The organism is Bradyrhizobium sp. MI1.11, assembly GCF_055811255.1.
Genome location: NZ_JBVVPM010000017.1, coordinates 1 through 42628, shown reverse-complemented (window position 1 = coordinate 42628; position 42628 = coordinate 1). Strand labels below are relative to the sequence as shown.

The 42628-nt window shown below is 59.3% G+C and carries 34 protein-coding genes and 1 pseudogene; 25 read left to right on the top strand and 10 right to left on the bottom strand.

Going from position 1 to position 42628, the window contains the following annotated elements:
- Nucleotides 1-127: 127 nt before the first annotated feature.
- Nucleotides 128-361 (bottom strand): DUF3551 domain-containing protein, encoded by a 234-nt coding sequence (locus AC0L30_RS18415; protein ID WP_007596464.1) that lies wholly within the window; start codon nucleotides 359-361, stop codon nucleotides 128-130.
- Between the two features lie 254 nt (nucleotides 362-615).
- Between AC0L30_RS18415 and AC0L30_RS18410 the strand changes: the two genes are divergently transcribed.
- The 21 genes from AC0L30_RS18410 to AC0L30_RS18310 all read left to right on the top strand — a co-directional run bounded on the left by AC0L30_RS18410 (nucleotide 616) and on the right by AC0L30_RS18310 (nucleotide 21382).
- On the top strand, nucleotides 616-954 hold the full coding sequence (locus AC0L30_RS18410) for a hypothetical protein (RefSeq protein WP_007596462.1): 339 nt from the start codon (nucleotides 616-618) through the stop codon (nucleotides 952-954).
- A gap of 150 nt (nucleotides 955-1104) precedes the next feature.
- On the top strand, nucleotides 1105-1620 hold the full coding sequence (locus AC0L30_RS18405) for a hypothetical protein (RefSeq protein WP_473404915.1): 516 nt from the start codon (nucleotides 1105-1107) through the stop codon (nucleotides 1618-1620).
- A 40-nt stretch (nucleotides 1621-1660) separates the two neighbouring features.
- Complete coding sequence (gene greA / locus AC0L30_RS18400; protein WP_473404914.1) at nucleotides 1661-2143, top strand: transcription elongation factor GreA; 483 nt, start codon at nucleotides 1661-1663, stop codon at nucleotides 2141-2143.
- Nucleotides 2144-2197: 54 nt separating this feature from the next.
- On the top strand, nucleotides 2198-2875 hold the full coding sequence (locus AC0L30_RS18395) for a hypothetical protein (protein WP_473404913.1): 678 nt from the start codon (nucleotides 2198-2200) through the stop codon (nucleotides 2873-2875).
- Nucleotides 2876-3575: 700 nt separating this feature from the next.
- Nucleotides 3576-4907: a tyrosine-type recombinase/integrase gene (locus AC0L30_RS18390; RefSeq protein WP_473404959.1), complete on the top strand. Its 1332-nt coding sequence runs from the start codon at nucleotides 3576-3578 to the stop codon at nucleotides 4905-4907.
- Nucleotides 4908-5764: 857 nt separating this feature from the next.
- Nucleotides 5765-6715: a CBASS oligonucleotide cyclase gene (locus tag AC0L30_RS18385; RefSeq protein WP_473404912.1), complete on the top strand. Its 951-nt coding sequence runs from the start codon at nucleotides 5765-5767 to the stop codon at nucleotides 6713-6715.
- On the top strand, nucleotides 6712-7215 hold the full coding sequence (locus AC0L30_RS18380; protein WP_473404911.1) for an HORMA-1 domain-containing protein: 504 nt from the start codon (nucleotides 6712-6714) through the stop codon (nucleotides 7213-7215). The genes AC0L30_RS18385 and AC0L30_RS18380 overlap by 4 nt, the downstream gene beginning before the upstream one ends.
- The gene (locus AC0L30_RS18375) at nucleotides 7212-8114 is read left to right on the top strand and encodes an AAA family ATPase (protein WP_473404910.1); all 903 of its coding nucleotides are present in this window, start codon (nucleotides 7212-7214) and stop codon (nucleotides 8112-8114) included. Before AC0L30_RS18380 ends, AC0L30_RS18375 begins: the two co-directional genes overlap by 4 nt.
- A complete protein-coding gene (locus AC0L30_RS18370; protein WP_473404909.1) occupies nucleotides 8114-9277 on the top strand; it encodes a hypothetical protein in 1164 nt (387 codons plus the stop codon). Before AC0L30_RS18375 ends, AC0L30_RS18370 begins: the two co-directional genes overlap by 1 nt.
- Nucleotides 9274-9834 carry a 3'-5' exonuclease gene (locus AC0L30_RS18365; protein ID WP_473404907.1) on the top strand — a complete coding sequence of 187 codons (561 nt, stop codon included), beginning with the start codon at nucleotides 9274-9276 and terminating at the stop codon, nucleotides 9832-9834. The genes AC0L30_RS18370 and AC0L30_RS18365 overlap by 4 nt, the downstream gene beginning before the upstream one ends.
- Nucleotides 9835-9872: 38 nt before the next feature.
- Nucleotides 9873-10196, top strand: a complete 324-nt coding sequence (locus AC0L30_RS18360; RefSeq protein WP_247396089.1) for a helix-turn-helix domain-containing protein — start codon at nucleotides 9873-9875, stop codon at nucleotides 10194-10196.
- Nucleotides 10193-11089: an ImmA/IrrE family metallo-endopeptidase gene (locus tag AC0L30_RS18355; RefSeq protein ID WP_473404906.1), complete on the top strand. Its 897-nt coding sequence runs from the start codon at nucleotides 10193-10195 to the stop codon at nucleotides 11087-11089. Before AC0L30_RS18360 ends, AC0L30_RS18355 begins: the two co-directional genes overlap by 4 nt.
- A 34-nt stretch (nucleotides 11090-11123) precedes the next feature.
- Nucleotides 11124-12131 carry an HNH endonuclease gene (locus AC0L30_RS18350; protein ID WP_473404905.1) on the top strand — a complete coding sequence of 336 codons (1008 nt, stop codon included), beginning with the start codon at nucleotides 11124-11126 and terminating at the stop codon, nucleotides 12129-12131.
- 248 nt (nucleotides 12132-12379) lie between these two features.
- Nucleotides 12380-12865 carry a hypothetical protein gene (locus AC0L30_RS18345; protein WP_473404904.1) on the top strand — a complete coding sequence of 162 codons (486 nt, stop codon included), beginning with the start codon at nucleotides 12380-12382 and terminating at the stop codon, nucleotides 12863-12865.
- A gap of 8 nt (nucleotides 12866-12873) precedes the next feature.
- Nucleotides 12874-13698, top strand: coding sequence for a hypothetical protein (locus AC0L30_RS18340; protein WP_473404903.1), 825 nt, complete (start codon nucleotides 12874-12876; stop codon nucleotides 13696-13698).
- Between the two features lie 10 nt (nucleotides 13699-13708).
- Nucleotides 13709-14578, top strand: a complete 870-nt coding sequence (locus tag AC0L30_RS18335; protein WP_473404902.1) for a pPIWI-associating nuclease domain-containing protein — start codon at nucleotides 13709-13711, stop codon at nucleotides 14576-14578.
- Between the two features lie 587 nt (nucleotides 14579-15165).
- Entirely contained in the window at nucleotides 15166-16080 is a 915-nt protein-coding gene (locus tag AC0L30_RS18330; RefSeq protein ID WP_473404901.1) for a DUF3800 domain-containing protein, read from the top strand.
- Between the two features lie 233 nt (nucleotides 16081-16313).
- Complete coding sequence (locus AC0L30_RS18325; protein ID WP_473404900.1) at nucleotides 16314-16958, top strand: type IV toxin-antitoxin system AbiEi family antitoxin domain-containing protein; 645 nt, start codon at nucleotides 16314-16316, stop codon at nucleotides 16956-16958.
- Complete coding sequence (locus tag AC0L30_RS18320; protein ID WP_473404899.1) at nucleotides 16951-17835, top strand: nucleotidyl transferase AbiEii/AbiGii toxin family protein; 885 nt, start codon at nucleotides 16951-16953, stop codon at nucleotides 17833-17835. Before AC0L30_RS18325 ends, AC0L30_RS18320 begins: the two co-directional genes overlap by 8 nt.
- Nucleotides 17836-18094: 259 nt before the next feature.
- Nucleotides 18095-19609, top strand: coding sequence for a 5'-methylthioadenosine/S-adenosylhomocysteine nucleosidase family protein (locus AC0L30_RS18315; protein ID WP_473404898.1), 1515 nt, complete (start codon nucleotides 18095-18097; stop codon nucleotides 19607-19609).
- Between the two features lie 21 nt (nucleotides 19610-19630).
- Complete coding sequence (locus AC0L30_RS18310) at nucleotides 19631-21382, top strand: hypothetical protein (RefSeq protein WP_473404897.1); 1752 nt, start codon at nucleotides 19631-19633, stop codon at nucleotides 21380-21382.
- Nucleotides 21383-21567: 185 nt separating this feature from the next.
- Here AC0L30_RS18310 and AC0L30_RS18305 read toward each other — a convergent pair whose 3' ends face one another.
- The 4 genes from AC0L30_RS18305 to AC0L30_RS18290 all read right to left on the bottom strand — a co-directional run bounded on the left by AC0L30_RS18305 (nucleotide 21568) and on the right by AC0L30_RS18290 (nucleotide 31695).
- Nucleotides 21568-22932, bottom strand: coding sequence for a hypothetical protein (locus AC0L30_RS18305; protein ID WP_473404896.1), 1365 nt, complete (start codon nucleotides 22930-22932; stop codon nucleotides 21568-21570).
- Nucleotides 22929-28859, bottom strand: a complete 5931-nt coding sequence (locus tag AC0L30_RS18300) for an AAA domain-containing protein (protein ID WP_473404895.1) — start codon at nucleotides 28857-28859, stop codon at nucleotides 22929-22931. The genes AC0L30_RS18305 and AC0L30_RS18300 overlap by 4 nt, the downstream gene beginning before the upstream one ends.
- Nucleotides 28860-29200: 341 nt before the next feature.
- Nucleotides 29201-29869: a 4Fe-4S single cluster domain-containing protein gene (locus tag AC0L30_RS18295; RefSeq protein ID WP_473404894.1), complete on the bottom strand. Its 669-nt coding sequence runs from the start codon at nucleotides 29867-29869 to the stop codon at nucleotides 29201-29203.
- The gene (locus AC0L30_RS18290) at nucleotides 29866-31695 is read right to left on the bottom strand and encodes an AAA family ATPase (RefSeq protein WP_473404893.1); all 1830 of its coding nucleotides are present in this window, start codon (nucleotides 31693-31695) and stop codon (nucleotides 29866-29868) included. The genes AC0L30_RS18295 and AC0L30_RS18290 overlap by 4 nt, the downstream gene beginning before the upstream one ends.
- 153 nt (nucleotides 31696-31848) lie before the next feature.
- Here AC0L30_RS18290 and AC0L30_RS18285 point away from each other — a divergent pair, with 153 nt between their 5' ends.
- Together AC0L30_RS18285 and AC0L30_RS18280 are read left to right on the top strand one after the other, a co-directional pair.
- Nucleotides 31849-35244 carry a TM0106 family RecB-like putative nuclease gene (locus tag AC0L30_RS18285; protein ID WP_473404892.1) on the top strand — a complete coding sequence of 1132 codons (3396 nt, stop codon included), beginning with the start codon at nucleotides 31849-31851 and terminating at the stop codon, nucleotides 35242-35244.
- A 141-nt stretch (nucleotides 35245-35385) separates the two neighbouring features.
- Nucleotides 35386-36174 (top strand): S1/P1 nuclease, encoded by a 789-nt coding sequence (locus tag AC0L30_RS18280; RefSeq protein WP_473404891.1) that lies wholly within the window; start codon nucleotides 35386-35388, stop codon nucleotides 36172-36174.
- Between the two features lie 65 nt (nucleotides 36175-36239).
- On the opposite strand, the pseudogene dinB reads toward AC0L30_RS18280, so the two are convergent.
- The 5 genes and pseudogenes from dinB to AC0L30_RS18255 all read right to left on the bottom strand — a co-directional run bounded on the left by dinB (nucleotide 36240) and on the right by AC0L30_RS18255 (nucleotide 40340).
- Nucleotides 36240-37275: pseudogene (dinB, locus tag AC0L30_RS18275) on the bottom strand (DNA polymerase IV).
- Nucleotides 37276-37340: 65 nt separating this feature from the next.
- Nucleotides 37341-38066 (bottom strand): SOS response-associated peptidase, encoded by a 726-nt coding sequence (locus AC0L30_RS18270; RefSeq protein WP_473404958.1) that lies wholly within the window; start codon nucleotides 38064-38066, stop codon nucleotides 37341-37343.
- 269 nt (nucleotides 38067-38335) lie between these two features.
- Entirely contained in the window at nucleotides 38336-39364 is a 1029-nt protein-coding gene (locus tag AC0L30_RS18265; protein ID WP_473404890.1) for an IS110 family RNA-guided transposase, read from the bottom strand.
- A gap of 82 nt (nucleotides 39365-39446) precedes the next feature.
- Nucleotides 39447-39896 carry a hypothetical protein gene (locus AC0L30_RS18260; protein WP_473404957.1) on the bottom strand — a complete coding sequence of 150 codons (450 nt, stop codon included), beginning with the start codon at nucleotides 39894-39896 and terminating at the stop codon, nucleotides 39447-39449.
- A 48-nt stretch (nucleotides 39897-39944) separates the two neighbouring features.
- Complete coding sequence (locus AC0L30_RS18255; protein WP_473404889.1) at nucleotides 39945-40340, bottom strand: hypothetical protein; 396 nt, start codon at nucleotides 40338-40340, stop codon at nucleotides 39945-39947.
- A 145-nt stretch (nucleotides 40341-40485) separates the two neighbouring features.
- On the opposite strand from AC0L30_RS18255, the gene ku reads away from it, so the two are divergent.
- Together ku and AC0L30_RS18245 are read left to right on the top strand one after the other, a co-directional pair.
- Nucleotides 40486-41415 (top strand): non-homologous end joining protein Ku, encoded by a 930-nt coding sequence (gene ku, locus AC0L30_RS18250; protein ID WP_473404888.1) that lies wholly within the window; start codon nucleotides 40486-40488, stop codon nucleotides 41413-41415.
- A gap of 473 nt (nucleotides 41416-41888) precedes the next feature.
- Nucleotides 41889-42608, top strand: coding sequence for a ribonuclease HII (locus tag AC0L30_RS18245; RefSeq protein WP_473404887.1), 720 nt, complete (start codon nucleotides 41889-41891; stop codon nucleotides 42606-42608).
- Nucleotides 42609-42628 lie beyond the last annotated feature (20 nt).

Here is a 42628-nt window from a genome sequence, read left to right as displayed (position 1 = left end):
ATTCGCCGACGGCGCGGCCGCGGGGGCGCCCGCCCCTTTATCGCCGGGGGGGGGCGGGGGTTTGGCTCTGCTTTTTTTTTTTTTGGGGGTGGGGCCCCCCCCCCCCCCCCCCCACGCCGCCAATTCGTCAGTAGTCGCGCTGCTGCGAGAACGCGTAGCGCGGGTTGATGCCGCAATAAGACGATGTGCCGGAGGCGGTGGCGAGGCACTGCTGATAGCTGGCGAACTGGCAATTGCCGGGGTAACCCCACGAGCGGCCCTGGATGCAATATCGATCGTTCGCAGGATGTGCCTGGGCGGCCGGGGATGCTACGGCGAGCAGGGCCGCGAGCGATGCGAGAGTGAGGATGGTGCGACGCATGTCAGTCTCCTTCGAGAGCGAGTGGGTGGGAATGTCAGCGAGCCTGGCTCGTCTGTTGCGCAGTCATGCCTGTGTTGGTGTCGCCAGAATGCCTTGCGTTCGCGACAAGGCACATCATGACGCAGCCTGCCGCCGGCAATGTGATCTCGGCCACAGTTCACGATGGGGTTCGAGCCTATCGTGAACGGACTTGCACGTGTCGATCCCGGAGAACTACGCTTGCCTTATTCGGATCAGGTATTTTGGAGGTTCTAATGCAGAAATCATACTTGCTGGCTGCGACAGCAGCGCTGGCGCTTCTCATGCAGACACCGCTCGCGTTGGCGCAGGGCGCACCAGCCGCCGCCGGAACCGCGGCGCCTGCGACGACAACCGCCGCGCCGGCAGCGACGACGACCGCGCCGGGCGCAACCAATGACGCTTCCAGCCAGCCGACCGACTCCAAAAAGAGTGCGTCGAAGAAGCCGGCGAAGAAGAAGATGACGCGGCAGCAGGAGATCGATCACTCGGTCGACAGCGGCACGGTGCCCGCGCGCTACCGCAGCTCGGTGCCCAAGCAGTACCAGCAATACATTCCGTTCGATAAGCAGTGACGGATCGCACGGCGGCGCGGCGTGATCGGGCATCGCACCGCCGGTGCCATCGCGTCAAAATAGGACCTTGGCCGGGCGGAATCCGGCCATACATCCCCAGTGGCGGTCCGCGCGAGCGGTGCTAGAGTAGGCCGAAGCCTAGGGGGAGTAATGAGTGACGACGTGAAGGATGCTGGCCTCGTGGCCATGATCAGCAGCATCCTGGGAGGCAACAGGCGCGCCGCAGACAGTATTGTGCCGCCGCCGCTCATCGAGGTTCCGCCGCCGACAGCGCCGACGAACGGATTTGAGCTGGCCGAGCCGCCCGCCGCCGATACGCCGCCGGCCAAGGCCGAGAACAACGCAGAGAAGAATTCCGAGAACGCGCCCGGTGCGGCGGCGGCTGCCGCGAAGCCGGTCGAGCCGCCCGCGAAGATCGCGACGACGCCTGATGGCAAGCAGTTGCTGCCTGCTGAAGCGATCGCCGATCTCGTCCTGGGCGAGCTGCGCAAGCTGGAGAATTTTCCGGCGACCGGTGCCTCCGTCACGGTCTACGGTTACAGGCACTGGAATGCGATGATCACCTTCGCGCCGTTCTCGACCACATTCCGGGATGCCACGCGGTTCCGCCAGGCCATGCCGGACATCGTCTTCAAGCTGCGCCGTTTCGTCGAACTTGAGATATGATCCTGGCCATGAGCCCGAACAGTTCGACAGGAATTTCGACTTGAGCGTTGCCTTTACCAAAGAAGAGAGCGCGGAAACCGCCGCCGAGACGCTGTTGCCGGATCGGCCGATCTCGCCGCATCCAAACCTCGTGACGGAAGCAGGCTTGCAGGCGCTGCAAAGGCAGCTTCAGGACGCACGCGAAGCCTATGAAGCTGCGCAGGCGATCGAGGACGTCAACGAAAGGCGACGGCAATCGGCGGTGCCCTTGCGTGACGCCCGCTATCTCACCGAACGGCTGCGCACGGCGCAGGTCGTTCCCGCCCCGGCCTCGACTGATGTCGTCGCCTTCGGCAGCACGGTGACCTTCAGCCGCGCCGATGGCCGCGTGCAAACCTATCGCATCGTCGGCGAGGACGAAGCCGATCCCAAGGCCGGCACGATCTCGTTCGTGGCGCCGGTGGCAAAGTCGTTGATGGGGAAGGCGGTCGGAGATGTCGTGGGATCGGGTGCGCAGGAGATCGAGATTTTGTCGATTGGGTAGGGGGCGTTTATCGATGGTTTCCGCTGTGTCCGCGCAACCAAGCGCGATAGCTGGATGAGGCGGTTTCTGTCGGGGGCGTTGCCGTTTTACGCGCTGGCCGGATTGGCCATGTGCATGTACCTCGTCCTGTACAAGACTGATCTGTTCGACTTGAACGCCGTCGTCCAGGATGCAACCGGTTCGTCGTGGTTTCCGGTCTTCATATTCGTCTGCGTGCTACTCGAGTCGGTCTTCCCGTATTTTGGCTATTTTCCCGGAACCGCTCTTATCCTGATGTCCGTAGCGCTCAATCCGAAGCCCGCGGACGTCCCCGTCTTCATCGTGGCGTGGTCGGCCATCATCGCGGGCGCCGTCCTGAGTTACGGGCAGGCTCGCTTTTTCAGACCGCTGTTGCAGCGGGTTGCCTCAAAGGCGGCACTGAACCGCTGTGAGTCCCTCCTCGACGCCTACGGCCCTTACGCGCGCATTGCCCTGTTCGTTCATCCCAACGCCTGCGCGATGTATTTCACGGCGCTCGGACTCCTCGGCCGCAACCTGACGCGCGAACTCGCTTATCTCGGCGTGGGGGCAGCAGCCTCCGTGGGCATTCTGTTCGTCGTCGTGAGCAGACTTGTGTCGTCCGTAGGCACCACCGACGACGGGGAATTGCAGCTGCTGCTGGCCGCAGCACTGGTTGCCATCGGAACCCTGGTCGGTCTTTACGCGGCTTGGCGGCCGGCGCGGGCGGCTTGAAGCTCGAGGAGGCGTGCGCGTCAGCCGGCGCGGTCTCACCCCTTGCTCCGTCATTGCGAGCGCAGCGAAGCAATCCAGTCTGTCTCCGCGGAAAGACTCTGGATTGCTTCGCTACGCTCGCAATGACGAGGGGAGATCATGCGCAAAACAAAGAGCTAGTGCCCCAAGGGCGATGGCCCAATACTCCCGCTCAGGCCACCGCGACGATGCCATCATGCCGGTGTTTTGCCCGACGAGTCAAATCCGATTTCGGAAAAATAGCATGGTTGTAACCCATTGATCCGACTGATGCCGGCTACTGTGCAGGGGTTGTTTTCGACATTTTGTGATTGAGACGGTCCCGACACGCCACTGTGTGTCGACGATAGGTCCGCAATCAGCAGGGATCAGGAAGATGGATGGTGGGCGCACAAGGGATCGAACCTTGGACCTCTCCCGTGTGAACCACAATCCGTAGACCCGAGCCAACCAAATCCGGCCATAGTTGAGATGTAAAAACCCCCTTAATTCATGTTGGTTATGGCCTTGTGCGGCCATAAGAGCCCATAGGCGACCTTGTTACATTTTGTATGCCCCCGTTGTGCCCGCGGTGGATTTTCCCTCGGGGCACAAAAACGGGGGAGGTCTGAGACCCGGTTCTGTTCGAGGTTGGCCGCCCTTGTTGCGGGGTACACCGGGGCACAGAGAGAGGGAATGGATCATGACGGAGCCGGCCAACCAGCTGACACTCACTGATGCGGTGATCCGCAACGCAACGCTGCCGCCGGGTAAGGCGCAGCATTATCTCCACGACGACAAGCTGCCCGGCCTTGCCTTGCGCATGCGCGCCACCGGCGGCCGAACCTGGGTCTACCTCTTCACCAAGCCGGGGGTGAGGGGGACCCAGCGCAAGACCCTCGGCGCGTGGCCCAAATATAATGAGAAGGCCGCGCGCAAGGCCGCCACCATCGCCGCAGGCGAGGTCGTCAAGGGCTTGGACCCGAACGATGCGAAGCGCGAGGCGAGGCGGCAACAGGCAGCCGATAAGCAGCGCACCACGCTCGCGGCCCTCATTGTTGAAGATGGTCCCTACCAGACGTCCTTGACCGAACGTCAAGTCGTCAACTGGAAGCCAGCAATGTCGGCGTTGCGGCGCGGGCTCAAGGATCACGCCGAGAGCGGCGTGGGGGACCTGACGCGACGGCAAATCATGGCTGCGGTCGACAAGATTGCCAAGACCGGCAAGCGCGGTGCCGCCAAGGACTTGCGCAAGCACGTGCATACCTTCCTCGAATGGTGCGTCGGCGAAGGTTACGTCGAGCACAACGTGCTCGCCGGCTATCGCGCGCCCAAGGAAACTCGCGCGCAGAGAGTCGGGCGCCGAACAAAGGGCCGCGCGCTGGCCGATGAGGAAATCATCAAGGTCTGGGATGCATCCGGTAAGCTCGGGGCTTTCGGTCTCCTGGCACGCATGTGCCTGCTCGGCGGCCCGCGCCGCAGCGAGCCTACCATGATCGAGTGGCGAAAGCACATCATGGACGACCGGATCACCTTCGATGCGGCGTGGACCAAGATGGGGCTGCACCACGATGTGCCGCGCACTCACCTGGTTGACGAGGTGCTCACGGCCGCGAAACATTTCCAGCGCGCGACGTCCGACTATGTCTTCCCGTCACCGAAGACCGGTGGGCAGATGTCGGGCTTCACCAAGATGGTCAACCGCCTGGTCAAGGAAGCGGGCGTTGCCAAGTTCACCATGCATGACCTAAGGCGCAGTTTGCGCACCATCATGTCGCGCTGTGGCTACGACAACGAAATCCAGCGGTTGTGTGTTGGGCAGAAGCCAAGCGGAATCGATCAAGTCTACAATCACGACGAACAGTGGATCATCCGCAAGATGGCGTTCGAGGCGGCTCACGACTACATTGCAGAGCTGGTTGGCGCGAAACGCATCGGGAAGATCGTGCGCCTGCAGCGGACGAATCCGCTTGACCCGATCAAGGCCGAGCTGCTCGGCCGTCTCCGTGAGCATTATGCGGCCGAGGCGTCCTAGTCGTCTTATCGCACTTGGCCAGATAGTCCCGCACCGCATCGACACGATAAAGGGGCCGGCCATCGACGTAGCGCCATTTCAGCGGGTGGTTCGGATCGCGCCGCCACTGCTCCAGCGCTCCGGGCGTGCGCCGGATGACCGCGGCCGCCTCTAATGCCGTTAAATTAGAGCTGCCCGGTAGCGCGTCGATATCGAAGGTCGCGGGCGGCGGCATGCCACGGTTCTTGCGACGCCGCTTCGTGGCGTGTGGCATCTTCCGACTATTTGGTAGCTCTAACGCCTCGATCGGAACCTTTGCGTCCTTGCCGCTCATGCCTTAGTCCCGAACCGTGATCGGTCTGAGCCGATAAGATCGTAGGCTGCTCTAACAGGAAAGAAATCAAGTTCGCAGGTGCGGCTGCTGGGTCGCTGTGGCGTACAAATAGGACGAACCGCTTCGATTCGTCTGGGACGCGCCCGGGAGCCCCTTCGCTTCATTCCGACCATCGAAGGGCATAGGTTCAAAATCCTATCCCTGAAACGAAGTTTCTTCTGAATAAAATCAATGGATTATCCCGCCTTCGGCGGGTTTTTTCATGTGGGGGTAAGGGATTTCCACGCGTTATCCGGAATCCCTGTGCTTTTACATCGTAATATCAAGGTGTTACAGGCGCTCTTCCGATTGGCTGCCGAGCGTTACAGTTTTCTACATGGCGCGCGTCTGGCGCGTGACGAACGGCAGCGCCTCGCCCTTCATCGTCGAAAATCTCCTGTGAGTGTTCGGAGTAGGCGCACTTTTGCGCCTTGTATTTTTCTAAAGACTCGGTCACGGTGTTCGCTATTCCGAACTTTTTGTGACTCTTTAGAGGAGCCTCCCCGTGCCCCTGAACAACACTGAACTTCAGTATTACGACTTCAACGTGCTGCGCCTGCCGGCCGACAAGCGCAAGGAATATCACGAGCAGGTTGACCGCCTGATCTACGAACTCAGCCGCACGGTACGCGAGAAGACAGCGATCAAGATCACGAAGGTCGTCAAGGCGGGCTCCTTCGCAAAGTTCACGATCCTGCGGAAGACCTCGACCGACCCGGTCGACGTCGATGTCGTCTTCTACATCTCGGGCCGGAGCATCGACCATGAGACGCTCCAGGGTCTGAACGACACCATCTACAAGCTGCTGATCGAGATCTATCCCAACAAGGATGTCGAGGACTTCGAGATCCAGCGCAAGGCCGCAACGGTCTCGTTCGTCGGCACGGGCCTGAGCGTGGACATCGTTCCCGTCATTGAAGACCCGCAGCGCGCCGGTTACGGCTGGCAGTTCGATTTGCAGGACGGCTCGAAGCTCCAGACCTGCGCTCCCTGCCAGATCAAGTTCGTGCGCGACCGGAAGAACAAGGACAAGGACTTTCGCACGTTGGTCCGCTTGACGAAGAAGTGGCGCAATCACGCCGAGCTGAAACCGCTCAAATCGTTCATCATCGAGCTGCTCGTCGCGCACCTGCTCGACACGGAGGGCAACACCGGATCGATCGAGCAGCGGTTCCGGCGCATCCTTCTCTACATCGCGCAATCCGGGCTGAAGGAGCGCATCCAGTTCGCCGAGAACACGCTGCCGTTCGGCACGTTCAACGACCCTGTCGTGATTATCGATCCGGTCTACAGCCTGAACAACGTCGCCAGCCGCATCACCGCGGCCGAGCGGCAGGTGATCGTGGCAGCCGCGCAGAACGCCTGGGAAGCGGCGCACTTTGCTTCGGCAGAGGATGACACCGAGGTGTGGAAGGAAATCTTTGGACCCCGCTTCAAGATCGAGGAACCTGCATGACCCACTCTGCAACTGCCAGTCAGACGTATTCTTACACCAACGCCGACGTCGAGGCGGTGGCGCGGAGGTTTACGGCCGATCTCGTCATGATCGCCCAGAGCTCCGGCGCCATCACCGAAGCCAAGGCGCGCGAGTATGCCCACGATGTCGAAGCCCTCGCCAAGAAGGGGTTCCTTGAAAAGGTTGACATCACCTTGCTCCGCGACCTCACGGAGGAGGTGTGCGCGGTGCAATACACCGTCAACACCGCCTCGGGCGATCTCACCATGAGCCGCCCCGGCTGGGTCATGTGGCCCAAGGTCGCCAATCCGTACTTGCGTATCGTTCTGTTCCACACCGACGATTACACGTTCCCCGAGCGCGCCGCGATGAGCTCCAAGCTGAAGATCAACTGGAGTCCAACAAGTGACGACACCAGCCATGCGACGCTGAAGTCGGCGGGCAACCGCGACTATGCCAGCAACGCATTCGGTATGCAGCGAAAGGACTTTGCCTCATGAACCAGCCGGCTCCCAAAGTCTTCGACAGCGAAACTCCGCTTCCGGACCCTGCGCTAACCGCCAAAGCGAAGACGCTGCTCGGATTTGAGGAGCGGTACAAGCGCGTTCACAATCAGCTTCGCCTCCTTTTGAGCCTCGATGAAATCGGCGCCTGGAACAAGAAGCACCACGGCGGCAAGTTGCTGCTGTCCGAACTTGTCGCCGAACAGTATCCCCTCGCCATCTTTCACGGCGACGTCGGCACAGGAAAAACGGCCAACGCCGAATGCCTGGCCAACCGCATTGTTGCAGAGGCTCGTGCGGACGATTCGATCTTGTTCAAGCTCAGCAACCGCGTTCGCGGTAGCGGCAAGGTCGGAGAGATGGGCACGCACCTTTCGGAAGCGTTCCACCGCGTGACCCACTCCGCGGGCCGCGGGCGGCGTGCCATCCTTATTATCGATGAGGGCGACTCGCTGGCGACTTCTCGGTCTCAGGACCATAGCCACCACGAAGATAAAGTTGCCGTCAACACGCTCATACAAGGCATCGACGATCTGCGCAGGTTTGGTGGCCGTGTCGTCACCTTCCTTTGCACAAACAGGCTCTCGATCCTTGATCCCGCTCTGCAGAGGCGCGCGGCCATCGTCGAGGAGTTCAAGAGGCCAACGGCTGAAGAACGCAGGCAGCTATTCAAGCTCGATTTGGCAGCCCTTGGTCTGCCAGAAAGTCAAATTGCGCAGCTGGTAGCCGCGACTGAAGCAAAGAATGGGCAGCCGTCCTGGACGTACTCGGATATTCGCACCCGCCTTTATCCGAGCGCGTTGGCGCTGGCCTTTCCAGATCGCCCGCTCTCGTTCGAGCATCTCAAGTCTGTTGTTCTGGCCATGAAGGCATCGCCGACATTGGAGGATCGCTGATGGTCAAGTCGCCTCTGTTTGGACGCCGCATCCACATCGCGGGCAGCGTGTCACTCGAGTTGCCTCATGCCTCGACGGCTGACGTCGCTCAGGCTCGCGAATTGCTGCAGGGCGTTGTCCGCGAGCTCGTTGCGCGGGGGGTATCCTTCGTGCTGCCGGTTGATGGCGAAAAGCTCCGGCCCGTCGACAGCAAGCCGATCTGCTTCGATTGGCTGATCTTGGAGACAATACACAAGAATCTCGCTCGTCGCCCGACTGGCGCTCCAAATCCCCTCCTCGTTGCCGTGCAGCACCATAAGACGGAAGAGCAGATCCCCGCGGAATTTCAGGGCCTTTGGGACGAATTACGTTCTTCAGATCTCATCCAGATCGAGAACGTGTCTCATTGGAATATGAACAGCAAGCGGATGGAGGCGCAGGCACACTGGGGCGACATCCTCCTTACGGTTGGTGGATCCGAGGGAGTGTTGTTCCTGACTAACTTGTATCACGACGCGGGAAAGCCGGTTGTGCCCCTCGGCTGCAAGGTCACACCGGCGGATCAGGGCTCGCGTCGGCTTTTCACCTTAGGTCTGTCAAGCAGTCAGGCTCCGCGCCTCTTTCGAACTGTGGCTCAAACCGCTCACACCTGGATGAATCGTATCAATTTCACGGCGCGTACCGATACGGCCGATCAGGTTAAGGGCATCATAGACCTTCTGGAAAATCTGGAACCGCCGCCCGCGTTCGTCGTTCGACTTTTGAATCCGGACCATGAGGACTTCGCCGATGTAGAGGCGTTTTTCCAGGTGGTGGTGCAGCCGGTAATTGAGGGAGAACTGGGTTATCGTATGGTTGTCGTGGACGGTCAGCAAAAGTACGAGCACGCCCGCATCGATCAGGAGATCTTTGCTAAGCTGCACAGGAGCCGGGTCGTCCTAGCCGACATTACGGGAATGCGACCCAATTGCTTTTTGGAGCTTGGCTATGCCTTTGGTCGGAGCCTTCCGACAATGCTGACCGTCAAGGAAGGGAGTGCGCATCCGTTCGACATCCACACCTTTGCAGGCCTGCATTGGAAGACGAAAGGAACGATCGAGGAGCGGCGGCGAGCGTTTCGAGAGCATTGGGCTGCGATCCAAAGTCGACCACCCCTCGTCGCTACAGAGCCCCTAATCTCATGAAACGCGAAATCTTCATTTCGATTGACGTTGAGGCGGCGGGCCCAATACCGGGAGAATACAGCCTTCTATCAATCGGTGCCTGCGACGTGGACGAGCCGACGCGTGTATTTTCCTGTGAGCTACAACCGATCAACAGAAATGCCGACCCGAAGGCTTTGGAAGTCGGCGGCTTCTCGCTGGAGGAATTAGCCAAGACGGGTATTCCTCCAAAGGAGGCAATGGCAAAGTTTGCGGCGTGGATCGAAAGCTTTGTTCACGATGGGGATACGGCGGTGTTCGTAGGCTTCAACGCGCCGTTCGATTGGTCCTTCGTAAACTACTATTTCCACAAATTTCTTGGGAGGAATCCTTTCGGATTTACCGCGCTCGACATCAAGGCCTATTATATGGGCGCCACCGGATGTACATGGCGGGATACGCGCTCTAGTGCAATTGATAAGAAGCTAAACCCCAAGTCTAAATCGGATCACGACGCCTTGCACGATGCTCAATATCAAGCTGAACTGTTTCGTCTCATTCGTAAGAAGTTGGTATCTCGGCGGGCAGATAATGCCTGACAGTCACTCCAATTGTTACTCATAAAGGAGAGACACAGATGTCCACAGCGCTCGGAGACAAGATCCGCCGCCTTCGAAAAGAGAAGGGCTTCAGCCTCGACAAACTCGCCGAGCTTTCAGAGTCGAGTAAGAGCTACATTTGGGAGCTAGAAAATAAGAACCCGCCTCGCCCATCGGCGGACAAGCTCGCGAAAATAGCGCATCAGCTCGATACGACGATAGAGTATCTTCTGGATGAAGGCGAGGCTCTCTCCACCGAAGATGCCGCAGACGCCAAATTCTATCGCCAGTACCGGCAAATGGATGATGCGACCAAGGCAAAGATACGGAAGATGGTGAAGCTTTGGGGCGATGACTCATGACCTTGCCGTTCTCTCCCGAGCGTTGGGCCTTCGAGATCACCCACGTTTTGAATGCGGTCTTGGGAGCAGAACACTTTCCAATTAATGTCACCGCCGTTGCCCAGGAATACAGCGCTCAAAAATTCCCGCATGATCCGATTTCACGGATAGTTGGGGATAGTCTGCCCGGCTTCGATGGCGCTCTATACAAGGCCCCGGCTGGCAAGAAAGGCTGGGGCATCTTTTACAACAACCAAATGCGATCGACTGGCCGAGTTAATTTCACGCTTGCTCATGAATTCGGCCATTACCTTCTGCACCGTCTTGCCTATCCTGACGGTATCAGATGTGGCGAGCAGGATTTCGTTCAGTGGGATTCTGAATACGGCCAAGTCGAGCACCAAGCCAACGTTTTTGCCGCCAATTTGCTCATGCCGCTTGATGATTTTCGTCGGCTTATCCAACCCGATGCTGTAGTTGACCTGAACGTCATCTCTGACTGTGCCGAGCGTTACCGAGTGTCGCTGATCGCGACCGTGCTTCGATGGCTTTCCTATACTGAAAAACGCGCCGTTCTTGTAGTTTCGAGGGACGGCTTTATTCTTTGGGCTCGCTCGAGTGCAAAGGCGCTCCGGACGGGTGCATTTTTTCGTACGTCCCTTGGCCCCATTGCCGTTCCGGTTGCCTCCTTGGCTGCGCAGGGCTTGACTGCGCAGGGCTTGACGGCGGAACGCCAAACGGCGCGGCAGCATGATGGCGGCATTTGGCTCCCTGAGCCCGTGCTCGAAATGACCGTGCTCTCCGAGCAATATGATTTTGCAATTTCGCTTCTCTTGCTGCCCAACGATCCTCCGCCGTTCGAGGATCGTTTCGGCGGACCATTCTCTCGGTTCGCAAACAGGCGGACGGCCTAGGTAACGGTCAAATCACCGCGTATCGAGGTAGGTCATGCGTTGCATTTTTTGCCTGAAGGAGCGGCCTCCAAGTCAAGAGCATGTGTTTCCTCGCGCGATTGGCGGGCCCCTTACGATCGACCGCGTTTGTGATCAATGCAATTCCGAGCTCGGAGCGCGTGTTGATGCAGCGCTTTGCGATTTTCTACCCGTTCGCGCCCGGCGGGCGAAATTAGGTCTGGCTGGAAATTCAGGCGCGGCCCCGGAGTGGTACGAGATATTCCTTGGCGACGCCACGCTCGTCGGGGAGGCCGCTGGGCGCATCCAGACAACATTCGACAAAGCCACCGGAAAGCTAAGTCAAAGGCAGCTGCATCATGCGGCAAATATCGTATTGCCCGACGGTCAGAAGGTTCGTCAGATAACGATGGATGTCCGGGACAAAGATCAGATCCCGAAAATCATCCGTCGGGAGCGGCAGCGTCACAAGTTGAGACCGCTGTCCGATGAAGAGCTCAAAGCGGAAGCCAACAAATACACAGAGCGGACGGTTCAGACCCCTGTCATTATGAAGAGTCTGCAAGTCAGCTTCGCTTACGTCCAGCATGCCGTGCTGAAGATCGTCTATGAATTGGCGTTTCTCTGGCTGGGTGAGGCTTATCTCGATGATCCCCTTGCCGCTAAGTTGCGGGCCGCTGTAATGAGTAGCGATCTGGACGCCCTCGATCTGTACGCAGGAAATATCTTCGATGCGAAAGATTGCGTGGCGTTTTCCAATTACTGGACGCCGCACGAGGGTCACCATATTGCCTACAGCTCGGTCCTTCCTGGGAAGATCGTTGTCTCTGTCCGGTTGTTTGACCTTTACGCAACCGTTGTCGTGGTAAGTGAAGAGCCTAGCCGCTATTTCCAATCGCAAGCGGATATGGGCAAGCTGAAGTTTCTTGCCATCGATTCCGTTTCCAAGAAAATGATTCATACAGAGTTCGCGGAGGAGCGCCACCGTCTGGCGATGATGATGACCGCCGAGCGTCGCAAGCCGCCGTTCGCTGATCTGTTATAGTGTTGTCTGGAACCGTGCGTGCACCCCTGTCCGGGCCCCTCGTTCGCTCAAGCCAGCAGCGCAGTTCGGCAGGACATGGGCGGGCTCGCTAAAGCCATCCACGCGTCTTCTCGACAGGCGAACTTATGTGTTCGATATCTTTTCTATTTTGCGGAAGAGTCTATTATCATGAAGGCTCGCTTTAAGACCGGCTTCAGCCCATTCTTGCCGTATTCCATCCGCCGAAAACTCCTGGCCGGGCACAGCGGATGCTAACCACGCAGCAACTCCTCAATGGCCTCCCGGCCGACGAAACGCTGCGATTTTTCGCTACCTTCGCGCGGTTCGAGTTCGCGATGAAGCAGTGCGGCTTCCTCCGGCGGACTCAGCACAACAGGGTTGCCGAGGCTTGCCGCGAAAAACTGTCAGCGAACTTGCCGGGCGACTTCTTTGAAGCCGTCCGGGACGCACAAATCGCCCCAATCCTGATCCAGAGACCGCCGAAGAATCTATTTGTGCAGGCTGGTGCAAGGCCGAAGTTTGGCAATGAACTGCCTGAGCTAAGCAATACACGGCAGTTACTGGATGCCGTTTGGCAAGTCAGGAACAATCTGTTCCACGGAAACAAGCTATACCCGGCCAATCGTGATCGAGATATGGCGCTGATGGACAACGCACTTGCCGTAATCGACGCAATCATGCAACGAGATCGAGACCTCTCTTCCGCTTTCCATGATCCGCAGCAGTTCTTTTGAGATAGACGATGACGACAAGCGATGACGATCATGTACCCGAAGGTGACGAGAACCCGCTTGGAGCAATCTTCCGGGCGATGAAGGTAAAGCGCGAAAACTATGAAAAAGGCGTTCTAAATAGCCGCTCGTTCCAGGATGCGTTGCGCTATCTGGAGGGCATTGGCTCCGATCTGCTGGCGGCCCAGTCCTATATTCGCCTGCAAGGAACGCGGTATTCCGCCGCAGAAGATTATCTCATGTTCCGCTTCGCCCCGCATCTCAGCGAGGCCGTAATCGCGATCACGATGAGCGCGAAGGAAGGCCTGCAAAACGCGGCTCGGCGTGAGTTGCGGTTTTTGCTGGAAGCTGCGGTCAAGCTGTCGTCTCGCGACTTTCATGTGGACGCGAAGTCGTTTGACGAAAGGCTTGCCGGCCTTGGTGACCGTAGCAAGCGCTTTGAGGATTACGTAACCGAGCTTCGATACTTCGATGAATTCGAGAAACCCGGAGAAACCAACGCGGCCATCCTGTCGCTTTACGGGGATCTCTCGCTCTATGTGCATGCCGCTGTGCCGAAGTTTCAGAGCGCCATGTCGCGCGAGCGCAAAGGGGAAGGCGCCGGGATGGAAAGCGTTAGCACCTTAAACCGCTTCAACAGTCTCGCCTTTCAAGTCTACGATATCGTGCTTGTGCGAATGTTTTACGGACTGGGTCTCAGCATGGCAGGAGACATCTTCACCTCGATCCTTGATGACGAAACGAAATGGCGTTTTCACAAAGCCCCCTTTGTGCGCCGGATGTCTCGTTGCTTCGATTACAAGCACGAGCGCCGCGTCCGGCGCGGCGAAATCTAGCGGGGGTACCATGGCATTGCCCTGGCTCAACGATCAACTAGCTGCCTTAAAGCCAAAAGCGGTCGACGACTTCTCCCGGACCACGATCACCGGGGCGCAGCATGCGCTGGCGGATGCCGCCAACCCGCTGCGGCTCAACTTCTTCAGCACAGCGATGCGTATCCTGTTCGAGCATATGATGGGCATGCTCGCACCTGTCGATCAGGTCGTTCAAACGGAGTGGTTCATTTCCGAGCGCGAGGGTAACATCCCAACGCGTGGGCAACGCATTGTTTTCGCCATTCAGGGCGGGTTGAGCGATGAGTTTGTAAAAGACACGCTTCAGATCGAGATTGCGCCAATCCGCCAAAGACTCATCAAGGCGGTCGACAATCTAAGCAAACATGTGCACGGGCGGGAAGATACGATCATTGAAGGACATGACGAGCAGGATGCGGCGGCGTCCGGTGCGATTGAAGCCCTGGCAAACTTCCTCGATACCTATCACGAGTGCCGCTCGACGATCCTTAACGCCATCCAACAGGAACTTGACGATGCCGCCGTTGATGCGCTCCTCAGCGACACGATTCAGGAGGTCGATGAGCTTGCCACGCATCATTCGGTCGAAGAAGTCTATGTCGGGGATACATCGGTTCGCTCGATTGGCGCGCACTTCATAACCTATCGCGCCACGGGAACCGTCGCGATTGGCCTCCAATGGGGATCAAATTCGGACCTACGTCGTGGTGACGGAGCCGAAGCCGATTTGTCGTTTCCATTCCATTGCGACATTCAAGTCTCGCTCGTCGATCCTCTCAATATGGCATTCGGCGACACCAACTACTCCGTCGATGTGAGCTCATGGCGCGATGGCATGGGGCCTGATGATGACGACCTTTAGGCAGGGCTACCCGGTACAAACTGCGTTTGGATGCAAGAACGAGGTCAAGCCTCTCGACACTCCCGCGGTCGATAACTTCGTCGGCATCCTTGAAGATACCGGCATCCCCATCCGGCAGAGAATTCTTGTCCCGCGAAGGGTTATACCGCCGACGCGCAAGACGCCGCTACCTCGCGCGGCATCCGTACACTCGTGTTCGAACGCCTTAGTGCAGATCGCCTCGGACAGGAAATCAACGCCGTCCCGAAGGCAGTGGTTTACCTCCTAGTGTCGCAATTCAACCTCAGTATGCTTTCCTATGTCCCAGGCGAATGGACTCCCATCGTCGCACCCCAACAAAAGCAAATAGCGGGACGACCTTTTCGAGGGGGCCAAAGCACGGGCCGTGGAGACCTCGCAGACAACGCAGGCTCATTGCCCAAGGGAGTGAAGCGGGCTTCGTCCTTGGCGATCACTCATGTACGCCCGGCCGGACCAGCCAACGATCGCGATGCCATCGGCAAACAAACCTTGATACGCGGTTGCTCAAGCCTATACCGTGGTTTGCGCCTTGCACGCTTTTGAGGTTGGCCGGAGGGAATACGCGCTTGAATTTACTTCAAGCATTTACCGATGATTCCAAGGCACAAGCTGGCGACAAGCGATTGTTTCTGGCCGGCTACCTACATCGCGCAGACGTGTGGGCCTCGTTCTCCAAGGATTGGCACCAGGAACTAAAAGCGTGGCCCGCGATCGAGTACCTGAAAGCATCCGAAGCCCATAACCTCAGCGGGCAATTTCATTACAGCCGGTGGGACGAAAAACTGCGGGATGCCAAGATTGCAAGACTCGCTGCCATCATCTCCCATTATAAGCCAATCTCCTACGAAGTTTCGGCAAATGGTCAGCTATTCGAGAACGAACTGAAGCCGGTCTCGCCATACGGTTTCGGACGGTTGCATTTCACGATGTGCTTCACGGTCGTCTCTACTGTCTCACGCTATGTCGCGGAAAGCCCAGTACGGGCGCCCATCAGGTTCGTATTCGACGAGCAACAGGGCGTCGATGTCGATGTCGAGATTTTTTTCAGCGAGATGATCAAATCCCTCCCGGCGGAGGCACAAAATCTGATCGATGGGCTTCCGGCATTCAAAAGCGACAAGGAGCTTCAGTACGCACCCCTACAGGCGGCTGATTTCCTTGCATGGCATTTGCGCCGCGAGCACGAAACTGGTGAGAAGCTGGCTCGGACAATCGGTCTCATAAGCCACGATGCCCATCTCGTTCAGCAAATTCCTGACGAAATGCTGCGGAGTTGGGCCTGCCATCACGCTACGTTACCTGGCGTGCCGCTCCTTCAGTCAAAGCAGCAATGGAAGGATTTCAAGACGATGATGAAAACGCTTACGGATGCCGGCATCGACCCTTCGAAGATCAATGGCGCCGGCATCTATTATCCGGAAGGAACAAGCGCCCTGGCTCGTGCAATCGACTGGGTGAGGCGGCGGTTTGGGCGCGCATAAGTTTCGCGGTTAGCCATGTGGCGGCCATGGACGCGATCGCGGCCAGCATGGTCGTAGCCGACCACGCCAATTGCGGCGCGACAAGCGGGGTGTACCGGATCTGATTTTGGTCCATAGGATGTCTATATCTATCAAGGGGTTGCGTGACAATTTACGGGTTGTTTGCGGTAGTTCCGCATGATATGAAATGCAGGTTATAAATAGAATATATCCGACAAATCGGATCATAAATCATGGCCAAGCCATCGTCGACCCAACAAGACCGTGCCATCGAACTCCTCAAGGAACGCGGCATCGTGCGCCCTTCCGAGCTTGCCACGGCAGGCGTCACAGCCGCGACCATCGCCCGCATGAAGGAAAAAGGCCTCGTTGTCCAACTCGGTCGCGGGCTGTACCAGCTGCCCGACGCGCCCATCGATACGCACCATTCCCTCGCCGAAGCCGCCAAGCGCGTTCCCAAAGGGGTCGTCGCGCTCACCTCGGCGCTCGCCTTTCATGACCTGACCGATACCATTCCTTCGATGGTCTGGCTCGCCATCGGTCCCAAAGACCGCCAGCCCCTTCCAACCAATCCGCCCATGCAGTTCGTTCGCTTCAACCCGGAGCGGCTTCAGGAGGGCGTGGAGATTCATACGATCGAAGGTTGCCCGGTGAAGATCTTCAGCCCCGCCAAGACCGTCGTCGATCTTTTTCGCTACCGGCGGAGCGCCGGGACACGCTATCGTCACAGCACCGGCCTCAACCTCGCGCTCGAAGGCCTGCGCGAGGTCCTGCGAACCCGCAAGGCCAAGCCTTCGGAAATCGCGGATTTCGCGCGCAAGGCCGGGGTTTGGAAGGCCATGCAACCTTATATTGAAGCGATGACCGCCAATGGCTAACCCGCCCAAGAATGTCGCTGCCTCGGTTCGCGCGCGACTGCTCACGCTCTCCAGAGAGCGCACTCAGCCCTTCGACCTTCTCCTCACCCGCTACGTGCTGGAACGGCTCCTTTATCGCCTCGGCTCGACGGACTATCGCAACCGCTTCGTCCTCAAGGGCGCGATGCTGCTCGCGACCTGGGTCGACAACCATTTCCGGCCGACGCGCGACATCGACCTTCTCGGCTCGGGCAATCCCGACCCCGACGCCCTCCTTGCGATATTCAAGGAGATCGCCGCCGTCGACGCCGCCGACGGCGTCATCTTCGACCCGGCCAGCTTCACCGTCGACCGCATCCGCGACGAAAACGAATACGGCGGCGTCCGGATCAAGGGCAATGCCACGGTCGATAATGCCCGCGTTCGCGTCGTAATCGATATCGCATTCGGCGACGCCATCGAGCCCGGCGTGCAGGAGACCGACTTGCCGGTGCTGCTGGATTTTCCGGCGCCCAAGCTGCGCTCTTATCCGCGCGAGACCGTCATCGCCGAGAAATTCCAGGCGATGGTCGCGCTCGGCCTCGCCAACACCCGCCTGAAAGACTTCTACGACGTCTGGGTGCTGATCCGCTCCTACAAGTTCGAGGGCGACACGCTGGCCCGCGCCATCAAGGCGACATTCGCGCGCCGCAAGACCGAGATTCCGACCGCACTGCTGGACGCATTCACCCCGACCTTTACCGAGGACGCCGGCAAGAAGGATCAGTGGGCGGCGTTCACCAAGCAGGTCGCGGTCGACCCGGGCCCGCTGACGGATGTGGCAAAGACGCTCGCGGAGTTCTTGATGCCGCGCGCACAGGAAGCCCGAGCCCTGGAGGACGGGGAGAAGGCGACCTAGCCGCGACGACCATGATGATCATGCCGATGATCATCATGGTGACCAGCAGCAGCACCATCAGCAGCAGCAGCATCAGCATCAGGATGATCATCGCCGTGCCCATGATCACCATGATCGCCATGATCGCCAGCAGCAGCACCAGCACCTGCTGGGTGATCATCGACATGCCGATCATTGGCTTTACCGCGATTACCGCTAGGCGAAGCCGGACCAGCACCTATATATTAAGTCGTACCCCCATACCAACAGAGCTTGCCGCGTGCCACAACGCCCATCCCCCACTGCTGTCATCGTCACCGCCCTTGAGGTCGAGACGCGCGCGGTGTTGCGGCAGCTCGGGAAATGCAACGTTGAGACCGTCGGTGGCACCGGCTTTTTCAAGGGCGAGTTCGAGGGATGGGATATTGCGGTGGTCGAAGCCGGCCCCGGCAATGCGGGCGCCGCTGCAATCGCGGTTCGAGCCCTTGAGCATTACAAGCCCCATGTTGCGCTGTTCGTCGGCGTCGCCGGCGGCGTGAAGGACGTGGCCATCGGCGACGTGGTGGTCGCAACCAAGGTCTATGGCTATGAGTCCGGCAAGGATACCGCCAAGGGCTTCCAGCCGCGACCGGACGTCCAGATCACGGCCCATGCGCTGGATCAGCGCGCCCGCGTTATCCGCCAAGGAAACGACTGGAAGTCGCGGCTTGATCCTGCGGTCGGACACGGAGACCCCGCGTTCTTCGTCGCGCCGATCGCGGCAGGCGAGAAAGTCGTGGCTTCGAAGAAGGCCGCCACCGCGACGCTGATCAATGATCACTATGGCGATGCCATCGCCGTCGAGATGGAAGGCAGCGGATTCCTCAAGGGGGTGCATATCAGTCACCCAACGCAAGGCGCCGTCATTCGCGGCATCTCGGACCTGTTGTCCGGCAAGGCGAACGCAGACAAGGAAGGATCGCAACAGCGCGCAGCCGATGCGGCCAGCGCAGCCGCCTTCGAGATCCTTTCAGGGCTGGATGGCGGTCAGGATCGTGCGCGGAAGGCAAAACTTGCCTTCCTGCGAACGCCGTCCACCTTCAGCAAGGGCAGCTATTTTACGCAAGGCGAGGTACTCGCCGAGATCGGCGTGCCCAACGTCGATCAGGTCCGGTTTGCTTTCGCAGGCGCCTCCGACGGCTACATGCGCATTAATCCTATGGAGCGCCAGGAAAAGCCGCTGACGGTGTCGAGCCTCAACGCCAACGTTAATCAGTCCGAAATGATCCGGGCGACCGGCCACGGTGGTCTCGCCACGGTGAACGCCTACGGGGCGATCTACTACGATCCCGCCGGCGCGTACCCGATGGGGCCTGCGCCCCTGCGCTGGGCGACGCAACTCTTTCAGAACGGCGAGCTCTGGAGCCTGACGGATACATTGATTACGCGCGAGCGGGCATGGCGTCAGGCGCACATTCCGTTGCCGCTCATTCCCGTGGTTACCTTGGAAAAAGGCTTTTATCGCGCGCTCCATGCGAACGTGCCGTTTGCCGTCCAGCGTCTTGGACTGATGTTCCCCTGCGAGGTCGAACTCGGCCTGTTGAACATGCGGCGTGCGCATCTCGGCGTTCACCAGGATGACATTCGCGGTCCGATTCAATTCGACGAAGCCATCGTGCAAGTCGAGCTTGGTTCGGCCGATTCCGTGGCAATCAACGCGGCCCTGCTGGCCTTCTTCGACGAGGTCTTTGACAAGACCGGCTACGCACGGCCTGAAGGATTGAACGGGTTCCCGCTGGGACCGCCTCGATCGTAGAACACCAATAGGTCGCGAGTCATGCTGCAGATTATCACCGAGAAGTTCTTTCCACCCGGCGAGCGATACGAAACGCTTCACCGCGCGATCTTCTATACCAATTACCGCGTTATGCGCGGTGAGAAGATCATTACGCCCGTAGGGTCCCTTCATCCCTCGACCGGCCTCCACTCCTTTGCGACGCTCACATGCGAGATGCTGGAAAAGCAGGAGAAACATCCCGACGGTCCTAAGCCGGGTGTTTTTATTGCGACAAGTGGCGATGACCTTCTGAATGACTTCGCCGCAGTCATCTCCTTCTTTTTGAATGTGACCTGCACTCCCGATCCCGACCTTACCCGGCGCCTTCTCTTGGCCGAACGGCCGAGCCTTGGGATCGAGGCGGTGCCAAGCCGGTTCATCCGCCGCATGTTCGATAAGGACGTCCACGCCAGGGACGGCGAAGCTGCAGCGTTGGTCGCATTCATCACGCAATTAATCGGGCTCGAGCGTGAGACGTTTGTCGGGGCCATGCGTGCTATTAGGCAGTTCGTCATCGGTTCACATCGGTTGGCGGACGATCTCAATCTCGCTTACACGCTGTTCGTTACGTCGATAGAATCTCTCGCGCAGGGCTTTGATGGCCACGTAGCTGAGTGGAGCGACTACGACTCGCGCAAACGAAACAAAATCGATGAAGCCCTGAAGGATGCGTCAGACGAAGTCGCCGGTGGAGTCCGAGACGCGGTTCTTTCCAACGAGCATGTCGCGCTGGCGCGACGCTTCCGCGATTTCGCCATGGCGCATGTTGCGCCGTCATTCTTCCGAGAAGAGGCCGCTGGTGCGCAAGGACCAATAGGTCGGCCCGATCTTCCCATTGCGCTTCAGCAAGCGTACACGATCCGGTCAGGCTACGTGCATCTCTTGCACGATGTTCCGCGCCAACTGACCATAAGTGGCTTTCCCGAGGCTACCGAGGTCGACAAGAAGGAAACGTTGTCGTTCGCAGGCCTATCTCGGCTAGCTCGTCACATCATCATGCAGTTCATCGCACGTGGACGCACCGTTGAACGCGAGACATTCAATTACCGCGGAGAGCTGCCGGGTATCGTTACCGTCAAGCTTTCTCCCGAATTTTGGGTAGCCTCGACCGGGGGCTTTGATCATAAAAGTGCGCCGGTACGGCTTTCGGCGTTTTTGGAGCAAATTAGTGCTGCCGTACTCCTACGTCAAAAGGACGCCAAGCTAACCGACCTGCGGCCGGTCCTGACCATGGTGGAGGACCAGGTGCCCGGGTTACGAAAGCCGAGCCAGCGGCTTCCGATGGTGACACTCTATTATCTGTTCCATCAGTTGGCAGGCCCAGAGTTCAGCTGCAAACAATGGCCAGCCCTCTTTGAGAAATTTAAATCCGATTTCGATGTTCCCACGGTGGAGAGCTTCGTTGCTCATCTCATCACGGGCTTTCCTATTGAGTGGACGGTGGAGCAATTGGAGGAACTGCACAAAACCTACTTCAAGACACGGCATACAGCCGGAGTGACCAATATCGGGCTACTGCTTGAAGCTGCCCTGTCGCTCTATGTGGCCGAGGTCAACCGTGTCGCCGGTAACGACGCACGGGCCCGTGAATTGGTCGCCTTCGCGGTGGACTCTCACCCAGGCCACGCGGCCCTTCGCACCTACGAGGCTTTGTTGCCAGCCGAACTTGCAGAGATCGACTGGGCAGGCATCCTTCTCCCACCTAGCCCAAACAACGAAGGCCCTTCTGCCGATCCGGCTTCCACCGCCTAGGACAACATCTCCCCCCGAGGAAATCTCGTCCTCGGGAGCTTCTGAAGCTCCAATAATTCCATATCAACGGTTAGCCTGGCTCCCATTCAATCGGCTAGACCATGCGGAATGACTCATGGAGAGCCTGTGAGTTCACCTGGCAGCCTGTGCACTCATTCAGGTTGGGCGCTACGCCGCCTGCGGGTTCAAAGCCCTTTACGAAGGGAGTTGGCGGGTCCCTTGATTGCGTCGCTGTCTCCAGCGGTAGTGTACTTATCCTCAACAACTTTGAGCGGGAATTGTCCGACCGGCCGCGCGTGCTCAATTGCAAGGTGTCCGCCATCCTTGGCTATCAAAGATTGAAGTCGTTCGAACTCTCCGCACCAGATCGTTTCGATGTCACGGTCCCGGCCTGCATCCCGCATTTCGGTTGAATTGCCGAACGCAACCGCCCTGACTTGAAGAAGGTCGGACTTCGATCCTCCAGAAAGCTCAACGCCGTATCCGGGATTGGCCGCCTTCCGAAGAACAACTCGGCCTCCATTGACCCAGGCCGTCGCCATTCCCTCCGAAACTTCGTAACCCAGACCTGCTAAGCCTTCGAGCACGGCGCGCCGGCGCTCTTCCGCAGCGATCGCCTGAACTTCTTCTTCGATGAGGAAGTCGGCTCGTTTGATAAGTTCGGCTTCATTGCGCTGCGTAGCTCTCGAGAGAATGTCACCTATTTCGGATCGCAACGACGCCGCTTCTGGAGATTTCATTTCCGAAAGCTCGGCATGGCGCGCGCGGAGGTCGCTCTGGAGGCGCGCGTGGTTGCGCCCATTCTTGACTGCTGTTGCCAGGTCGAGGAGCAGACTATCGGCGAGCAGCGACCGTCGGGCAGGGGACTCCAGTTCTAGAGATGAGATGCGGGCCGAGAATGGGCCTGGATCGATGCCAAGCCCTTTCAGTTCTCCCAAAAATCCGTCCACTCGAAGCAGCGCCTGATCCTCTGTCACCCCAGGCTGTTGGGACGACCATTCCTCCAAACTCATGCGTTTTTCACCTGCGCCAAGCCTAGCAGCGATGTCGCGCTGCAGATCGGAAACGCCGTTGGTTTCGGGCGCCGAGTGAAGGAAAAGAAAGGCCTTATTGATTGCTGCTTCCAGTCGTTCGGGGGGCGTCCTCGCTGACGCGAGTTCCTCCCGAATTTCGCTCGGAAGCTGGATACCTGACGAGCCGAGGCTGGCGAGGAGCGCTTGGGCGGTTCCTTTCATCCGTCTCATAGTCCGCTTCGATTGCGCCTCCATCTCGGCAGCCTTCTCGGCGCGCCGTTCCGCGTCGGCCTGAAGATAGGAGATTTCCGCCGGGATCTGCTTCTGAAGCTCGACAAATTTATCGGCTGACAGCAGACCACGAAGAGCGTCCCGTCGCGCAATGACTTTGTCGATGTCTGCTTTATCGATCGTGCCATTGCGTTGGCCACGAGAAATCCAGTCCTCGATCGCGGCGTCCAGTCGGGCGAGGCTTCGTCGGCAGATCGTCGTAATTTCGGCGCGGGTCACGATACGGAAGGCTTTGGGACCGCTCATTGGACTCCTCCTTCGCTTCGAAGTGCATTTTCGACCGCTTCCTTGAGGCGTTGACGTTCGGTGTCCCCTGAATGCGTCCAGGCGTATGACGAAACCCTGTGGATATGAGGTACCGCCTTGCCCAGCACGTTCGGGCGCCAGACCTCCCGCGCTCGCGCCTTTTCAAGAAGGCGGTGACGCGGGGCATCACACTCCACCCCGATCGCATACAGCCCCGTCCGGGGATCGGTGACCGCGAAATCCAGGCTGAAGGCTCCGCCGTCGCGCGCCTTTGCCGGAGTCCATCCTTGTGCTTCCATGAAGTTTTCTACGGATTTCGTAAAGCCGTCGTCCTCGTGATTCCCGAGATCGTGCTCCGCGCTTTTCTCGGTAACCATCCGGTCAAGTAGGGTCCTGCCGGAATCCCCGGCGCCTTCGGACACGGTCCGGGCATATTCGAGGTAACCCTGAAGGTAGTCCCGCGGCACACGCGGGCCGCGACGCGTGGTCAATAGGTCGGATATCTCCGAAATCGGCATCGAAGTTATCATGACTACCTTTTTCCGAGCGCGTGTCACCGCCACATTCAACCGGCGCTCGCCACCGGCGTGTCCCAATGCGCCGAAGCTTTTCCGGAATACGCCATGCTCGTTACGACCGAAGGTGGTGGAGAAAATGATGACGTCGCGTTCGTCTCCCTGCACGTTCTCGACGTTCTTTACGAAGAAACCCATGTCTTCACCGCCTTCGATCCGCTCACGCTCGCGCATCAGAGCATCACGAAAGGAAGCGTCATCTTCGGCGCGCTCTTCAAGCGCGTCTTCGATCGCGTCTGCCTGCTTGCGGTTGAACGTGACCACCCCCACCGAGGGAGGTGCTGCATCTTCCCAAAGATTGCTCAGGTATTCGACGACGTCGGCGGCTTCCTTCGGATTTGTCTGGTTCTTGTACACGCCTTCCGACCGGATCATCTCGATCGGTCGCACTGTGCGTATGATTTCGTCGGGATGGCGAACGGGTACGCTCAGTCGGTTCCCGTAGAATGAAGCGTTCGAGAAGGATATGAGCTCGCGATATTCGGACCGATAATGGACCTGAAGGGTTCTTGACCTTAGTACCGATCTGGCAAGCTGGAGCAGATCGGGGCAGTCCTTGATCTCACGCCGGTTCCAGGTTTCCGTGAAAACGTCGCGTTCCTCCTCGCTTGCCGCGTCTTCGGGTTCTTCTCCATCGAAGATCGCCGCTTCATCGTTCTCGACCTTGCTCGCAAAGAAGCTGGTCGGTGGCATCTGCTTTTCGTCCCCGCTGACGACGACGATCTTGCTCCGAAACAGGGAAGGCAGCGCGTATTCGACGGGCATCTGGGAGGCTTCGTCGAAGATGACGGTATCGAAGAGGCCGGGCTTCGGCTGGAGTACGCGGCTTGCCACGTCGGGCGTCATGAGCCAAACGGGCCTCAGTGCGAGCAGGCCTAGTGCGCTTCCGCGATCGATGAATTCGCGTAGTCGCAGCGCCCTGTGGCCTGTTAGCCTCGTTATCGGCACCCAATCAGACACCGGCCGGACGTGACGGGGATCAATGTCGTTGATGAGAAGTTCCCTGTTGCAGTTCCGGATTTGCCGATCGGATTCCGCAAGGGAGTTGACCTTCATCTCGCTTGCATCACCGTCGAAAAGCACCTCCGGGTTGGAGGCCTCCATTGCGGCCTTCCATGCAATCCTGGCCTCGCGCGCGATCGTGCCGCGAACGCACGCGTCGAGATCGGCGGTTGGCAGCCGCAGCAGATCTGTCTCCTTCGCCCTGAGGGTCCGGAAGATCGTGCGTTCGACCTCTCCAAGACGCACCGACCGAAGCCGAAATTCCTGAAAGCTCGCGAGTGTCGGGGCAGCTTCGAGAATGAGATTGATGGCGGTCCCGTTTGGGCGCCCGCCATGGATTGCGGAACGCCGCAAGCCGATCCAAAGCTCATCGAGATAGGGTTTTAGCTGTTCTAGAGCCTGGGAGCTTGCCGCCCGCGCGTCGTGACGTTGAAGCGAACGATCTGCACGATCAAAAAACGTATCCAAGTTCTCTATCGCACCTGTCACGGCAGCCTGATCCAATTCGGTTTTCTGAGGGCACTCATCGATCTGTGTTACGAAGCCATGGACGCGCGTAACGATGGAATGGAGATTGCCGGCGAGGGCAGCCAAGGGCGCCGGTGGAAGCTTGGAGTCCGGAGCGCGATTGAAGAGCGCCATTACATAGTCGGCAAGCTTGAGCCTTAACGGCCGCAGACCCATCTCCAGGTCGATTGCATTCGCGAACGCCTGGACACCCTCTTCGTCTGAAGCAATTTCCTTTGCAGCCATCAGATTTCGCAGATTCCGCTTCCGTATCCAGCGCATCGGATTGATGTGCCCCAATCCGCTGACGGGGCTGAGGACCGCCCTGGCGAGGGCGTCAAGCTTGCGCAGCTCGTCCGATCGACTTGAAATAAGCTTTTCAGAAATCCCGGGCTGGTGATGGGAGGCGCTGAGCGCGGACAGTCCCGCTTCGACCTGGATGAGCCCGGCAAGCATATTGGTGCCCCGCGATCCGTTGCCCTCAGGACTCCGGAACAATGGAAGCCAACGACCCAAATTGGTGCACAGGGTGTCGCCGATGGAGCGCAAATTGCCGGCGCCAGCCATCCAAGTTCGCAGGCGTTCGGCGTCGGCGACGTCCAACGAGTCGGATGTCTCGGCATCGACCTCCTCGCGCCTTGCATCGATTTCCGCGAATGTGCGTAGAGACTCGACCAGAGTGTCCGCGGTGCCCCGATCGGGGTTGAAAAGCTTGAGTACCGAGAGAGCGCTGCCTTCGAATTTTGCCGGTAACCAAAATCGTGCCAACGGTCCGCAATTTTCTTCGAGCGTGACGACATCTGCGGGGTGAAGATCCGTGAGCAACGCGCGGATCGGCGGAAGATCCATCGGCTTGGGTTGATGTGCTTCGATGGCCAGGAGCTCACCGAGCAGCGTGCGATAGGTCAGTCCCGTATTTGGGTCCACCGCATGTAGCGCCGTCTGCTGCCGATCGAGATCCGCTTCCAGCGATTCGATGCGCGCCGCCAACCGTTCGCGATCCCGCTTCCAGGCCGGAGCTCCGCCGACAGGCTGACTGTGCAAGCGCTCAACCTGCTCCCTTACCGATCCTATGATAGCCCCGCGATCACTGTTGACATCGGTGATCATCACGAAGCGGTTTCCCAGTCGTTCCTTATCCAAACGCTTCCTGACCACCTCAAGCGCAGCTTGTTTCTGGCAGATCACCAACAGAGTTTTACCCATACCGATCGCATCGGCGACCATGTTGACGATCGTCTGGCTCTTCCCTGTTCCTGGCGGGCCTTCGACGACAAGCCCCGGCGCCTGGCGAGCTTCCATGACGGCCGCCTCCTGCGAAGGGTCGCTGTCCGCGGTGAAAAACCGTTCGATCTCCCGTGCAGAGACCGGGCCATCGCTTTCCGGCTTGTGATCCGAAAGCCGAAGTGCGGCTTCGAGCGCGGTCGAGCTCGGTGGCAGGCCTCGAAGCAATTCGAGATCCTTCATCACGGCCTGACCCATGAAGGCAAGATGAAACAAAACGGCGGACGGAAAGATCTGCCGTTCTTGGGCGCCGACCTTGACGTCCTTACCCGGCAAGGGCGACAGCGTGTTACCGGCTGCTGTTGCGAGATGTCCGAACGCGTCCATCACGTCCAGCGCCGAGAAGGTCGCACGAGCAAGGAGTTCTTGGGCGGCTTCCTGCCACCTCTTGGCCTCCTGAATGCCGATCATTCCTTCAAGGGCAGGATTGACGACGACGTATTCGGCTTCGGCGTCGGCGCTTCTCTCCCGCCCATACCCCAGCGTGACGTGTCCGCGATTGCCGACTTCCGGAATGACGCGCGCCGGCCACAGGAGCACGGGAGCGATGCGGGGCTTTGCGTTCGGCCTGCCGTCGCGCATCAACAGGAACGGGAAGGCCATGTAGAGGCCGTCGATGCCAGTATCGCGCCTATACAGCAACGCATGAGAATGCAGCGAACGGAGCCTGCGTTCCAACCCATCGTTCTCGGAGAATGTCGCTGGATCGATGTTGACCGTCCGGGTACCGCGCGAAAGCAGATGCTCGAGGATCTCCGCCGCCGGCACCCTTGACGTATCGAGCTCGGTCAAATCCACCCGTGCCGTCTTTCCGATAAGCATGCGGGTGAGCGGTCCGCGTAGTACGCCGCCGGAGATTCTTTTCGCGAAGAAGTCTAAAATCGTTGACACATATCCTTGCTTCGGCAGAGGCCTCCAGGTTTGCGGAGCGATCGAGAGCAGCGCCAATGCGCGTGCGATTGGCATCCTTCGGTCCAGACGGAACTGGTTCGCCCACTCGTCGACGGAGGAAACGCCGCATCTTGCGAAATTCTCGATGCGGTCGTCGATCATGCGGTAGATCTCGCGTCGAGGCCGCGCCAGCAGTGCGGCGGCTGAATCGCGCGAAAATCCGGTCAGTCCTGCCGTGGAAGCCTCCTTGGCAGCTTCGTCAACCACCTCCGCGACGGATCGGAACTGGCCCGGCGATGCGCTGAGCAGGATTACGAGATCCTCCTCGGCCGACTGGCGACGCTCGATCAGCGAAACCACACCCGCATGGTCCGTGTCAGGAAGCAGCTTGCGCTTTTCCTCCCAGAGTGCGGCCAGGCGGGCCATGGACGTCGAAAGTAAATGGACGCGCAGTGTTTCTTCGTCGACCGCGATATCGAGTTGCTGGAGGCGTTTCCGGACCGTCTCGGCGCGCAGCTTGAGGCGCCAGAGCCAATCGTCCGGATCGACCTTCCGGATGAGATCCGGGGCAGGACCGGTTATCAGATTATATCCATCGTCCGGATGGTCGAGGAGCCATCCTGGCGTGACGATGTTGCCCCTGACGATCAGGGGCATGGACGGGTTCAAGGTCTTCAGGGCGATCGAAAGCCGCAGGTCGTCGGTCAGGCCTTCTGCTCTGGCGAACTGACGAAGGGCCGAGGGAATTCTCGGATCGAAACCGGCCTCCGACGCCCATGTCGCCACCGCGCCACGCAGTAGAAGGTTTTTTGCTGCATCCCAGTTGGCGGCCTCGGCCGCCGCCAGCGCAAAGGATCCAGGCGAGCGGTATTGCTTGCCGCCCAAAGAAATCGCCACGCGGCCATCGACACCCTCGGCGCGAGCGGCAGCTTCAGGTGCCGCGACTGGTTCACCGGCAAGCCAGGTCTGGACTTCCTTCCACTGCCACCGCTGCCGACGGTCGCGGGCGAGCAGGCCGCGAAGCAGCAGCTCGGTAGCGGCGTTCAGATTTTCCGGAAGCGGAACGCCGTTGGTGAGGACATGGATCAGGAATGCCTGCTCGTTGATACCCTCGAAACACGCGCCGCTCGTGACGCGCTCCAGAAGGATCATGCCCATACTCCACCAGTCCGAGGCCGGTGCGACACCGCCGGCAATCGCCTCGGGCGCCATGTAGCGTGTCGTCTCGAGCGGAGAGGCGATATCGAGGTCGAATTCCGAAAGGCGTGCTGAACCGAAGCCGGTGATCACGAGATCCAACGGATCCCGAGCGCGTAAGAAAATCGTTGAAGGGCGCAAATCGCGGTGTCTCAGACCCGCCTCTGATAGGGAATGAAGCGCTTGGCCGAGTTCGATAACGAGGATCCGGATCGCTTCGGACCCATCCGGCTCTAGCGGTAGATCGGCAAGCGTCCCGCCGGTAAATTCCTCGACCACCTCGTATGCGCGGTCGCACCATCGCCCGGTCGCGAATATCTCGGGCACGTGATCACGTGGAAGTTTGCGCAGGAGGTCGTAGATTGCGCTATCCGGCTCGGATCCCGCCGCATAGAGGGTAAGTACGCCCGTTAGGCCGTCTGACTCGCGAACGGCCGCAAAACGCTCGCGGACGGTGCTCGATGAACTCATCCGATGCTGTAGCCGCCAACCTTCTATTTCCGTTTCGACGGGCTCGGGCTCCGGCTCAGGCGTAGGTGACGGCTTCGGTGCCGGCGTCGGTTCGACCGGGCGCTCCTCGACTGGCTCGCCGCACACGCTGCAAACGAGATCTCCGGGCGAGTTCTCGTGGCCGTTTCTGCAGGCGGGCCCGCGTACCGGTGTCGGTATCGGCTGAGGCTTCGGCGCCGCCTCCCCGTGCGGCGTGATATCGACCGCCGAAAGGTCCCATCCGCAGTTGTGGGCGTCGACCGTACCTTCGCAGAAGATTTCCGTGAGAGGCCGTTCAGTGTTGCAGTTCGGGCAGAGCCTGATCATTGGGCGGATATCCCGCCGCTCGACGGTCGCTTGTCTTCCGAAGTGCTGAGTTGTGCGCCTGCGCTCTCGAGCACTTCCCGCAAACGTCGGAAATCGTCCCGACCAGGTATACCCGCAAACCAGACGTCGCCACGGTCATCGAACATGACATCCAGGGTTCTTTCCACCTCGGTGATGGGCCGCTGGAAGGATGCAAAGCGGGTTTGGCCCAATGCGGTGAGGAAGTGGAGTTCCTGGTTGTCGCTGCCGCGAAGGGCCAGCGTTTGGCTTTGATTGACATCGAACGGGCCCGTAACGAGAGCATCGATCGAACCGGGCGATGCTTCCACGATTTTTCTGACTTTGGTCCAGGGATGACCGGTAAAGATGAGCACGTCCGCCGCAGTGAGCGACCGCAGCCGTTTCAGGAGCTCGAACAGGGCGTCCGGCTGATCGAACGGTTCGCCGCCGGATATGGTGATGCCGTCCGCGGTTGGAATCCATTGCGCGATACCGCTGACAACCTCGTCAATGGTCGTGATCCCGCGACCTGGTGCCCACGTATCCATCGAGATGCATCCGGGACAGCGGATCGAGCATCCCTGAAACCAAATGCCAATGCGCCGACCCGGCCCCAGGGTCGTGACCGGAAAATGAATGCGCGACAGGGCGATGTTCGCGATCATGAGACCGGCCCGTCCGCGAGCGTAACCGTCGTCGATGCGCCCGTCATTATTTCCTGGATTTCATATCGACGTCCGGTCTCCGCGCTGCTGTCGAAGAGGGCACGTGAAAGCGGATTGATGAGATGTGCTTCGACCTGGTTCCGGATGCCCCGGCCGCCGTTCGAAAGGTCGGCGAGGCACAAGCCGCGGAGCGTTGCTCTTGCGGTTTTCGAAAGAGAAACATCGTAACCCAGCGATCCAACATCGTTGAGCAGGGCGTCGACCATCTGATCGAAGATTTCGTCCGCGACTTCGGGACGGATGAAATCAAAGACGATGACGTTCTCTCCGATGCGGTTCAGTATCTCGGGTCGGTTAAGCACGGATTTAAAGTGCTTTTCGATTTCGCCTCGCACTTTTCGCTTCACGGTATCAAACGTCTCGTCGGGCGTGACGTTGGCGATACGCTCGCCGGACGGACCGGGTGTATAAATTCCAAGGTTAGAGGTGAATACGATGAAAGTTTCGGAAAAGTAGACGCGATCGCCACGGCCCGAAGTAAGAACGCCGTCGTCCAGCACCTGCAGAAATTTGTCGAGAATCCGGGGATGAGCTTTCTCGATTTCGTCGAACAGAAGGACGCTGAAAGGCTTTTCCCGGACGGCGTTGGTGAGTTCGCCTCCCACGTCGTATCCGACGTAGCCTGGGGGCGCGCCGATCAAACGCTGATCAGAATGCTCTGCGCTGAATTCCGACATGTCGAAACGGATGTAAGCGCTATCGTCTCCGAACAGCAGGCTGGTGATCGTCTTTGCAAGTTCCGTTTTTCCAACACCCGTCGGGCCGGCGAGGAACGCGACGCCCCTGGGACGTCCGCCCCGCGGAGATTGTCCTATTCCGGTGACAGCGCGCTTGACGATATCCAGCATGTGGGTGACGGCGTGGGCTTGGCCCTTTACCCGCCTCTTCACGAACGCCTCTGCCGAACTGATCTTGTCGCGGCTGATCTTGCGCCAGGGATCTTCCGTTACACCGACCTTGAAACGTCTGACCGCATCCGAGATCCTGTCGAATGCGACATTCTCGTTCCGCGCGAGCTGCGCGACGGCGCTCAAATCGACGAGCAGAAGACCTTCGGTCTCATCGACGAAGCCTTCGATGGACTTTTCAACCTCGGCTTCTGCGGCTGTTTGAGCGCCTGGAAGACTTCGCATCAGGGAACGGGCCAAGCTTCTTCGCGCCGTATGGTCGGGTTTACCGATAGGAATGTGCCGAATGCGCGGATTGCCGATGAGAAACCAATCGGGCAGGTCGCCTTCCTTGTCGACGATCCAGATGACGGAATTGAAGAGCGGCTGACGGCGCTCGCCGGCAGGGCGGGCTCGCGCGGAATGCGAGAGTATCAATGCGCGGGAGAACAGTTGATGTTCTGCCGGCGAAAGTACCTCGTTGCGAGTGATCAGCCGTGAAGCAAAGTCGATAACAAGCACTGCAGGCGGGCCCTCAGCACCCACGAGCCGTTCGAGCGCTGCGGACAAGAGGTCAACGCCGCCTGCGGCGACCCCATTCACCGGTGTCAGGCCGAGCTGAGTCAGAAAACTGTCGTCGCCCGGTTCGAGAGCGCGGAACCCGTTTAGCAGGTCGAAGGTGGCGATCCGCTGATATCCAGCCTCTTTCAAGGCGTCCGGAAGAGCGCGCGCGAGCGGCACCGCTGTGATGGTTCCGGGGATCGGTTCATGGATCTGCAGGTCTCGCGTATTGCCGGAAAGGACGAACTGGCTCCGGAGAGGGAGGAAACGCTGCAAGTCACGCAGCCAACGCGCTTTTTCGACCGAACCCGCCTGCACCAAATGCCCCCCGTTTACTCCACCGAGGCGACTATAGGCCGGATTGCTTGCCTACTTCGAGTGCAATCCAGGCACGATACTCGGGAAAATAGCATAATATACACGGCGAAACCGAGCCGGCTAACCTCGCTGGATCGTCGACAAGGGTGGGCAATGCAGAAGATCGGGGCAACGCTGAATTTCAGCTCGGGAGACTTGGTCGGGCACCTGAATTGCCGTTACCTGACGGAACTCGATCTCAAGGTTGCGAACGGTGAGCTCGAGAAGCCAAAGGTCTGGGACCCGGTTCTCGAAGCGCTTGCGGAGCGTGGCGCGCTGCATGAGGAGGGCTTCATCGAGCACATTAGGTCGGGCGGAATCGCCGTAACGGTGATCAATGGAATTGGCGTCGATAGTATGTCTGTCGCCGCGACCGGCGATGCGATGGCCCGCGGCGATCCGATCATTGTTCAAGGCGCTCTTCAGGCAGGCCGGTGGAGCGGGCGGACCGACGTTCTACGCCGCGTGGAGACGCCCAGCCATTTCGGCGCGTGGTCGTACGAGGTGATCGACACGAAGCTCGCTCGGGCAACCAAGGGCAATACGGTCCTCCAGATATCCCTGTATTCCGACCTACTTTCGGAAAAACAAGGGGTGCAGCCGACCTCTGCCTACGTAGTGACACCGGGCACTAACTATGCTCCGGAAGCTTATCGGACTGCCGACTATGCTGCTTACTACCGGCACGTTAGGGGAAGCCTGGAACGCTCGGTCTCGGTTACCGTCGCCGATCGTCACTACCCCGAACCGGTCGAGCACTGTGAAATTTGTCGATGGCGCCGTCATTGCGATGACCGGAGGCGGGCCGACGATCATTTGTCCTTCGTCGCAGGTATCAGCAAATCCCAAATTGGGGAGTTGGTCAGGCACGACGTCGGAAGCACGGCTGCGCTCGCGACCATGCCTCTGCCACTCCAGTGGAGACCCGATCGGGGAGCCGCCCAAAGCTACGAGAAGATTCGTGAGCAGGCCAGGATTCAAGTCCAGGGGCGCACGCTGGGGACGATCGTGTACGAAACCCTGGCTCCAATCGCGGGATTTGGTGTATCTCGCCTTCCTGAACCCTCGACAGGCGACATCTATTTCGACTTCGAAGGTGACCCATTCGTCGGAGACGGCGGGCTGGAATTTCTGTTCGGGTATCTTTACCTCGATGCTGACGGCGTCCCTCAATACATGGGGGATTGGGCCTCCAATCGGCAGGATGAGAGAGCCGCATTCGAGCGCTTCATCGACTTCGTAAGCGGTCGCTTGGCGACCTATCCCGACTTGCACATCTACCACTTCGCACCCTACGAACCCGCAGCGTTGAAGCGCTTGATGGGTCGGTACGCGACGCGCGAAAGCGAGGTAGACAATCTGCTGCGCGCGGAGATCTTCGTCGATCTTTTTGCGGTCGTCCGCCACAGTATCCGTGCCAGCGTCGAAAGCTATTCGATCAAGAAACTCGAGCCGCTCTATTCATTCGAACGGACCGTGCCGCTGGAGGACGTTGGCCGTGTAATGGCAAGGACGCAGGCGCGTTTGGAAATGGCAGATTCGTTGGGCATTCCTGAGGAAGATAAGACCGCGATCAAGGGCTACAACCGGGATGACTGCGCTTCCACCTCTGCGCTTCAGATGTGGTTGGAAGCGGTGCGAGCTAGTCTCACTACCAATGGCGCAATAATCGAGCGGCCCGTTCCGAAGGTCGTGGAAATCAGCGAAAAGCTGGGCGATTGGCAGAAGAGGGTAGAAGGTCTGATCGTTCGGCTCACGAACGGCATACCCGACGACGTCGCCGATCGGACGATTGAAGAGCATGCGCGCTGGCTTCTAGCGTACATGCTGGATTGGCACGGTCGTGAAAAGAAAGCGGTTTGGTGGGAATATTATCGGCTTCGCGATCTTTCCGCCGAGGACCTCCTCCACGAACGGGCGGGTCTCGCCGGACTAACGCTCCTTGAGCAGGCTGGTGGCAGCGCCAAGGCGCCCATCCATCGCTACAAATTCGAACTGCAGGATACCGATATCCGACCGGACGGCAAACTTCGGAGCATCGGAGGAGATCACTACGGAACGGTCGTCGCCATTTCACACGATGATCGGACAATCGATATCAAGAAGCGCGGTGACACGGCCGGTTTCCATGCTGAAGCGGTCTTTACCCATAAATCGTTTGACCACGATGAGCAGGCTGAGTCCCTCTTTCGGCTTGGAGAATGCGTGGCCGCCAATGGGATGGGAGGCGAAGGGGATCATCGTGCCGCGCGCGATCTTTTGATGGCAAACGCGCCGCGACTTCGGGGACAAATGCTCCGACTTGATGGCGAGCCGACGTTGATTGCCGCTCTGCGGATTGCTCTCGATTTAGATCATAGCGTTTTCCCGGTCCAGGGGCCGCCCGGAGCGGGGAAAACATACACTGGCGCTCGCATGATCTGCGCACTCGCCCGTGACGGTAAGCGGATCGGTATCACGGCGAACAGTCACAAGGTAATCCGCAACCTCCTCGACGAAGTTAGTGTAGCGGCGGCCAATGAGGGTTTGCAGATTCGCTGCATTCAGAAGGTGACCGACAAGGAGGATGATCTTCCCACTCTGCAATTCACGACAAAAAACGAAGTTGCTCTTGATGCGCTGGGTGGCAGCTGTGCAGTTGGCGGAGGTACCTCCTTCTTCTGGGCTCGGCCCGACGCGCGTCTTTGCGTCGATGTTTTGTTTATCGACGAAGCCGCGCAGATGTCACTAGCGGATGTGCTAGCGGTTTCTCAGGCGGCAAAAAGCATCGTGCTTCTCGGAGATCCCCGGCAACTAGAGCAACCGATCCAGGGAAGCCACCCCGACGGCATAGGCGTCTCGGCCTTGGATCATATCCTGGGACCTCATGCGACCGTTCCGCCTGATCGTGGTCTTTTTCTTGAGGAGACTTGGCGACTGCATCCCCTCATTTGCGCCTTCAATTCGGAGTTGTTCTACGACGGTCGCTTGAAGTCCCTGGCGGGCCTAGAGCGCCAAGAGATAAAGTCACCCGGTCGGCTGAAAGGTGCTGGCCTTCGGTACCTTTCGATCGAACACACGGGCAATCAGAGCTCCTCGTCGGAGGAAGCTGATGCTATCCGTGATCTTGTCACTGATATATTGGAATCTGGCACTACGTGGGTCGATCGGCTTGGCGCCGAGACCTCTGTTGCGCTCGACGACTTCTTAATCATCGCTCCGTACAACGCACAGGTTTTCGAGCTCCAGGAGCGATTGCCAGGTGCGCGTATCGGGACCGTGGATAAGTTCCAGGGACAGGAAGCTCCCATAGTGATCTATTCGATGGCGACATCGAGTCACTCCGACGCCCCGCGCGGCATGGAGTTTCTCTACAGCGCTAACCGCTTAAACGTTGCGACGTCGCGTGCGAAATGTGTCTGCGTTGTCGTCGCGTCGCCTCGGTTATTCGAAGCGGAATGTCGGACGCCCCGCCAGATGCAACTAGCTAATGCATTTTGCAGATACCTAGAGCTGGCGACGCCGATTTGAAGGGACCGTGCCGGTGATTTTGACGACCGAAGAAGAACGTAACGTTTGGATGCACGCGCCCTGGGATGAGGCGAAGGCATCCGATAAAGACGATCGTGTGGTCGCGTGAGAAAATCATATTATAGGTGTTATCCGTTCGCGATGTTGGCATTCTTCTTGGCCTGCGGCGAGGCGAGGGCCTGGGGCGATTTGGGCCACAAGGTCATTTGTGAAATTGCTTTCCGCTCGGTCCAGCCGAACACGCAGGCCGCTATCAATCGGTTGATGCAGTTGGATAGTGCATTCAAGGGTTTTTCCGACTCCTGCATCTATCCGGACCATCCACGCATCCGCGCCCCCGAACATTTCCTGAATCTGCCTCGGGATTCAAAGGGACTTAGCTCGAACCAGTGTCCGCAAGCCGACGAGTGTGTCCTTACTGCGATCTTGCGTGACTTCGAAATTCTCCAAGCAAAAGAGCAGGCCGACGCGAGCAAGTTGGTCGCACTGAAATCACTGGGGCACTGGATTGGTGATATACATCAACCGCTGCATGTCTCTTTCCTTGACGATAAAGGAGGCAACACCATCAGGACGAGCGGACAGTGTCCGGGAAATCTTCACGCGGTCTGGGACACTTGTCTCGTTCAATATGCGGTCGGTCCAGATGCTTTGGAGGCGGTAACCGATCTCCTAGCGGCTGTCACTCCAGCGATGAAAGCAGATTGGATTGCTTCCGTGCCGCGCGATTGGGCTAACGAATCGTTTGCGATCGCGGAGGCGCCACGAACGATGTACTGCGCCATGCATGGGTCGTCATGCGATATCACGCGCAATGCGCTGAACATCAGTGCTCAATATCTGGATGCAAATGAGCCGGTTGTGAAGGAACAATTGCAAAAAGCCGGCATGCGTCTAGCCCGGCTACTCGATACGGCCTTCCTGAATTGAAGAGCGAATTGAGAACAGGAGTGATAGTTCGCGTCCGGCTCTACCGGTCGGGCTCAGTGACGCGATTACATCGGCAGAGCAAGCTGTGGCTCCGCGTCGTCGACATGCTGCAACGCTGACAGCGAGACGCCCAGAAGCCGGACCGGCTTGTGGACCGGCATCTCGTTCTGCAGCAAAGCGAGCGATAGGCGTTTTAAGTCGCTGCGGCTCGAAACCGCGACGGGGGCGGATCGGCTGCGGGTGATGATCTCGAAGTCGTTGAACTTCATCTTAAGCGTCACTGTGCGTCCCCGGTTGCCAGCGCCTTCGCAGTATCGCCAGACTTTGTCGACAAGCGGCTCGAGTTCGACGACCATGCATCGAAGTCAGTGAGGTCGGTGGAGAACGTGTTTTCGGCGCCGACGGATTTGAGGATCCGGTCGGCGCGGACCTCACGGTTGTCGATCCCCCGCGAGATCCAGTAGTAATAGCTTCCGGCCTTCCCGAAGTTCGCCTGCATGAATTCGAGCGACTGATTGCGCATATCGAGCCCCGTGTAGAGGCCCAGCGAATTCATCTTGGCGCTGGTCGCAGGCCCGATGCCTGGAATTTGCCGACCGGCAGGGTCTCTACGAATGCCGGGCCCATTTCGGGCGTGATGACGTACCGGCCGTTCGGCTTGCGGTGGTCGGAGGCGAGCTTGGCCAGAAACTTGTTGTAGGAGATGCCGGCGGATGCGTTGAGGCCGGTCACCTCCTTGATCCTCGCACGGATCGCCAACGCGACGTCCCGCGCCAACGGAATGCTCTGCAGATTTTCGGTCACGTCGAGGTAGGCCTCGTCCAGCGACAGCGGCTCGATGATCCGGGTGTGTTCGGCGAAGATCTCGCGGATCTGCTGCGAGACCGCCTTGTAGACCTCGAAACGCGGCTTCACGAAGATCAGGTTGGGGCACTGCCGCTTCGCAGTCACCGACGGCATCGCCGAGCGGACGCCGAACTTTCGGGCTTCGTAGCTCGCGGCCGCCACGACGCCGCGTTCGCGCGATCCGCCGACGGCGACCGGCTTGCCGCGCAGATCCGGATTGTCCCGCTGCTCGACCGACGCGTAAAAGGCGTCCATGTCGACATGAATGATCTTGCGCTGACGGGGCGGGGGTGCCGCCTGGTCGCCATCGTCCTCGACGGTCACGTGGCCGGCCCGGCAGGATCTTCCTTGACGCCGCGGGCGACAATCCGGAGCGTGTCGTCCGGAAGCGGCCGCTGCAGCTTCAGGGCCTCGTCCGGAGGGGCCGTCATCCAGGACTCGACCTCGTCCGGGGTCGTCAGGATCACCGGCATCGCCTTCGGGTGGATGGCGCCGACCTCTGCGTTCGGCTCCGTCGTGAGGAACGCGAAGAGGTCGTTGGTCGTCTCACCTTCCTTGACCTTCCGGACCGATGTCCAGTTGGTCCAGATGCCGGCGAAGCAGGAGAGGGGACGGCTCTCGTCGAGCGCGAACCAGATATCACCGCCCTCGGCCTTGTTGAATTCGCTGAAGGAGTTGAACGGCACCAGGCAGCGGTTTTCAGTCCCCAGCCATCGCGTCCAGTGTTTGCTCTTCACGTTTCGGATGTTTGTCGTGCCGCCGTCGGGCTCCATCCGCAGAAGTTCCTTGAAATCGACTGTCTTACCCTTGGTCTGCAGCTTTTCGGCTCGTTTCTTGGTGGCGTCCATCAACGCCTTCGATGACGATGGCATTCCCCATCGCGCCGTGGCTAGCTCGCGGCCCTCGGCTCCGTTGCGCACGATCGGCGCCGTGTAGTCCGGAAAAACCCCGGGCATCGGCGCCAGATTGCCGACGTATCGGTTCACGACGCGAAACAACACGCTGATTGCGGCTTGGTTGGTCGTGATCGAGTAGAGATTGCAGATGTGGATGTGGACGGCCCCCCACTTGTCAGGATTGTAGCAGACTTTTGGCCAGATCGCTTGCTATCAGATGTCCGGCCTGTTTGCGCGGACAAAGCCCGCTGGCCGAGATGGTGTTCGCTACGCACGCTCCAAGCACATGGGCGACACTCTTAGTGCCAGTGTAATCTTCGGAAGCTCGCGCGTATCGACCGATCGGTCCTTCCATCTACTGCGTCCTGCAAGTTCGTGGGCAATCCGCCGAGCAACCTCGCTCGCGGGCCGATTTCAGATCAAGTCGGCATGGCGGCCACCGGCTGCTTGTACACGCCACCCGATATCATCAAGCGCCAAGCTATGCGGGCAAACTTGTTTGCCAAGGCCACCGCGACCAACTTTGGCGGCTTTCGCCCCAGCAGCGAAGCGAGCCATGGTGTGGGCTTATGACGGCCCTTTCGGATATGCCTCAGCAGTGCGGTTGCGCCGACGATCAATGTCGATCGCAGTATAGAATCTCCGGCCTTTGTAATGCCGCCGAGCCTTTGCCGGCCGCCAGTTGAATGATCCTTGGGTGTCAGCCCGAGCCACGCCGCAAAGTCGCGACCCGATCTGAACGTCTCGGGCGGCGGCGCTTTCATGCTGAGCATCGACGACCCAATCGGACCGACGCCTGGAATTGTCGCAATACGTCTGCTGATGTCATCCTCGCGATGCCACTTCATCAGCTTGGCCTCGATCTTCGCCAGGCGAGCTTGGACCGCGGCATACTCGTCAGCCTGAAGGCGGAAGAGATCCCGCGCCATTTCCGGCAGGCTTTCGTCTTCGAGCACACGTTTGATGAGTGCCGCGACGTTCTGCTGGCCGGCGGGTCCGACGATACCAAACTCAGCGGCATAGCTCCTGAAAGCATTGGAAAGCTGCGACTTAACGCTGACTAGGCGTTCCCGCACAGTCATCAACATGCAAGCCGCTTGCCGTTCCTTCGACTTCACAGGTACGAACCGCATGCTGGGCCGGGTGACCGCCTCGCACAGTGCCTCGGCGTCAGCCGCGTCGTTCTTGCCGCGCTTCACGTAAGCCTTCACGTATTGAGGAGGGATCAGCTTTACCTCGTGCCCGAAAGATTGGAGCAGGCGCCCCCAATGGTGCGAGCTGCCGCAAGACTCTATGGCGACGAGAACCGGCGGAAGCCGCTCGAAGTAGCGGATCATCTCGGCTCGCCGAAATTGGCGCCGGACAACCACTACCTCATTTTCATCAACACCGTGAAGCTGGAACACCGACTTCGAGGTATCCATGCCGATACGAACGGGAATATTCATTAGACTTTCCTCTCATCTTTCTGTGACGCCGAGAGCGCCATCAAACCGTGGGGATGAGAGGCCGTCCACACCAGCACATCGGTCAGGCTTCGGTCCGAGGGTGGCGCGGCTGCGAGGCCAGTTGTAGCAGAGTCGCGGAAGGACGCCGGCCCGCCTTGGCGCATTTGCGGCAGCGCAGCCGGCTGGCGAGATCGTGCACGAAGGTGGTCGGTGGATGTTTCATCGCCGCGAGGTCGACGTCGCTCGGCGTCTTGCAGCGCGCGCACTGAATCTCAAGCCAAGGGAAGCCTCCATTCACCGCTTGGTCGATGGTAGGCGACGGATCTATCGGTTCGCCGTCGCTCCACATTCGTTCGTTCCAGCTTTCGCAGAGCAGCTTGTCGGCCCGTTGGATGAGCGCTTCCCCTTTCGCCCGCGTCTCCGCCGATTGCGTAGCCAGGATGTTGGCCATTGTCCGCGCCTTGCCAAGCTCCTTCGCCAGAGCCTTGCGGTCGCCGCCCGACAGCGGCGTAGGGTGATACTTCGGGGCCATCCGGACATCCAGGCGCAAAGAGATCGGATCGGCGATATGGAAGCGGGGCTACGGCGTTTCGAACGCCGGCCAGCAGCCGTCTTCTTCATGCCTGCCGGTGCGCTGCTGGCAGGTGTTGTCGAGCAGCCGCTGCGCGACATCCTTCCAGACCGCGTTGCCGCCATACAATCGGACTGCATCGGCGGTCTGGATTTCCACGGTTCGCTCGCAGCGGCGGCAGGAGATGCGCAGGACGTGACGTTGAATTTCCGAAAGGCGTCGCTGCCGCATCTGGGCCCCAGTCGCGCCTGCGCGAGGGTCTTTGAGGACCGATTCCCAGTATTCGGCCGGGAGGGGCGCATCCGGGGCCGCAGCGGAGAGGCCCGGCCTACGGGCGGCTTCTGCGGCCAATTTTTCCATCTGCTTTGGGGTCGGCATGCGCCAGCTCGCGGGTCGATCGGTCATTTTCGAATTAGAACATAAAGAGAACAAAAGTCGAGTCCGCCCGAGCCCGCGCCGAAGAAAAAACCATCATGTTGGACGGGTCGCGATGTCGGAACCAAGCCCGGCCGTTCGTCTTGAATCCGGCATCAGTATCGGAGTTCCCCCAATGGCCCCACGCGCTAACTGGAAAGGCTTCCTGCGTCTTTCCCTGGTCACCTGTCCGGTAGCGCTCTATCCGGCCACGTCGGAATCCGAAAAGGTCTCGTTCAACCAGCTCAACCGGAAGACGGGTCACCGCATCAAATATGCCAAGGTGGATGCCGACACCGGCGAGGAGGTCGACAACGAGGACATCGTCAAGGGCTACAAGGTCGACACCGATACCTTCATCGAGGTGACGAAGGAGGAACTCGAGAACGTCGCGCTGGAGTCGACGCGAACCATCGAGATCGACGAGTTCGTCGACCGCAGCGAGATCGATCCGAGATATCTGATCCGTCCATATTATCTGCGCCCCGACGGCAAGGTGGGACACGATGCTTTCGCCGTCATTCGCGAAACGATCCGGGAAATGAACAAGGTCGCGATCGGTCGGGTGGTGCTGACCAATCGCGAACACATCATCGCGCTCGAGCCGCTGGACAAGGGGCTGATGGGGACGCTGCTGCGTTATCCTTACGAGGTGCGTTCCGCGGATGGGTATTTCGACGATATCCAGGACGTCAAAGTCACCAAGGACATGCTCGATCTGGCCAAGCACATCGTCAATCAGAAGGCGGGCCATTTCGAGCCGGACAAGTTCGAGGACCAGTACGAAACCGCCCTCATCGATCTCATCAATCAGAAGCGCGCCGGCAAGCCCATCATCGCGAAAGCGCGTCCTCGAGGTGAGAACGTCGTGGACCTGATGGACGCGCTGCGCAAGAGCATCGGACGAGAGGGGGCCGCGGCAGAGGCATCCAAGAAATCAGGAAAAAAGCCGCGCAAGGCGGCCGCCGGGCAGAAGGAAATGCTGATGCCGATCGCAGGCAAAAAGCCGGCGAAAGAGGCCGCGGCGAAGAAGCCGGCGGCCAAGCCGCAGCGGAAGTCGGCTTAGGTTTCTCGTGAGGCATTCGGTGACGCCGGACGGCCACTGTTTTGTTGTTCGCGGCAGGCTCTGGCGGAGAGCAAATCACACTCTCGAGATGTCACGCGAGATCATTTCGTCGACAGGCTAATGGTGGGCCCGGCGGGCGGTGCGCGACGCCAGGAAAGGCGACAGAGGGCGAAGCCGAAGCAACGGGGCGTAGGGCCGTGGACGAGGTTAAGCGGGCGCTCGGCTAGCGCGGCTAGCATGCCATCGCCATTTCTCTGTCGCCGGCATGACGTATTGGCCTTGCTCGGGATGAACACACCCGTTGGTTCCCTCTGAGGCAGATGGACGCGGTGTCAGTGGCGACGCGGAAGTGAAAGCGGGCCAGTTCCTTCGAGAGGGCGTTGCGCAGCCGATGAGGCGGTATAGGTACTTCAGACAATCGCCACAAAATTCACCAACACGCTTCCCTACAGGCAGTCTTCACGAAGGGCGTTATGTCCCAGTATTCACTAGACGTACTGCGTCAGCGCTACATCGTCGAGAAAAGACCGCTCGAGGCCAGCGTGGAGCAGATCTTGCGGGCCGACAGCCGCGCGGGAGCGCGTGCCATCCTGGCTGCAATCGATAAACGTCGCTTCGAAAATCGGTCCGAAGGGCAGCGCCTCCGCAAGATGCTCCGCTTCGAGACCTCGCTCTGGGAGAGCGGCCATTTTGCCGTGGCAGGTGTGGACGAGGCCGGAATGAGCCCTCTCGCCGGGCCCGTGTCCGCTGGAGCCGTGATCCTTAAACCAGGCACGCGGATAGTCGGGATGGACGACTCGAAAAAACTCGACGCCGCGGCTCGCGAAGAACTCGCGAAGGAAATCAAAGAAAAGGCAGAGAGTTGGTGCGTAGCATTCGTCGAGGTCGAGGAGATCGACGCAATCAACATCTATTGGGCAGGCATCCAGGCGATGCAGCGGGCGGTCCGGGGGCTAGGGTTGACGCCGCAGCACTTGCTGATCGATGCGAAGCGGTTGAAGGAAATCGACATCCCTCAGCAGGCGATCATTAAGGGCGATGCCAAGTCCGCCAGCATCGCGGCCGCCTCCATCCTCGCGAAGGTCGAGCGCGACAGGATCATGCGGGCGCTCGACGTGAGACACCCCGGCTACGGCTGTCATTCGGCCTGCAATATTGACCCCCTAAGCCGGGGGATCGGCGTCCAAAATTGACCCCCTATAGGTTGGTCTGT

Excerpts from the sequence above, each read along its gene's own strand:
- AC0L30_RS18415 (WP_007596464.1), bottom strand. The coding sequence starts at position 361 with ATGCGTCGCACCATCCTCACTCTCGCATCGCTCGCGGCCCTGCTCGCC.
- AC0L30_RS18410 (WP_007596462.1), top strand. The coding sequence starts at position 616 with ATGCAGAAATCATACTTGCTGGCTGCGACAGCAGCGCTGGCGCTTCTC.
- AC0L30_RS18405 (WP_473404915.1), top strand. The coding sequence starts at position 1,105 with ATGAGTGACGACGTGAAGGATGCTGGCCTCGTGGCCATGATCAGCAGC.
- AC0L30_RS18395 (WP_473404913.1), top strand. The coding sequence starts at position 2,198 with ATGAGGCGGTTTCTGTCGGGGGCGTTGCCGTTTTACGCGCTGGCCGGA.
- AC0L30_RS18390 (WP_473404959.1), top strand. The coding sequence starts at position 3,576 with ATGACGGAGCCGGCCAACCAGCTGACACTCACTGATGCGGTGATCCGC.
- AC0L30_RS18380 (WP_473404911.1), top strand. The coding sequence starts at position 6,712 with ATGACCCACTCTGCAACTGCCAGTCAGACGTATTCTTACACCAACGCC.
- AC0L30_RS18375 (WP_473404910.1), top strand. The coding sequence starts at position 7,212 with ATGAACCAGCCGGCTCCCAAAGTCTTCGACAGCGAAACTCCGCTTCCG.
- AC0L30_RS18370 (WP_473404909.1), top strand. The coding sequence starts at position 8,114 with ATGGTCAAGTCGCCTCTGTTTGGACGCCGCATCCACATCGCGGGCAGC.
- AC0L30_RS18365 (WP_473404907.1), top strand. The coding sequence starts at position 9,274 with ATGAAACGCGAAATCTTCATTTCGATTGACGTTGAGGCGGCGGGCCCA.
- AC0L30_RS18360 (WP_247396089.1), top strand. The coding sequence starts at position 9,873 with ATGTCCACAGCGCTCGGAGACAAGATCCGCCGCCTTCGAAAAGAGAAG.
- AC0L30_RS18355 (WP_473404906.1), top strand. The coding sequence starts at position 10,193 with ATGACCTTGCCGTTCTCTCCCGAGCGTTGGGCCTTCGAGATCACCCAC.
- AC0L30_RS18350 (WP_473404905.1), top strand. The coding sequence starts at position 11,124 with ATGCGTTGCATTTTTTGCCTGAAGGAGCGGCCTCCAAGTCAAGAGCAT.
- AC0L30_RS18345 (WP_473404904.1), top strand. The coding sequence starts at position 12,380 with ATGCTAACCACGCAGCAACTCCTCAATGGCCTCCCGGCCGACGAAACG.
- AC0L30_RS18340 (WP_473404903.1), top strand. The coding sequence starts at position 12,874 with ATGACGACAAGCGATGACGATCATGTACCCGAAGGTGACGAGAACCCG.
- AC0L30_RS18335 (WP_473404902.1), top strand. The coding sequence starts at position 13,709 with ATGGCATTGCCCTGGCTCAACGATCAACTAGCTGCCTTAAAGCCAAAA.
- AC0L30_RS18325 (WP_473404900.1), top strand. The coding sequence starts at position 16,314 with ATGGCCAAGCCATCGTCGACCCAACAAGACCGTGCCATCGAACTCCTC.
- AC0L30_RS18320 (WP_473404899.1), top strand. The coding sequence starts at position 16,951 with ATGGCTAACCCGCCCAAGAATGTCGCTGCCTCGGTTCGCGCGCGACTG.
- AC0L30_RS18310 (WP_473404897.1), top strand. The coding sequence starts at position 19,631 with ATGCTGCAGATTATCACCGAGAAGTTCTTTCCACCCGGCGAGCGATAC.
- AC0L30_RS18305 (WP_473404896.1), bottom strand. The coding sequence starts at position 22,932 with ATGAGCGGTCCCAAAGCCTTCCGTATCGTGACCCGCGCCGAAATTACG.
- AC0L30_RS18300 (WP_473404895.1), bottom strand. The coding sequence starts at position 28,859 with ATGAGTTCATCGAGCACCGTCCGCGAGCGTTTTGCGGCCGTTCGCGAG.
- AC0L30_RS18295 (WP_473404894.1), bottom strand. The coding sequence starts at position 29,869 with ATGATCGCGAACATCGCCCTGTCGCGCATTCATTTTCCGGTCACGACC.
- AC0L30_RS18285 (WP_473404892.1), top strand. The coding sequence starts at position 31,849 with ATGCAGAAGATCGGGGCAACGCTGAATTTCAGCTCGGGAGACTTGGTC.
- AC0L30_RS18280 (WP_473404891.1), top strand. The coding sequence starts at position 35,386 with ATGTTGGCATTCTTCTTGGCCTGCGGCGAGGCGAGGGCCTGGGGCGAT.
- AC0L30_RS18265 (WP_473404890.1), bottom strand. The coding sequence starts at position 39,364 with ATGAATATTCCCGTTCGTATCGGCATGGATACCTCGAAGTCGGTGTTC.
- AC0L30_RS18260 (WP_473404957.1), bottom strand. The coding sequence starts at position 39,896 with ATGGCCCCGAAGTATCACCCTACGCCGCTGTCGGGCGGCGACCGCAAG.
- AC0L30_RS18255 (WP_473404889.1), bottom strand. The coding sequence starts at position 40,340 with ATGACCGATCGACCCGCGAGCTGGCGCATGCCGACCCCAAAGCAGATG.
- ku (WP_473404888.1), top strand. The coding sequence starts at position 40,486 with ATGGCCCCACGCGCTAACTGGAAAGGCTTCCTGCGTCTTTCCCTGGTC.
- AC0L30_RS18245 (WP_473404887.1), top strand. The coding sequence starts at position 41,889 with ATGTCCCAGTATTCACTAGACGTACTGCGTCAGCGCTACATCGTCGAG.